Annotated in this window: 49 protein-coding genes (2 of these 49 only partly in view); 4 read left to right on the forward strand and 45 right to left on the reverse strand. The window is 37.2% G+C overall.

Features of this window, described 5'->3' with window-relative positions:
- From MKY46_RS16760 to MKY46_RS16810, 11 genes are all read right to left on the reverse strand, one after another.
- Positions 1 to 916, reverse strand: the 5' portion of a protein-coding gene (locus MKY46_RS16760) for a methyltransferase (RefSeq protein ID WP_036121587.1). Its footprint begins 122 nt before the window's first position; the window shows 916 of its 1038 coding nt (coding positions 1-916); the start codon lies at positions 914 to 916; the stop codon falls past the left edge of the window.
- Positions 917 to 927: 11 nt separating this feature from the next.
- Complete coding sequence (locus tag MKY46_RS16765; protein ID WP_036121591.1) at positions 928 to 1692, reverse strand: ABC transporter permease; 765 nt, start codon at positions 1690 to 1692, stop codon at positions 928 to 930.
- Entirely contained in the window at positions 1676 to 2434 is a 759-nt protein-coding gene (locus tag MKY46_RS16770; RefSeq protein WP_036121594.1) for an ABC transporter ATP-binding protein, read from the reverse strand. The genes MKY46_RS16765 and MKY46_RS16770 overlap by 17 nt, the downstream gene beginning before the upstream one ends.
- Before the next feature lie 14 nt (positions 2435 to 2448).
- Positions 2449 to 3417 carry an ABC transporter substrate-binding protein gene (locus MKY46_RS16775; protein WP_036121596.1) on the reverse strand — a complete coding sequence of 323 codons (969 nt, stop codon included), beginning with the start codon at positions 3415 to 3417 and terminating at the stop codon, positions 2449 to 2451.
- Positions 3414 to 11216, reverse strand: coding sequence for an amino acid adenylation domain-containing protein (locus MKY46_RS16780; RefSeq protein ID WP_340834832.1), 7803 nt, complete (start codon positions 11214 to 11216; stop codon positions 3414 to 3416). Before MKY46_RS16780 ends, MKY46_RS16775 begins: the two co-directional genes overlap by 4 nt.
- Positions 11213 to 12856, reverse strand: coding sequence for a (2,3-dihydroxybenzoyl)adenylate synthase (locus MKY46_RS16785; RefSeq protein ID WP_058843374.1), 1644 nt, complete (start codon positions 12854 to 12856; stop codon positions 11213 to 11215). Before MKY46_RS16785 ends, MKY46_RS16780 begins: the two co-directional genes overlap by 4 nt.
- Before the next feature lie 37 nt (positions 12857 to 12893).
- Complete coding sequence (locus tag MKY46_RS16790; protein ID WP_036121611.1) at positions 12894 to 14606, reverse strand: ABC transporter ATP-binding protein; 1713 nt, start codon at positions 14604 to 14606, stop codon at positions 12894 to 12896.
- A 108-nt stretch (positions 14607 to 14714) separates the two neighbouring features.
- Positions 14715 to 16463, reverse strand: coding sequence for an ABC transporter ATP-binding protein (locus MKY46_RS16795; protein WP_036121614.1), 1749 nt, complete (start codon positions 16461 to 16463; stop codon positions 14715 to 14717).
- 65 nt (positions 16464 to 16528) lie between these two features.
- The gene (locus tag MKY46_RS16800) at positions 16529 to 17998 is read right to left on the reverse strand and encodes an ABC transporter ATP-binding protein (protein WP_036121617.1); all 1470 of its coding nucleotides are present in this window, start codon (positions 17996 to 17998) and stop codon (positions 16529 to 16531) included.
- A complete protein-coding gene (locus tag MKY46_RS16805; protein ID WP_051891635.1) occupies positions 17992 to 18714 on the reverse strand; it encodes an energy-coupling factor transporter transmembrane component T in 723 nt (240 codons plus the stop codon). The genes MKY46_RS16800 and MKY46_RS16805 overlap by 7 nt, the downstream gene beginning before the upstream one ends.
- Positions 18715 to 18754: 40 nt before the next feature.
- Positions 18755 to 19363, reverse strand: a complete 609-nt coding sequence (locus MKY46_RS16810; RefSeq protein ID WP_051891637.1) for an MptD family putative ECF transporter S component — start codon at positions 19361 to 19363, stop codon at positions 18755 to 18757.
- A 170-nt stretch (positions 19364 to 19533) separates the two neighbouring features.
- Here MKY46_RS16810 and MKY46_RS16815 point away from each other — a divergent pair, with 170 nt between their 5' ends.
- Together MKY46_RS16815 and MKY46_RS16820 are read left to right on the forward strand one after the other, a co-directional pair.
- Positions 19534 to 20493, forward strand: coding sequence for a helix-turn-helix transcriptional regulator (locus tag MKY46_RS16815; protein WP_036121620.1), 960 nt, complete (start codon positions 19534 to 19536; stop codon positions 20491 to 20493).
- 65 nt (positions 20494 to 20558) lie between these two features.
- Positions 20559 to 21218 (forward strand): 4'-phosphopantetheinyl transferase family protein, encoded by a 660-nt coding sequence (locus MKY46_RS16820; RefSeq protein WP_051891636.1) that lies wholly within the window; start codon positions 20559 to 20561, stop codon positions 21216 to 21218.
- A gap of 169 nt (positions 21219 to 21387) precedes the next feature.
- Here the strand turns inward: MKY46_RS16820 and MKY46_RS16825 are convergent, their stop codons facing one another.
- The 3 genes from MKY46_RS16825 to MKY46_RS16835 all read right to left on the reverse strand — a co-directional run bounded on the left by MKY46_RS16825 (position 21388) and on the right by MKY46_RS16835 (position 24818).
- Positions 21388 to 22908, reverse strand: coding sequence for a thiol-activated cytolysin family protein (locus tag MKY46_RS16825; protein ID WP_283778155.1), 1521 nt, complete (start codon positions 22906 to 22908; stop codon positions 21388 to 21390).
- A gap of 241 nt (positions 22909 to 23149) precedes the next feature.
- Positions 23150 to 24238, reverse strand: coding sequence for a M42 family metallopeptidase (locus MKY46_RS16830; RefSeq protein ID WP_036121625.1), 1089 nt, complete (start codon positions 24236 to 24238; stop codon positions 23150 to 23152).
- 94 nt (positions 24239 to 24332) lie between these two features.
- Entirely contained in the window at positions 24333 to 24818 is a 486-nt protein-coding gene (locus MKY46_RS16835) for a dUTP diphosphatase (protein ID WP_036121628.1), read from the reverse strand.
- Positions 24819 to 24925: 107 nt separating this feature from the next.
- Here MKY46_RS16835 and MKY46_RS16840 point away from each other — a divergent pair, with 107 nt between their 5' ends.
- A complete protein-coding gene (locus MKY46_RS16840; protein ID WP_036121631.1) occupies positions 24926 to 25321 on the forward strand; it encodes a hypothetical protein in 396 nt (131 codons plus the stop codon).
- Between the two features lie 24 nt (positions 25322 to 25345).
- On the opposite strand, the gene MKY46_RS16845 is transcribed toward MKY46_RS16840, so the two are convergent.
- The 24 genes from MKY46_RS16845 to citZ form a co-directional block, all read right to left on the reverse strand.
- Positions 25346 to 25609 (reverse strand): DUF1294 domain-containing protein, encoded by a 264-nt coding sequence (locus tag MKY46_RS16845; RefSeq protein ID WP_058843380.1) that lies wholly within the window; start codon positions 25607 to 25609, stop codon positions 25346 to 25348.
- 176 nt (positions 25610 to 25785) lie between these two features.
- A complete protein-coding gene (rplT, locus tag MKY46_RS16850) occupies positions 25786 to 26145 on the reverse strand; it encodes a 50S ribosomal protein L20 (RefSeq protein WP_004226314.1) in 360 nt (119 codons plus the stop codon).
- Positions 26146 to 26200: 55 nt separating this feature from the next.
- Positions 26201 to 26401 (reverse strand): 50S ribosomal protein L35, encoded by a 201-nt coding sequence (gene rpmI / locus MKY46_RS16855; protein WP_004226312.1) that lies wholly within the window; start codon positions 26399 to 26401, stop codon positions 26201 to 26203.
- A 31-nt stretch (positions 26402 to 26432) separates the two neighbouring features.
- Positions 26433 to 26936 carry a translation initiation factor IF-3 gene (gene infC, locus MKY46_RS16860; protein WP_025114499.1) on the reverse strand — a complete coding sequence of 168 codons (504 nt, stop codon included), beginning with the start codon at positions 26934 to 26936 and terminating at the stop codon, positions 26433 to 26435.
- Between the two features lie 414 nt (positions 26937 to 27350).
- The gene (thrS, locus tag MKY46_RS16865) at positions 27351 to 29282 is read right to left on the reverse strand and encodes a threonine--tRNA ligase (RefSeq protein ID WP_036118963.1); all 1932 of its coding nucleotides are present in this window, start codon (positions 29280 to 29282) and stop codon (positions 27351 to 27353) included.
- A gap of 502 nt (positions 29283 to 29784) precedes the next feature.
- On the reverse strand, positions 29785 to 30714 hold the full coding sequence (gene dnaI, locus MKY46_RS16870) for a primosomal protein DnaI (protein ID WP_255358782.1): 930 nt from the start codon (positions 30712 to 30714) through the stop codon (positions 29785 to 29787).
- Between the two features lie 27 nt (positions 30715 to 30741).
- Positions 30742 to 32106: a replication initiation and membrane attachment family protein gene (locus MKY46_RS16875; protein WP_036118960.1), complete on the reverse strand. Its 1365-nt coding sequence runs from the start codon at positions 32104 to 32106 to the stop codon at positions 30742 to 30744.
- 16 nt (positions 32107 to 32122) lie between these two features.
- Complete coding sequence (gene nrdR / locus MKY46_RS16880; RefSeq protein ID WP_036118958.1) at positions 32123 to 32593, reverse strand: transcriptional regulator NrdR; 471 nt, start codon at positions 32591 to 32593, stop codon at positions 32123 to 32125.
- Positions 32594 to 32781: 188 nt separating this feature from the next.
- Entirely contained in the window at positions 32782 to 33804 is a 1023-nt protein-coding gene (locus MKY46_RS16885) for a glyceraldehyde-3-phosphate dehydrogenase (protein ID WP_036118955.1), read from the reverse strand.
- A gap of 204 nt (positions 33805 to 34008) precedes the next feature.
- Entirely contained in the window at positions 34009 to 34602 is a 594-nt protein-coding gene (gene coaE, locus MKY46_RS16890) for a dephospho-CoA kinase (RefSeq protein WP_036118953.1), read from the reverse strand.
- Positions 34603 to 34615: 13 nt separating this feature from the next.
- A complete protein-coding gene (gene mutM / locus MKY46_RS16895) occupies positions 34616 to 35488 on the reverse strand; it encodes a bifunctional DNA-formamidopyrimidine glycosylase/DNA-(apurinic or apyrimidinic site) lyase (RefSeq protein ID WP_036118952.1) in 873 nt (290 codons plus the stop codon).
- 12 nt (positions 35489 to 35500) lie between these two features.
- Positions 35501 to 38128: a DNA polymerase I gene (polA, locus tag MKY46_RS16900; protein WP_036118950.1), complete on the reverse strand. Its 2628-nt coding sequence runs from the start codon at positions 38126 to 38128 to the stop codon at positions 35501 to 35503.
- Positions 38125 to 38310, reverse strand: coding sequence for a hypothetical protein (locus MKY46_RS16905; RefSeq protein ID WP_036118948.1), 186 nt, complete (start codon positions 38308 to 38310; stop codon positions 38125 to 38127). The genes polA and MKY46_RS16905 overlap by 4 nt, the downstream gene beginning before the upstream one ends.
- A gap of 104 nt (positions 38311 to 38414) precedes the next feature.
- A complete protein-coding gene (locus tag MKY46_RS16910; RefSeq protein ID WP_036118946.1) occupies positions 38415 to 38831 on the reverse strand; it encodes a hypothetical protein in 417 nt (138 codons plus the stop codon).
- Between the two features lie 183 nt (positions 38832 to 39014).
- A complete protein-coding gene (gene hflC / locus MKY46_RS16915; RefSeq protein ID WP_036118944.1) occupies positions 39015 to 40025 on the reverse strand; it encodes a protease modulator HflC in 1011 nt (336 codons plus the stop codon).
- The gene (gene hflK / locus MKY46_RS16920; protein ID WP_036118942.1) at positions 40025 to 40987 is read right to left on the reverse strand and encodes an FtsH protease activity modulator HflK; all 963 of its coding nucleotides are present in this window, start codon (positions 40985 to 40987) and stop codon (positions 40025 to 40027) included. The genes hflC and hflK overlap by 1 nt, the downstream gene beginning before the upstream one ends.
- Before the next feature lie 139 nt (positions 40988 to 41126).
- Entirely contained in the window at positions 41127 to 41840 is a 714-nt protein-coding gene (locus MKY46_RS16925) for an LrgB family protein (RefSeq protein WP_036118940.1), read from the reverse strand.
- Complete coding sequence (locus MKY46_RS16930; RefSeq protein ID WP_036118937.1) at positions 41837 to 42205, reverse strand: CidA/LrgA family holin-like protein; 369 nt, start codon at positions 42203 to 42205, stop codon at positions 41837 to 41839. Before MKY46_RS16930 ends, MKY46_RS16925 begins: the two co-directional genes overlap by 4 nt.
- A gap of 365 nt (positions 42206 to 42570) precedes the next feature.
- Positions 42571 to 44106: a two-component system histidine kinase PnpS gene (gene pnpS, locus MKY46_RS16935; protein WP_036118935.1), complete on the reverse strand. Its 1536-nt coding sequence runs from the start codon at positions 44104 to 44106 to the stop codon at positions 42571 to 42573.
- Positions 44103 to 44819: a response regulator transcription factor gene (locus tag MKY46_RS16940; protein ID WP_036118933.1), complete on the reverse strand. Its 717-nt coding sequence runs from the start codon at positions 44817 to 44819 to the stop codon at positions 44103 to 44105. The genes pnpS and MKY46_RS16940 overlap by 4 nt, the downstream gene beginning before the upstream one ends.
- Before the next feature lie 52 nt (positions 44820 to 44871).
- On the reverse strand, positions 44872 to 45312 hold the full coding sequence (locus MKY46_RS16945) for a MaoC/PaaZ C-terminal domain-containing protein (protein WP_036118931.1): 441 nt from the start codon (positions 45310 to 45312) through the stop codon (positions 44872 to 44874).
- Between the two features lie 186 nt (positions 45313 to 45498).
- Positions 45499 to 46437, reverse strand: coding sequence for a malate dehydrogenase (gene mdh, locus MKY46_RS16950; RefSeq protein WP_036118928.1), 939 nt, complete (start codon positions 46435 to 46437; stop codon positions 45499 to 45501).
- Between the two features lie 179 nt (positions 46438 to 46616).
- Positions 46617 to 47879, reverse strand: coding sequence for an NADP-dependent isocitrate dehydrogenase (gene icd, locus MKY46_RS16955; RefSeq protein ID WP_036118927.1), 1263 nt, complete (start codon positions 47877 to 47879; stop codon positions 46617 to 46619).
- A 79-nt stretch (positions 47880 to 47958) separates the two neighbouring features.
- On the reverse strand, positions 47959 to 49074 hold the full coding sequence (gene citZ / locus MKY46_RS16960; RefSeq protein WP_036118926.1) for a citrate synthase: 1116 nt from the start codon (positions 49072 to 49074) through the stop codon (positions 47959 to 47961).
- A 250-nt stretch (positions 49075 to 49324) separates the two neighbouring features.
- Between citZ and MKY46_RS16965 the strand changes: the two genes are divergently transcribed.
- Positions 49325 to 50290: an AI-2E family transporter gene (locus MKY46_RS16965; protein ID WP_082673687.1), complete on the forward strand. Its 966-nt coding sequence runs from the start codon at positions 49325 to 49327 to the stop codon at positions 50288 to 50290.
- On the opposite strand, the gene MKY46_RS16970 is transcribed toward MKY46_RS16965, so the two are convergent.
- The 7 genes from MKY46_RS16970 to dnaE all read right to left on the reverse strand — a co-directional run.
- Entirely contained in the window at positions 50274 to 50663 is a 390-nt protein-coding gene (locus tag MKY46_RS16970; protein ID WP_051891590.1) for an FxsA family protein, read from the reverse strand. The two genes, MKY46_RS16965 and MKY46_RS16970, sit on opposite strands and share 17 nt — an antisense overlap.
- Before the next feature lie 201 nt (positions 50664 to 50864).
- Positions 50865 to 52625: a pyruvate kinase gene (gene pyk / locus MKY46_RS16975; RefSeq protein ID WP_036118921.1), complete on the reverse strand. Its 1761-nt coding sequence runs from the start codon at positions 52623 to 52625 to the stop codon at positions 50865 to 50867.
- A 26-nt stretch (positions 52626 to 52651) separates the two neighbouring features.
- Entirely contained in the window at positions 52652 to 53611 is a 960-nt protein-coding gene (gene pfkA, locus MKY46_RS16980; protein WP_036118919.1) for a 6-phosphofructokinase, read from the reverse strand.
- A 323-nt stretch (positions 53612 to 53934) separates the two neighbouring features.
- On the reverse strand, positions 53935 to 54891 hold the full coding sequence (locus tag MKY46_RS16985) for an acetyl-CoA carboxylase carboxyltransferase subunit alpha (RefSeq protein ID WP_036118918.1): 957 nt from the start codon (positions 54889 to 54891) through the stop codon (positions 53935 to 53937).
- Positions 54884 to 55741, reverse strand: a complete 858-nt coding sequence (accD, locus tag MKY46_RS16990) for an acetyl-CoA carboxylase, carboxyltransferase subunit beta (RefSeq protein WP_036118916.1) — start codon at positions 55739 to 55741, stop codon at positions 54884 to 54886. The genes MKY46_RS16985 and accD overlap by 8 nt, the downstream gene beginning before the upstream one ends.
- Positions 55742 to 55765: 24 nt before the next feature.
- Entirely contained in the window at positions 55766 to 56407 is a 642-nt protein-coding gene (locus MKY46_RS16995; RefSeq protein WP_036118914.1) for a FadR/GntR family transcriptional regulator, read from the reverse strand.
- 131 nt (positions 56408 to 56538) lie between these two features.
- Positions 56539 to 57671, reverse strand: partial view of a DNA polymerase III subunit alpha gene (gene dnaE, locus MKY46_RS17000; protein WP_036118912.1) — the 3' portion only. The gene runs 1951 nt beyond the window's last position; only the last 1133 of its 3084 coding nucleotides appear in the window; the start codon falls outside the window, past its right edge — the gene reads right to left on this strand; the stop codon is at positions 56539 to 56541.

Below are 57671 nucleotides of genomic sequence, written 5' to 3' on the forward strand. Positions count from 1 at the left end.
GCGATTGTGTTCTTTCCTTGCCTCCGCACATCGTCCAAATATTTAAATCTGTCATATATAAATGCGAGGCATTTCCTTCAATGACCTCTGGTAATATTTTTTCAATAATAGTTAGTGCAGAATTTTCGCTCATACTTTCGGCAATATTACGTAAAATTGTAATTGCTGCTTCATCCTCCCAATCATGGAGAATTCTCGATAGAATATAGAGATCACCTGACCGTGGCACTGCATGAAAAAAATCTCCTGCCTGAAACGTACATCGACTATCGAAACCGTAAAGTGCCAGCTTCTCCTCCGCCTTTTGTTGAACATGTTGTAAATCGATTACAACCCCTTGAGCATTGCGATAATATTCCAAAAATTTCACAATTATCTCTCCAGATCCACCACCAATATCAATAATTGTCTTGATACAGTGCCAATCCTTTTTTGCTGCGAAATAGGTGTCTAATTGAAGCTGTTCACTTGTTTTACTCATCATATTATGAAACACTTCAAATTTTTCGTTTTGCTGTATTTGTGCTTGAAAATAAGGCTGTTTCTCTACTAATTGATATGGGATTTTGTTCATTTTTATTGCCTCACATAGTTTTGACCAATAAGGCATTGCTTGTCTCCCTGTAAATAGCAGAAAATCCTTTAAAGAATCCTTTGCTTGTCCTGCCAACCGTTCCCCTAAAGGAAGTAAATTAAAATAATTTTTTTCTTCTTTCACATACTTTAAAGCCACTAATGGTCTCATAAAACGAAAGAGTATGTCTTCATCAATTGCTAATTCCTCTGCCAATAACGATACATGTCTTCGTTCTTGATATAAGGCATCAAATATTCCTAATTCACAAGCTGTATAGAGCAAATAAGATGTAGAAAAGCCTTGAATCGTTGAACGTATCATATTTCCTTGTATATCCATAGTTTTTCTCCTTAATGGTTACTGCTATTATCTGCCATCAATTTATACCATTTACAAACAGTGTTTTCTGCGATATTAATAAGGGCATATAACCCTCCACCCAATAAAGCTAGTCCTATCACACCTGCATACATAGCTAGATAATCTCTACTATCCATTCGATTTAAAATGTAATATCCTAATCCGCTAAAAGATGCAAAAGTTTCTGCTATAAATAGAATGGCTAATGCTGTTCCTAATGAAGCCCTTAAAGAAGTCATTACACTCGGTAAGCAATAGGGTAATGTCAAATGAGACAATGTTTGTAGTTTTGTAGCATTTAATGACCGGATAACTTGCTTCTGATCATAAGGAATTCCCTTCGCTGCATCACGGATGACTACGACTAATTGAAAATAAAGAACAAAGGCAATTAAAATGATTTTTGGGGCATCGCCTAATCCAAATAACACAAGAATAATTGGTAAAAAAACAACCTTCGGGATAGGGTAGAGCACATATAATAAAGGACTTAATATGAGGTCTATTTTGTTATTCCATCCCATAAGTAATCCTGTAGGAATCGCTAATAAAAGAGCGCAGCCAATACCAATAGCTACTCGATAACTACTAATGACAAAATGTGGTGTTAAATCACCGTTTGTTACTACTGTTAAAAATGATAGTCCTGCTTTAAAGGGAGAAGGTAAAAAAGGTTTATTTAATGCAATGCTAGACAGATGCCATAATAAAATAATCAGGATGGCAGCAATCACTATACTATATGTCTTCTTCACAGGGCTCTCCCTTTAATAATTGTTTAATCCGCTGTTGCTGACGATACATGCAAGCAGGATGATGACGCCCCTCTATTTGATAATCATTCTCAATAATTCCTGCAATTGTTTTTCCATTCGTGTGAAATACAACAATTCGATCGCTCATCATCAGCGCTTCATCAATATTATGTGTCACGAATAGTAAGGTTAAATTTCTTTCATGACGTATTGTTTGTAATGTCTGCATGAATTGCTCCTTCGTTAAAATATCTAACGCAGAAAACGGCTCGTCCATTAACAAGACTTTTGGTTTTTGAATTAAAGCCCTACCGATGGCAACCCGCTGCTGCTGCCCCCCAGATAGTTGGAAAGGGTAGCGGTTCTGCAAATCGTGAATATTCAATTGCGATAAAATTAATTGTGTGTCCCTGTCCCTTTCCTGCTTAGAGCGTTTAGCAAGCTTTAAAGGGAGAGCTATGTTAGCTTTCACGCTTTTCCATGGAAACAGGCCATAATTTTGAAAAATAATCGCTATCTCCTGCTGTGGTCCTTTCAGTTCTTTACCATCAAAATAAATGGTTCCTTTAGTCGGTTTCTCCAAGCCAGCTACAATATTTAAAAATGAGGATTTTCCGCTACCTGAGACACCAACAATAGCTACACATTCACCTAAAGATATATGAAGGCTAATATTTTGCAGAGCGTTCACCATACCTGAGGCTGATTTGTATGCTAAGTCAACATGCTGAATTTGATACATGGCCTATCCTCCTTTTACTGTTCTTCTAAGGATGTCTCTACTAGCTCTTCATATGAAAAGGCTTGCTCTAATAATCCTTTAGAAACTAACCAATCCGAAAGACGCTCCATATTTTCTTGTGCTGGTACACGATTAGGCGTAAAGGCTGGAACTGTATATTGTTCTTTTAAAATTTCTGGTACATTCGCCACTTGTAAGGCAAGCTCAAAGTATTTTTCTGGCTGCCGATTTACCTGTTTAATGGCTTCATTGTAGGCTTCCAGAAATTTTTTAACCTCAGCTCTATTTTTTGTTATATTTTTTTGTGTCATCACGATGACTGATTGGGAAAAGTTCTCGCCAAGCTTTGTATCATCAATGACAATATTTGCACCTTGGGCAACTGCATAGCTTGCCAATGGCTCTGGTAGTATAGCTACCTGCGCTTCTTTTCCAGCTAATACGGCATCTACACGTAATGAAAGATTCGGCAAATGAATTTTTGTTATTTGGGAGGATTCTAGTTTTAAATGGCGCTCATATTGCTCCATTAGATAATCTATCATTGTATTTTCAGCGATCATTACAGATTGTCCTTCTAGCTGTTTCGGTTCAACAATAGCGCTTTGCGGAGAAGAAACGACTAAAAATCTTCCCTCCTTCTCCGTCGCACCTAATGCTAATGCAATGGTTTTAACATCCAAGCCTCCTTTTTTTATTAAATTTTGGACTATCATATCAGTCATCATGCCGTCGAGCTCACCAGCCTCCATCGCCTTGGATTGGTCAGAAGCACTGCCAAACTCTATAAGCTCAACATCGACACCATATTTTTGAAAAAGTTGATCCTTCTCAGCTACATATAAAGGCAGACTATCATCGATTCGTAACACACCTATTTTTAATGAAGAATGCTTAGCTATTTTTGTTTCTTCACTACAGCCACTTATGCAAGCCATCATGATAATCATGAAACATATTCGGGCAAGGAGATGCTGTCTCATAGAGCTCCTTCCTCCATAGTGACACTTTGCTCTTCAACATATGCTGCTAGTTGTTCAAGGCGTGTATGCGTGAATAGTGTTTGAATAGAAAGCTCTATAGTGAATTGCTCTTTTATTTTTCCGATCATTTGAATGGCCATTAAAGAATTACCTCCACATGTGAAAAAGTCATCATCAAGTCCAGGCTGTTCGTAGGATAATATTTCTTCCCATATTGCTGCTACGTCTTTTTGCATCTCTGTATAAGGTGCTCTATACTTCTTTGACAGCTCTTGCTCATTCAATGGTAACTGTTGTAAAAACTTACGGTTTACTTTCCCATTTTCTGATAGAGGCATTTTATCAATAGATTTATAGATTGTAGGCAACATATAATGAGGCAATTTTTGAGCAAGTAATTGTTTAAATTGTTCATTATTTAGTCCATCTTGTTCATCTTCTAATACTACATATGCCACTAGTATTGATGTTCCATTACGTTCATGAACAATGGTTGCTGCTTCCTTCACACAAGGCAATTTAGCTAAGTGATAATCTATTTCGCCTATTTCAACCCGATAGCCATTTAATTTGATTTGTGCATCTGCTCTTCCTAAAAATTCAATATTGCCATCAGGCAAATATCGCCCTAAGTCGCCTGTAGCATATAGACGCTCTTTTGTCATTGGATGAATTAAAAATTGCTCATTTGTACGCTCTTCATTTTTCCAATAGCCTTTTGCAAGCCCTACTCCTCCGATATATAAATTTCCTGGTACATTCACAGGGCAGGCCGCCATTTGGTCATTTAAAATATAATAATATTGGTTGGCTAAAGGTTTCCCATATGGAATACTCTTCCAATTCCCATCTACTGTTTGTATATCGAAAATATTCGACCATATAGACGCCTCTGTTGCACCACCTAATCCTAAAATTTGTGTCTTTGGCGCAATTTCCCAAATTTCACTTGGCAAGCTTATTGGAATCCAGTCTCCACTCAGTAGTACCGCTCTTAATGTTGGATATGTGAAAAACTCTATATTTTTAGTATATTGTGCCAGCATTTGCATAAAGGCAGGTACTGTATTCCAAATGGAAATGTGCTGCGTTTGCAATAATTCATTCCAATGAACGGGATCTTTTATGCGCTCAGCTCGTGGTACTACTATGGCTCCTCCAACAGCAAGTAAACCGAAAATATCATAGACCGATAAATCAAACGTCAAGTTAGATAACGCAAGAATGCGATCCTCTGCACAAACGCCAAGTCGATCATTAATATCTACTATCGTATTCACTGCACCTCGATGATCAATCATGACCCCCTTCGGCTTTCCAGTAGAACCAGAAGTATAAATGACATACGCTAAATCAGAAGACAATAATTCAGGACTAGTAATAAAACATTCTTGATGTGCCCATTCAGGATCAATGACTGTCACATGATAATCATTTAAAAAAGGTAGCTGTTTAAGCACATGTGCTTGCGTCACAATGGATTGAACTTCTCCTTCCTGTAAAAGAAATTTCATCCGTTCAATCGGTGTTGTACAATCTATCGGCAAATATGCCTTCCCTGCCTTCATAATGCCTAAAACAGCAACTATCTGTTCCCATCCTTTTTCCATAACAACAGCAACTAATCTTCCTTTAGTACGATCCATTGCGAGTATTGCTTGCGCAGTATGGTTCGTTAAATGACTTAGCTGTTCGTACGTCATATTTTTTTCTTCCGAAATCACTGCCAGATTAGTAGGATTTGCTGCTATTTGTTTTTCAACAAGACTGATTAATGTCTCGTCGGAGATAGCTGTGTCTGGTCCTTTCAATTTCCCTTCTTGCTCTTGACATGGGAAACATACAAGACTCCTAATTGGCTGTTGCCATAAGTCTTCTTTCCTAGCAAGCTCCTTTAAAATACGGGTGTATGCTTCAAACATGTCGCGAATTAGATACTGCGGGAAAAGCTCCTCTATGGCATCCCAGCTTAACCATAATTCACCCTTTTGCTCTGAAACTTGATGATCTAGCCAAACTTGAGGTGTCTGAGATAATCCATATACAATATCCCCTAAATAGCTAGTTTTTGTTGTAGATCCATTATTTTTTTCAAGCCCTAAGCCACTCGTGAAGACAAAGGGCATCATAATCCCCATTTGTCGATACCATTTTTTTGCTAGTGCTCGTTCGACATAAACACCACTTACATAAGGATGTTCTAAATCCTGCAATAATTGCTTTTGAACAGTTCTTGCACGCTCTAAAAAAGATTCTCCTTTTGACATATCAATAGATAACAGATTAAGAGATGTAAAATCACCTATGAGCTGGTCAACATCTGGTTCGAACAACACACGATGAAAACGAGTAAGATTAATCGTAAATTTCGGTTGGCTACTCCATCTCGCTAACGTTTCAGCATAAGCAGCTATTAACAACGAGGCTGGTGACAAGTTCATTTTGGCAGCCAATTGCTTTAATACTAGCCATTCTTCTGTCGATAGCTTTTCCTCGTATCTTGTAAATTTACAGTTAGATAAATCTTCTTTATAATCAAGCAGTGGTAAATCAGGTGCTGGATACATATTGTCAATTCGCTGATGCCAATATTGAATATCCCGCTTATACATTTCGGTCTCTCGAATTTTTTGATAAGCCAGTATATAATCTCTAAATGTCGTTTGAAGTGTTTGTAGTTTTGCTGAAGAATCATCATATAGCCGCTTCCACTCTTTAAATAAATAGAACATACTAAAGCCATCAAAAATGATATTGTCAAAACTAATATGGATTCTTGTTTTTTGTTCATTAATGGCCGACATACGAATATCAAATAATGGCCACTCACTCGGAATAAAAGTTTGATGTTCCATCTCACTGCGCACTAACGTGAGCTGTTCTTTACGTTGTTCTGCTGAAAGATTCGTAAGATTATAGGAAGCAATGGAATAATACGCTACAAATTCTTGGACTTGTTGCTGTTGTCCATCATTTAAAATAATGGCTCTCATCATATCATGATGTTGGATAAGACGATTCCATGTTTGCTCCACCCTTGCATGATCGAGGGAAGAACAATCCATTTCAAAATAGCAATGAGTAGATACATCCCCGTACGCATAAATGCCGCTACGGCCTAACCAATAGGCTTGCTGAACGTCTGTTAATGGGAACGGCTTAAAACGATCCTGCTCATTAGGCTCTATACTTGGTAACTTTTTCTCCGAGTCCTCATTTGACTTTTGGTGCACTAGTTCCTCTAATAACAAGGCCATTTGTTGAAACACTGGTTGATTAAAGATGGCTTCTAAACTCATTTTGACAGCAAATTGCTCTTTTATTTTTGCACTAAGCTGAGTAGCTAATAATGAATCTCCACCAAGCTCAAAATAATGATCGTCTATGCTAATGGCTTCTTGCCCTAATACTTCTTTCCATATTTGTGCTAATCTCAATTCGATTGAGGTTGTTGGTGCAATAAAATCCTTTTTAGCTAGATCAGCTTGCTCTTGTTGAGGGATTGGTAATGCTGCTCGATCTACTTTTCCATTAGCAGTAATAGGCAACTGCTCTAATTGAATAATGACTTGTGGAATCATATAGTTTGGTAATCGTTGTTCTAAGTAACGGTGAAGTGGTTCTAATTGGAAATCTAATGTTGATTGTCGTTCAACTTGCGCTACAAATAAATACTGTGTAAACGCGGTATCAATAGACTGCGTCGTCATATTGGTGAAGCCCTCGTCTGTCAATACTGAAAGCCAATCATTTTCTGATAATAAGGGAAGGCATGTCTTTGCCCTTTCATCCTCATAATGTGTAAAGCCATCCTCTAAAAATGCTGTACTGACTAATTGCAGAGGATTATTTTCCGTCATTTCTAATTGAATGAATAAACCGCCATGCTTTAATAGCTTTTTTAAATGTTTAAGTGAATTTCTAATATGGGCTGCTCTATGTAAAGAGTGAGAAGCCACAATCACATCATAGTCACCATCTACAAAGCCTTGAGAAATCGGGCACTTATTTATATCAAGCATTTTGTAATGGATATTCGGTTGTGACCCTACAATTTGTTGAGCACGATTTAAAAAATAGTTGGATTCATCTGTAGCCGTATAATGTAGCTCATCTGTCGAAAATGCTTCCATTACTATTTGAAGCGTGTTGATATGACGCGTCCCAATCTCTAATATTTTGAGTGGTGCTTGACGTTCTATTCGATGATTTAATACCGTTTGAATCAAGTTTATGAATACTTCTTGCTGTTTGTTTCCATCAGATAGGTTATCTGTCAATTGCTCTAAAGTGTGTACATTATGAGGAAGCAATAATTCTAAAGGCTCTATTTCACCAGTTAAAAGTGCATAGCTTTTTTCAAAAAAGGTAGAAATAAATTCATTTATATATGTTGTTTGTTTTTTATTTAAACGATGAAACGATTCTTCATTTTGGACGATTAAGCATTGTTTATTATGAATAATCGGCCCATCACATGAAACGATATTGTTTTTTTCTAAAAATCTAAACCATTGATCGATTAAGCTTTGATATCGACTGTTGATCTTTTCTCGCTCTATGATCGTTATCCTATTGTAGCTTGCATCTTTTTCTATTGGAAAACCACATCTGACAAGTATTTTACAAATCGTTTCCGTAGTGAGGTGGGTACAATAATTTTTAAACAATCGATAACGATATTCATTCTCATTTACATTTTTTAAAAAATACCCTGACGCTTTTAATTGATCTATGTTAGACCAATCAATCATGGGTTTATTGTTCTTTATAGATTGTACCTGCTCTTTTTCTGAACAACTTACAATATAAGCAGCTAAATATTGGCTTTCCTCTCCTCTGACAGTGACAACGGCATCCTCCACTTTCTCATAGCTTCGCATAACACTTTCGATTTCACCTAATTCAATACGATGACCCCGTACCTTTACCTGGGAATCATTTCTTCCTAAAAATTCAATAAGCCCATTATGCCAAAATCGCCCATTATCCCCTGTCTTATACCAGCGAATACCTTTTTCTTCTATAAAACGCTCAGCAGTTAATTGTGGTTCTCCTACATACCCTTTGGCTATACCAGCGCCGCCTATCCACAATTCTCCTGCTTTCCAATTCGGACAATCTTCTCCATTTACATCAATCACTCTATAAAACTGATTTCTCAATGGTCTTCCATAAGGGATAGATCGCCAACTTGCTGGTAACGGGTGATCAACATTATAGTAATTGGACCAGATTGCCGCTTCTGTCGCACCACCCATCGCTACTAATAAACCTCTCGGTGCTACTTTTAACAATCGGTCAGGAATATCTAAGTTAATCCAATCACCTGACAGCATGACGATACGTAAATCTAAACAAATTAATTTTGCACTTTCTGCCTCTATTAAAAACATTTTCAATAAAGCGGGTACAGAATTCCATAGTGTAACATGATAATGACGAACCAATTTTAACCAAATATCAGCGTTTCGAGCCGTATCGTCTGAAAGAAGAACAATGCTGCCACCAACACTCAAAAGACCAAATATATCGTATATAGACAAATCAAAATCTAATGAAGATACTGCTAAAATACGATCTTCCATGCTTATGTTATATTTTTGATTGATATCTGCAATTGTATTCCAAGCTGCTTTATGACTAATTTCCACACCTTTTGGTTCTCCCGTTGAGCCTGATGTAAAAATAATATAAGCTGAGCTGTTTACATCCACTTTAGGCAATGTCACATGACCAAATTGTTGTGTTTGTTCTATTTTAATAACTTGTACTTGATCAATATTTTTATATTTTGCCTCATAGGGAGCAGTTGTTAAGATAAAGCTTACATTAGCCTTTTCAATAATTTTTTTATAGCGCTCACTTGGCTGTGTCACATGTACTGGAACAAAGCATCCCCCAATAGCCAAAACCCCTAAAATTGCTTGAATTTGCTCTAATCCTCTCGGCAATGAAATCGCTACTCGATCACCTTTTTTAAAGCCGTTATGTAACAATGTGGCAGCCACCTGTTCCGCCTGTAAGGTCAGTTGTTTATAAGTTATTTCATGATGGTCTATCCCATCTATTAGCGCTATAGCATATGGTTGTTGCTTTGCTATTTCAAAGAAAGACGTATGCAAGCACTGTGCAGAATCTGTTACTATGGAATCTTCTATTACTTGACGTCTTGCTATTTGTGCTTTCGTTTCGATAGCTGGATGTTGGAGCCAATGCTGTTCGTCTTCAATTAACCAATGAATGGTTTTGATAAACAGATCAAACATGTCATCCAATAAGCCTGATGGAAATATGTCATCCAAACCATCCCAAATACATAATAAACCACCATCCATATCAAACATTTGAAAGTCTAACCAAACTTGAGGTGTTTGAGAAATCATGTAATGAATCTTGCCAAATGCATCTTTAAATTCTTCATTAATAAGTGGTACACCTAAATTACATGAAAAAACGATTGGAGCAAAGACTTTTTCATCTGGGTGATACTTAGCTAAATCTCGTTGAATTTTGACCCCTGAATAAGCCGTATAGTTCATATCTTGATGAAATTGCTGTTGTAAACTTTTTGTAAAGGCTAAAAAAGACTGTTGTGTTTCACTATCAACCTCCAATAATAACAAGGTAGTAAAATCAGCTACAACATGCTCTAGCTCTTCAGACAAAGTATCTCGATTGAACAATGGTATATTCATAAGAAAACGGGATTCACTGCTCCACTTATTTAATGTGTAAGCATAAGCTGCTAACAATACCATCGCAGAAGTAACGTTATAACGAGACGCAATCAATTGCAGCTTGCTCCAAGCAGTATCTTCTAAAAAGTACTCTCTTCTTGTAAATTTAGGTTCGTGTTGTATCAACGCAGCATTGTTTGACAACGGTAGTTTAGGACCTAATGGTAAAGTGGCTAACCTGTTTTTCCAATAGGCTTCGGCATGACGTTCTTCATCAGCATTTGCTAATTTTTTATCATAAAGATATTTCGCAAAGTTCCAATTTTTAGGTGCTTTCGGTTTTTGTTGTCTAGTATAAGCGGCCGCTAAATCATGTAAAATGATTTGGAAACTTTGCACATCAGCTACAAGTAAGTCGATATCGAAATGAAGTCGCGTTTTACCATCAGGCAATAGAGATAGCTGTAATCGAGCTACTTCCCCTTGATCAATTGCCAATAGCCGATGTGAAGTATTCGCACGAATAGCTTCTAATTGTTGATTAACCTCGTCTTGTGAACATGCTGTTAAATCGTGAACAGCAATAGCTGTAAAAGGGGATGCTGTTAAAACTTGCTGTTGGCCATCCTCCGTATACTTAACACGAAGCATAGGATGATGCTGGACAATGATGGCCCATGCCGATTCAAGCCGCTCTATATCAATATGTTGACCGTTAATTTCCATATAACCATGACAGCCATTTCCGCCTAAATATTGACCGCTTTGTCGCCCAACCCAATAGGCATACTGTACATCTGTTAATGGAAATGGCTCATACATATTAGGTATTGTTTTATCTTGATTTTCTAATAGGGAGTTATCACTATTTATTGAATGGACAGCCTCTCTCTTTAATAATTCGTACCAAGCGCTCAAATAAGGTTCCGATATTAATTCTTTGAAAGTAATGGTAATGCCAGCTTTTTTTAGTTTGCTGACTAATTTCATGACTTGTAAGGAGTTTAAGCCTAACTCCAATAAATTTTGATCCGCGCGTATTTCTTTCGTTATACCGAGGAGTTGATTGACTTCTAATGCTAGATTTCGGATGATGTCTAAATCACTTTCTAATTTCAATGCATAGACGCCTCACTTTCCATAGCCATCTGTTTTAATTTTTTTTTATCCACTTTCCCTACATTTATAAACGGTAATCGCTCAACATATATGATTCGATCTGGAAGTTTATATGGAGCAACACCTATATGAAATAAATAACTACATATCTCATCTCGTTCCATTCTTTGTCCATCGGTCACTATAAATGCACAAATGCTTTCTCCTAGATCCTTATCTGGTAAACCAACAACAGCAGCATCTTTTATCATTGGCTGTGTACGTAAAAAACTTTCAATTTCAGATGGTATAACATTTTCACCTGCACGATTAATTTGCTCCCTTACTCGACCGACAATTTGTATATTTCCATCTGATGTAATACGAGCCTTATCACCAGTACGTAAAAAGTAATCCTTGGTAAAAATTTCTGCATTTAAAGCAGATGCTTGATAGTATCCGCCAAATGTATACGGACCTTTTGCCACCAATTCTCCAAGCTGACCCTGAGGAACTTCTCTTCCTAGCTCATCTATAATCTTTATTTCATCACCTATCGAAATTGCTTGCCCTTGACAGCTTGTAACAATTTCCACAGGATCATTTAATGCTGTAAAACAAGTAATCCCTTCGCCGAGTCCGTATCCTTGTTGTATTTTACAGTGAAATGTATTCATAAATTGAACAGCCATTTCCTGCTCTATGTGAGCAGCGCCAATTAAGACCACCTCTAAGCTCGACATATTCAAATCTTCATACCATTCAAATGCTTCTAACCAAAGGCTAGCAATTGTTGGTACAATGGCGGTATGTGTCACCTGTTCTTTTTCGATTTCATGAAATGCTTCATCAAAGCTAGAGGTTTGACATAATACCACTTTTCCACCTGTAAAAAGAGTACCTAATATACCTGGTGAGCATAACGGATAATCATGTGAAATCGATAGTACAGCCATGTATGCCGTTTCAGGAGTCATTCCACATTTTTCAGCAGAGGCGAATGCATTATAGGCATAAGCTTCATGTATTTTCGGAATTATTTTGGGAATGCCTGTTGTGCCACCAGACAATAAGTATAATGCAGTATCTCTATAGTGAGGTGAAGCGCTAATTGCTAATGAATAGTTCCTTTCTTTCAGCTGATCTACTGTTACATGTGTATAGGATGCTGGCCACTGTATGGTGGATTCCCCAACCGTCACAATATATCGAATACTTTTATGCTGAGGAATTACCTGTGCGGCCATACATTCATACTGGAAACCTAGATAACTACTGCAACATATATAAGCTATTGGTTGAACCATTTTGGCAACTGTATCGATTTCTACTTCTCTATGGGATGGCAACATCAAAACAGGCTGCACACCTATTTTTAACAGACTAAATAAAACAGTAATAAATTCAATTGTATTTGGTAACTGCATTAAAACCCGATCACCCTGCTGCCAACCTAAAGATAAAAAGCCTGTCGATAATTGCTCAATTTCTTGAAGCAGCTCTTCATAAGTTAAGCGTCGATTCCCTTCCACTACTGCCAGATGATGCGGAAATCGTTGAGCAATGATGTCAAGCTCTTCCATTAATGTTTTCTTTCTTAAAAAGCCCAATTCTTCATATCGTTCTACTTCTTGTAAATACCAATCCATTTGCTGAGACATCCTTTTCGCCTCCATTCTCTCTGTTAACATCTATTTGTTAGACGATACTTAATTGATGTTCTTTTTTCCACATAGCTGCATATTTGCCCTCCTTAGCGATAAGACTTTGATGTGACCCTTCTTCAACGATTTGTCCTCCATCCACAACTAATATATTGTCTGCATTTTTAATAATGGAAAGTGTATGGGCAATCATCACCACTGTTTTTTTCTTTTTCAAAAGATTTTTAATCGCTTCTTTTACAGCTAACTCATTTTCGATATCTAACGAAGCGGTCGCTTCATCTAATAAAAGTATAGGACTGTCCTTTAAAATGGCACGTGCAATGGATATACGCTGCCTTTCACCACCAGATAACTTATTACCATTTTCCCCAATGATTGTGTCATAGCCATACTCCAACTTCTCAATAAAATCATGGCAGTTGGCCTCTTTTGCAGCATTAATAATTTCTTGTTTTGTTGCTTCTGGCTTTGTATAGCGAATATTATTTAATATCGTGTCATTAAACAAAAAAGTATCTTGATCAACCATTGAAATTTTTTGCATTACTTTTTCAGTAGCGATCGATTGAATCGTTTGCTGACCAATTAAAATATCACCACGATTAGGCTCATAATATTTTGTGATTAAATTTAAAATAGTTGATTTTCCCGAACCCGATGGCCCGACAATTGCTACAAACTGGGAAGACCCAATTTCAAAATTAATATCACGCAATACAGGTTCTTCTTGGCTATAGGCGAAATTCACATTGTGAAAAGCTATACTATATTGTTCAGGTTCAAAAAAGGCATCACTTGATGGCTCTTCCTCTGCATCTAATACAGCTTCAATTTGACGTTTGGCAATCATAAAATTTTTATAAGAGGTAAGGTCAATAAAAAGTGTGCCAAACAATTTACATGTAAATAAAGGGCTGATGCTAATTAGAAAGAAGGAAGAAGCCTCTAGATTTCCTGCCAACCATTGATGACCTGCTAAATAAAGAACAATCGGTAAACTGAACCAACAGAGAATACTAAATATCGTACCAATTGGAATTACTTTGATCTCATATACATAACTAATATCACTATAGGCTTTCATAGAATCAGTTGTTGCTTTATTTTTAACACCACCTAAACCAAATGATCGTAGCGTTTGAATACCATTAATATACTCCACTACATCACTTGTATTTTTTGTCATAATATTTTTCTTCTCGTTCCCGTATTTTTTTACCATTAAAAAGGACAAGTAAAGTGATGGTAATAATAATAAGCCTGAACATAAAAGAACTATTCCAGCAGATATCGAATGCGTTGCAACGAAGCCAATTAACAGTAAGCTAAACGAAGTATTTTTTATAATATCACCAATTTTATGAGTCAAAATATTTTCATAATTATTAACACTTGTTGTCGTTGCATTAATGTACTCGCCAATTTGTGCCTTCGTAAAGGAGGAAAGTGGTATTTTTTTCATTTTATCGCCCAGCGACAAGCGAAGAATTCTACTCACTTGCGCACCACCAATTTGCCCTCTCGTATAACCAAATGCATAGACAATTAAGCGAATAACAAAAACAGCACCTAATAATAATATAGTTTGAGTTAACATGCTCATCGTTAATTGCTCTGTAATTAAGGCTTTGATCGTGTAGTATAAAACGATAAAATTAAAACCAGCTAGCATCCCTTCGATGACATTGAAAACAACAGAAAGATAAAAAGAAATATTTTTTCTAAATGCATGTTTTTTGTCCATACTAGATTCTCCTTCATCCATTAATTACGCCTTGGCGTAATTGTACCCGTCGCTACGTAGGTAATTTTCTTCCAAATATGTGACATCTGCTGAACCAAGATAAATATCTTACAATTCATACGTAATTTCTCTAGCTTTGCTATAATCCTGCCAAACTTTTTTATATGAAGGGCATTCTTCTAGCATATCTTGATGTGTTCCACACGCTTGAATTGTTTCATTTTCGACAATGGCCACTCGATCACAATGCTTAATCATTCCAAGACGATGTGCAATGATAATAACCGTTTTACCTACACAAAGCTCAGCAATGGCCTGATCAATTTCGGCTTGATTTTCTGGGTCGGCTGCGGATGTGGCTTCATCCAATATTAGTATAGGTGCATTTTTTAAAATGGCACGTGCAATCGCAATACGCTGCTTTTCACCACCAGAAAATCTAATGCCAAAGCTCCCTACCTTCGTATCATAACCATCTGGTAATGAAATGATAAAATCATCAATTTGGGCCTTTTTTGCTGCTTCTCTTACTTCATTAAGTGTGGCGCTAGAGCCCATACCAATATTTTCGAAAACGGTCCCACTCGTTAAAAATGTCTTTTGGAATACTATCGTTATATTTTTTAATAATTCCTCATACTCAATAGCCTTCACGTTTTGATTGCCGATTAACACTTCCCCTTGTTGAACATCATTAAAGCGTGAAATCAACTGGACAATTGTACTTTTCCCTGAACCTGAAGCACCGACAATAGCTATTTTTTCATTTTCAGCAATCGTTAGATTCACATTTTTTAAATGTTCTTTCTGCCCATCATAAGAGTAGTTAACATTTTTCAATTCAATAGTATAATTCTTTGGAAATGCTTGCCCTTGTTCAAAAACAGGTGTTTCTAAAAAAGTTACACATTTCTTTACAGCATTTAATACTTGTGCAAAGTTCATGCCTAATTCTTGTAGAGGGCGTAGTTCTGTTAAATACAATGAACCTACAAATGCAAAAAGAATAAAGACACTTCCTGTTAAGCTACCATTTAAGAACCACATGCCACCTATGGGCACCATTAGCAATAAACCGCACTCTATAATAATGATATAGCTCGCATATGGTGGGCCCATTTTCAAAGATATTTCTTTCCATGTCTTAAATTCATCATCTACAGCTTTAGCAAATTTTTGAAAAGATGAACTGCTCATGTTAAATGCCTTAATTAAACGCATGCCTTGAATATATTCGATAATGATTGCATTTAAATTAGCTATAGAACGTGCTGCACGATCCATCATTTGATTCGTACCACGAAACATGATGGCCATAACTGCTACTGCAATGATTAATGGAATAAACGAAATAAGCGCTAACGGTACATTTACCGTACATAAATAGATAAAGACAGCTATTGGACCACTCATATAAAAGACGAGCTCTGGTAAATGATGGGCTAAAAATAATTCTAATTTTTCGATTTCTTCATTTAATAATGTTTTAATTTCCCCTGTATTTCGTTCATTTAAAGAGCCTAATGGTACTTGTGCCATATGCTCTGTTACTTGACAACGCACTTTAAATAACGTTCGATAGGCTCCTTTATGCGAAAGAGTACCAGAAATAGCAAAGAGCCCAAATCGAACAATAATCGATGTAATCAAAAGTAATAAATTTTGAATTAATAAGGCTTCCGTTAAGGTATTGTGATAGACTTGCTCAATAATTTGATAAATAACGAAATAAGGTACAATTGTAGAAAGACCACTAATTAAAGAACATAAAACCGATAAATATAAATATTTTTTATCTTTTCCTGCCCAAGAAAGAAGCATGAAGATCGGATTTTTATTTTGTAGTGCTTTTTCCATTGTTATTCAGCCCCTTCCTACACAATCATCTGTGTAATTTTACATTGTACTTTACTCAGCAGCCGCTAACCTTGCTGTAGAGTGAAAGCATCAATTGTATACTGCTGATTTTCTTTATTCAGTATATAATCGTCTTGCTTCTTTCCATCTTCAAAACGAAGAATACGATGACAGCAGGTCGCTATAAATTCCAGGTCATGTGTTATAACAAAAACAATTTTATTAGCCTCCGCTAAACTTTTTAAAATACTTGCCACCTTTTGCATACTGTCATAATCTAGTCCACTTGTCGGTTCATCAAATACTAAAATTTCCTTTTCACTTATTAAACTAGCCGCTACTGCAAGCCTTTGTTTTTGTCCACCTGATAATGTATTAGGGTGTCGTTCTGTCAACTCTAATAAATCCATCTCCTCCAATACCTGTTGTACTAAATTTGAATCAGGATTTTTCACCCCAAAGACACATTCCTTTTCGACTGTTTCAGCAAATAACTGATAATTAACATCTTGCATCACCAGATAGGAGAGTTGTGCTTGTTTTTTCGAAGTTAGTTTTTGTTTATTAAAATAAATATTTCCAGATGTTATTTTATGTAGACCACATAGCGATCTAGCAAAGGTCGTTTTCCCTGCCCCATTATGTCCTGTGATGGCAATAATTTCGCCGCTTTTGGCTGCAAAGTGTATATTTTCCAGTATATTTCTCTTTTTATGTGAAATCGTAACATCCTTCACAACAAGTTCATGGACTTTATGTTTAGCAGGCTGCTGTCGATGTTGAAACTGTACATTGCTTAAATAAAGCGTGCGTAGCCCCAATTGTTCCAGCTGTTGATTCGAAAGCTGTAAAAATTCCTTTTGTGTATAAGTTGATACAATTTGTCCCTTATTTAACACAATGGCAGTATCAATTAAATCTCTTAAATAATAAAGTCGATGTTCAGATATAATAATCGTCTTACCTTGCCTTTTTAGTAAGGCAATCATATCCTTTAATTCTTCAATAGCAGCCGCATCTAAATTAGACGAAGGCTCATCTAGCACAAAAACATCTGGTGCAACAGCATAGACACTCGCAAAGGCAATCTTCTGCTTCTCACCACCTGATAAATGAAAAATATTACGACGACGAAGCTTTTCTAAACGAAGTTCCAATGTAATCTCTTGCATTCTTTCTTCCATCATTTCTTTTGGATATGCCATGTTTTCCATTCCAAATACAATCTCACTATCTGTATCAACGTTAAAAAACTGTGATCGTGGATTTTGAAAAACTGTCCCTACCTGTTCACTTAATTCATACATCTTTCTATTTTCTACAGGTAGATTATTTAACATCACTTGCCCTTTAAGTTGGCCGAAATAAAAATAAGGAATTAAACCGTTAATTGCTCTGATAATCGTTGTTTTCCCACAGCCACTTTTACCACATAATAAAATGCACTGTCCTCTTTTCACATGAAAATTTATATTTTCGATACCTTCACTTTTCTCATCTGTATAATGGAATGAATATTGCTCGATTTTCAACATATGAACAGCCCTCCAAATACAAAAAACGTCAATACAAAAACGACAATACTATCGCTTAGTTGAAAATGTACATGTTGAAAGCAAGAGCGCTCTTTCGGGTTTTCAATTCCCCTCGCTATACTTGCAGCAGATAATTCATCAGCAATTTTGGATGCTGCCATCATTAAAGGAACATATATGCATTCAACCGTTTGCATAGGTTTTGTTAGAAAGCCTATGATGGAGGGAGAAATGCCCCTTAATTTCATCGCATCCTTTATATAGCGCCAATCTTCCCCAATCATAGGAAAATAGCGTAACATGACGGCTAATGGAATAATTACTTTTTTTGAAAGTCGTAGTTTTCCTAAGGCCGTCATAAATTCATTGATTTTGGTAGTCCCAACTAGTAACCCTCCCATGACAACACATGGAAAAATTTTTCTAATAAACATAGCAAACGAGACAAACATTAGCTCCCATGTACCAGATAAAAATCTTTCACTTATAAAGTGAATACCTAGAATAAATCCATATCCTAGCATCATTTTTATTGAAAATGACAACATACCCATCAATAGACAAAGACTAAATATGATGACCATTAATAGCAGTTCGTATTGAAAAGAAGGTGACAAAAACACCGCAACATTCACTAACAGTAGCAGGTATATTTTTGTTCTTGGATCAAGCTTGACGGTGGAAACTTGCATATGCACATTGCTCTGCTCATACATATAAATCTTCTCCCTTAATCTTAAAGTTTCACCACTCTAGCTATGCCAGTACCCCAGATTTCTCAAACTGTTTTTTCAATAATTTTTTCCCTAAAAAACCACTAATGAGTGCGCAGAGCATTGTACCAATAATCATTGCTGGTAGCATCCAGTTTTGGGCCGTTGTTAGCATCGTATCCATATAAGCTTGTTCTGTTCCTTGACCTACTAAATACTCCTTATATGCTTGTTGATTGAACCATAGCATTATGTAAGACCCCATAGGATGAAGTGAAAAAACAATATAACTCATCATATTAATCGTATTATTTTTATACTTGCCAATTGATGCAATGAATTCGCCTAGCAAAGCTAGTACTATACATGCTAATGACCATAACCAGTACATCCCTGTTACGAACGTAATAATCGCTATCAATATCCCCAAAATTAGTATTGGACCAAATTTCGGTACTTTCGCTAGCATTAATAAATAAATAGGGCCCGTTAATAGGGCTGCACCCGCTGGCATTAAAAAAGTCAATACAGGGTTGGGTGCGAAAAAGGCTGACCCAATCATCATAAATATAAAGAAAAGCGCTGAGAAAATACCGACTGTTATTAAATCTTTCATCGTAAGCGTTTTTTGTTGCATCGTTTGTGTATACATATTTACATCACAATCCCTTTCTATTGTAATTTTTACTATAATTAGCATCTTTAATTGATAACGATTATCATTATCTATTATAATGAATAACAGTACATAAAAATATGCCCTCACTGTGTTTACGTCTAATCAAGGAAAAGGAATGTCTAATTGAGGGAAGGGGAAAGCAAATGACTTTACAACATTTTGAACCTCTATTATTAAAAAATGGATTTTCACAAGATGATCAGAAGAGTAAATATAACGCCATAGGAACTACTTTCACAATTGATCCAGCTTTAGGTAACGGGTATTATTGGATATATCATGCCAAAGATATGTTTTCTATTCTTATTCATGATTTTTATTTTTTTGAGGATCATCGATTAGAATTAACGATGCCTGAGCTACTAACAATCACATACTACGAATCTATTTCAGGCGAGGAGCTTCATCCTTATCAACCATTAAAGTCTGGCTATATAAGAAGCTATTGGAGCAAAGGTGAAAAATATAGTGCTATTATTCATAAAAATATTCCAGTACAATCAATTGGCATTGAGTTTACTGCTACATTTTGTGATCAATTTTTAGCATATAAATATGGTGAAAAATATGTGAATCCACGACAAGCGTTAACAACATTAAAAGCGACATCTACTTTTTCAGAGATGGTTATTCTCCTTCGACAAATAGCTGCTTATCGAGGTTCCGACCTAACTTCTGCCCTTTTTTATGAAGGAAAAGTATATGAAGCATTGGCTCTCATTATGGAACGAGCCCTTTCTGATAAAACATGTCATTGCTCACAAATTTCTAAAGAAGATATTCACCATATTGAGCATGTAGCCGCTCATATCGAAAATTACTATACGCTTCAACTAACATTAGATCATTTAACGAAAATTTCATGTATGGGTGCTACAAAATTAAAAAAGCTATTTAAAGAAGTGTATCATTGTACAATTACTGAATATATCCAAAAGCAACGAGTCCATCAGGCTGAGAAACTACTAGCTCATACAGAGCTTCCTATTAATGAGATTGCTCGGAAAGTAGGCTATCAAAGTGCCGGAAGGTTTTCAGAACTATTTAAACGTTATCTAGACCTCACACCTAAAGAATATAGACAGCAATTATCGAAAGGCTAAACGAATAGGAGGGTATAATTATTATAAAACTGGCTTTACTTTCAATTACAGATGTACACTTTGACATGTACCATTCGAAACTTACAGCTTTTATTTCCAATGAGAAAAAAAATAGACTTCAAAAATTTCACTATAAAGAAGACTACAAGCGAGGGCTATTAGGGGATATATTAGCTAGATATTTAATTTCAACAAATTTTAATATAGCCCCCTGTACTATTGAATTTGCTAATAATTCGTATGGCAAACCTTTTATTAAAAATTTACCAAATGCCTTTTTCAATGTTTCTCATTCAGGAAATTATGTTTTTTGTGGTGTCAGTAATACAGAAATTGGCGTTGACATTGAAAAGCATCATTTATTGGATCTCAATCTTGCCCAGCATATATTCTCCTCTGAGGAATATAAGGATCTCATCACGTTATCGGACAAGGATCAATTAGATTATTTTTTTAAGCTTTGGACATTAAAGGAAGCCTACATCAAATACTTAGGCATTGGCTTATCAACGCCACTTCAATCTTTTTCTTTTAAAATAATGGATGGCACTATTCATTTCCATGGTAACCATTGTGACATTCTTTCTTTTTTATCCACCCATCTCGAAGGACAATATTCGCTTGCTTGCTGCTCTACTGAAGCTATTGAAGCAAATGCTATTGAATTATTATCTTTACAGACTATCATCACCTCTTTCAACAATAAGATGGTTTATGAATCTTGAATGCAATCCGTGGGGGCTTTCATCTCCCACGGATTAATTGCTTTCACCAATCGGACTTGTACAGGTTCTAACCAACGCAAAAAACCTCCTAACAATAATTTGTTAGGAGGTAAAACGCTATTATCGAAATTGAATATCATTTTTCACATCATTATGATGAATTTTGATGTTAATTAATACTACCTGTTGGGTATAATGTCGTTCCTCCAATGGAGACTTTGATTTCATTAGACATTGGAACATTATATTCATCAATAACCGTTCTCCACCATTCCCAGGCAAGACCTGTACACTCTCTTGCATAAATTCTTATATTTTTTGAATTAGCAGGAAGTGGTATTACTGTAGAGAAATGAGCTGTTTTGTCCTTCCAATTTCCATCCCAAGTTTTATGGGTTAATACTTCATTTCCATTTTCATCATAGGAAAATTCGTCCCAGGCTACTTCAAATTGAGCAACATATGCACCATAATGATCAAGGATGATCTTTCCTTTAGAATATTCTGTAGATGTCGTCTCAATATAATCTGTATTATTATGAACAGCAGCAATTGAATGATCCTTTAAGAAAACACTTGTATACGAAATTGGATATGCTGGATTTTTAAGACTAAATTCTGCATTATCTTTAATTATTCCTCGAATATCATTAAAGTCCTTTGAGACAATTTGATTATGCTTTTGTGAATCTCCTCCTAATACTACAGCCGTAAAGGAGCTTTCTTCAAAAATATCCTTGTACTGTGCACTAGTTTCTACATTCGTATTGACATTCTTCAGTAAGGCTTTAAAAGCAGCTTGTACATCCTTGCTCTTAGAGCTTGTTTCTAATTTCACATAAATTGTTCTACCATAAGCTACATTTGATACCATAACGGGAGGAGCATCATTACTTACCCCTTTACGCGTTAATTCTTCAAAATGGACACTATCATCAAAAAGGTCTGATGGATTGTTAGGTAGTTCAGCACTTACGGTATAAAATATTTGTTTGTATGCTGCAACCATCACTTTTTTCTCGCCGTTCGCAATCGCATTAAAGTCAATCCCTAGTGAATTGTCAAGAACTTGAGCGTTAACATTCAGAGCACTCGCTATTTGAGATTTGCTATAAACCATAGATTCAGCATATTGTAGTCTTGCAGGTAAAGTATGTGTTGTGGAATATTTCTCACTCCAAGTAGATACTAACTCATCTACTGCCCCAGACACATTACCATATGTTGGATTATCCACCGTTATAGTATTTTCCCTTTTCATGCCAGGTAAATCAATGCTAATATTTAGAGGTTTTCTTTTAGCTACCAATAAACTAGGTTGATTGTCTACAAAAGCTCGGTTTGCAAGTTGTAATGCTCCTGGATATGTACGATTCGCCATAGAATCAATAATTGAAATATCCACTGGTGAAGTTGTAAGTGATTTTTTGTTACGTTCAACCACTATAAATTTATTATTTGAGTTAATACCTTCTTTTGGAACAAAGCTATCAACCTTGTCACCATTCACTGCTAATACTTCCTTGTTATTGTAGTTCAAGTTTGCTATACCTGTATCAATGTCAGATATGCTTTTTTCACTAGATGTATTCGTATCAAGTGTTTCAGCAAAAGAAATACTAGGATAATTTATGATACATAAACTAAGAGATAAACATAATAAAAACTTGATTACTTTTTGAATTCCCAAATAAATCCACTCCTTTTATAGGAAATTATACCATACAAAATTAATTTTCAAAAATAGTATTTTGGTTTCATTTTCAACTTGCTATCTAGTATGTACTAATGACTATTGTGTAACATTTGCTATGATATCCTAACTATTCCCTCTTAAGTAAGCTATATTGGTTTGAGCAACGAAAAAAGCCTCCTAACATTGTCGTTAGAAGGCAAAACTATGGGAATTCTATTTAGTTCTTATCATTCAATCAATCAAATGTAATTTTATTGACTGCATCACGGTCTAATTTTTTAATAACTTCTACCATTAATTTAACAGCGTTATCATAATCATCACGATGTAGGATACCTGCATGTGAATGGATGTAGCGTGTCGCAATACCGATGGATAGTGCTGGTACGCCATTTGCTGTTACGTGGATGGAGCCAGCGTCTGTCCCACCGCCAGCCATCGCTTCAAATTGATATGGAATATTGTGCTCATCTGCTACATCTAATACGAATTCACGTAAGCCACGGTGTGATACCATAGATGCATCATACACAACGATTTGTGGGCCAGCGCCCATCTTACTAGTTGATTCTTTAGCTGTAACACCTGGCGTGTCTCCTGCTACACCTACATCTACTGCAAATCCAATATCTGGTTGGATTTTATGTGTTGCTGTTTTAGCACCGCGAAGCCCCACTTCTTCTTGTACATTCCCTACTGAATAAAGAATGTTAGGATGCTTTTCATTTTGTAACGCTTTCATAACATCAATCGCAATAGCACAACCGATACGGTTATCCCAAGCTTTTGCTAATAGATACTTATCATTTTTCATAACATTAAATTCAAAGTATGGTGTTACCATATCGCCAGGACGCACGCCCCACTCAAGTACTTCATCTTTAGAAGCAGCACCAATATCAATAAACATATCTTTAATGTCTACTACTTTATTACGTACATCTGCAGGTAAAATATGAGGTGGTTTTGAACCAATAACCCCAATCACTTCATCACCCTTACGAGTAGTAATCGTTACACGCTGTGCAAGCATTACTTGACTCCACCAGCCGCCTACCGTTTGGAATTTAATAAAGCCTTTGTCATCGATTTGCGTTACCATGAAACCTACTTCATCTAAATGTCCTGCTACGACAATTTTAGGACCGTTTTCATCGCCTACTTTTTTAGCAATTACACTACCTAAGTTATCTGTTTCTACAGTGTCTGCATATGGTGCAATGTATTTTTTCATGACCTCACGAGGTGCACGCTCATTACCTGCAATACCATTCGCATCTGTTAAATCTTTAAACATTTGTAATGTTGAATCTAGTTGTGTCATCCTTTTGCCTCCTACTTCTCGTATCTACTTTATTATACTTCGTTTACCGAAATATTCCTAGCTTAATCGTCTGAAAATTAGTGTATTTCTTACTTTAATATCCTGAACGCTGACGCTGGTAATTTTCTTGGTTTTTCTCAATATAAGCGCCAACCACGTCCTCAAATGTAAAACTGAGGTTATACGCGAGTACCCCGTAGCATTGCCAAATGGCTAAGTAGCGCTCCTTGGTAGGTTGCTGAATAAATGTTAAAATAGCACTTTGTGTCTCTAAAAAAATGGCTGTTAAATCTCGATTTTCTTCTACCACAGGCCACTTTTCAATCGATGTATAGCCCTTTAATAAGCCAAGCGATAAGATAAAGTGAATAGAATCCACATATTCTTCTAAAATAACCTCACGTGCTGAAGGCCCCTTTGTGCTCCAAAACTTAAAGCAGCGCGTTTCATTCGCAAGCTCTGCTAACTCTACCATTAAGGCTAAGCCCTTTTCCTGAAACACATCTTGCTGAATATTTTGTGTTTGCTCGATAAAATCATCCAGCTCTTGTTGCATTGTAAACAATTGTTGTAAATTCATTTTTATCTCCTAAATTTCTAAAAAAATATTTTAAATAAAATGAAACTATTTGACCTCTCTAATCGTATAGGAAAGAATAACCTTTCTTCAAGGGGGAAAATTTAAAAATGTTGCCGTTACTAATTCGACTTGCTGTGATAGCGCTTATTATCTATGTATTTTATAAAGCGATTCGTTATATAACCGATCCTAAACGCAAACTTGATGAAGCCTATGAAAAAGGCCAATATTATTTTTACGATGACGTTAAAAATGTGCGAAAGAATTTCTTCATTTCCTATAAGGGTGCTCTTTTTGAAGGTGAAAAATACCTAGGCACGACAGAGGATGCTTTCGAGGTTGTGACTATTTTTGTCGGTGCGCGTGACGCTGCGACGCTGCAAGGCCTCTCCAAAAGCGACTTTGAATATTTACAGCAGGAAATTTTATTGAACTATCCAAACGCAAAAATTAATTGGAAGCAGCCCATTGAACAGCTTATGCGGAACACATCCCCATCATGAGGATGTGTTTTTAATTCATGTCAATTATGACCACAATTGTACAATGATAAAAATTTGAATGGCTGCTAATAGTGGAAAACCAAATGCAAAACGATTGTGGCGTGTTTTATGGCGGAATAAATACATACCTAGCACGCCACCTCCTGCCCCTCCTGCTATGGCAAGCGTAAACAACGTGCGCTCCGCAATACGCCATTCATGTTTTTTAGCACGCGATTTATCCATACCCATTAAAATGAGCAGCACAATCGATACAATGCTCATATACGCTAATAATGCTTGTCCCATTTCTTACTCCTTTATCTAGAAAACGTTATACTACTAATCTAACACAAAAAAGACTGATGGAAAAATCCATCAGTCTTTTTTAACACCTGTCGCTTATGCTTTCGGTGCAGAAAATTCCTATTTTGCACCTGCCGCTGCGCTTTCGGTGCAGAAATAATAGTTGACTACGTCAACTATTATTTCGCTACTGCTTTTTTAGCAGCGTCTGCTAGTTGAGTGAATGCTGCAGCATCTGTTACAGCAAGGTCAGCTAACATTTTACGGTTAACTTCGATACCAGCAACTTTTAAACCGTGCATTAAACGGCTGTAAGAAAGACCGTTCATACGAGCAGCTGCATTGATACGAGTGATCCATAATTTACGGAAATCACGTTTTTTCTGACGACGGTCACGGTATGCATATTGACCTGACTTCATTACCGCTTGGTTAGCAACTTTATATAATGTATGTTTTGAACCATAGTAACCTTTAGCTAATTTTAATACTTTTTTACGACGTTTGCGCGTCACTGTTCCGCCTTTTACGCGTGGCATATGAATTACCTCCTGCTTTTCATTTAAAAATGAATGTTAGTATTTTTGTAGTCAATTATTTCATGTAAACAAGTAAAGATTTGATGCGTTTGAAGTCACCAGATGAAACGATGTTTGCTTTACGTAAGTGACGTTTTTGTTTCGTAGATTTGTTTGCGAATAAGTGGCTTCCATAAGCACGGTCATATTTTAATTTACCTGAACCCGTTTTTTTGAAACGTTTCGCAGCTCCACGGTGAGTTTTCATTTTTGGCATGTCGAATTCCTCCTAAACTGTTCGTCTAATATTATTTCTCGTTCTTTGGTTGAAGAACTAAGAACATGCTTCGGCCTTCCATCTTCGGTTTTTGTTCTACCGTTGATACTTCAGCACAAGCTTCAGCAAAACGATCTAACACACGTTGACCAATGTCTTTATGTGTAATCGCACGACCTTTGAAACGTAAGCTACATTTTACTTTATCGCCTTTTTCAAGGAATTTAATCGCATTACGTAACTTCGTTTGGAAATCATGCTCATCGATTGATGGGCTCAAACGAACCTCTTTCATGACGATGACCTTTTGATTTTTACGAATTTCACGGTCTTTCTTTTGCTGTTCAAACTTAAATTTACCATAGTCCATGATACGAGCGACTGGCGGCTTGGCTTGAGGGGCCACAAGGACAAGATCCAAGTTTACACGAGTGGCGATTTCTAGCGCTTCATTACGTGTCTTTACACCAAGCTGGTCACCATTGTGATCGATTAATCGAAGTTCACGTGCGCGAATGCCTTCGTTTACATACATGTCTTTGCTAATAGTAATCCACCTCCAAGTAGTTGTCGCGAATACATGGTTTGGGCAAAGTCTTGCCCGGTTGAACGGTACATCCTCTTGTCATGTCCATAAAAAAAGGACGGACATTTTTGAAGATGTCCGCCCGCTATATGTGCATGCGCAAGTCTACGCAAAACAATTCAACGTGTCATACCTGTTCACAGCCTTTAAAGCGTTGTATCAGGTGAGAAGCGGGCAGCCTCTACTTCAACCACAAACTTTGTATTCATTAACCTTAACTATATTAGCATGTATATGATAAGCTGTCAAATGTTTATTTTCTTATCACTACTAGCTTAGCCTAAATGCAAATGTTCTATACAAAAACAAGATTCATTTTACACAGAAACCCTCACTTTGGCAAGCGTACTTTATTATGAAAGCTTATTTTGTAATTTCGGCTTTTATAGTTGCTAGGAAATCCTCAAAGCTAATTGTTTCGGAATCTTTTGAGCCATAGCGTCGAACATTTACGCCATTTGCCTCTACTTCCTTGTCACCAATTACTAGCATATACGGAATCTTTTTCATTTGTGCTTCACGGATTTTATAGCCTAATTTCTCTTCACGATCATCCATTTCCACACGCAAGCCAGCTGCTGTTAATTGCTCTTCAATTTGTTTTGCATAGTCGAAGTGTGCTTCATTCGATACTGGAATAACTTCTACTTGTACTGGTGCTAACCAAGTTGGGAATGCCCCTTTGTATTCTTCAATTAAGAAGGCAACGAAACGTTCCATTGTTGATACAACTCCACGGTGAATAACAACTGGACGGTGTGGTTTTCCATCTTCCCCAACATACGTTAAGTCAAATCGCTCTGGTAATAAGAAGTCTAATTGAACTGTAGATAAAGTTTCTTCTTTACCAATCGCTGTTTTTACTTGAACGTCAAGTTTAGGACCATAGAATGCCGCTTCACCTTCTGCTTCGAAGTAATCTAAGCCAAGCTCATCCATTGCTTCTTTTAACATGCTTTGTGCTCTTTCCCACATTGCATCATCATCGAAGTATTTTTCAGTATCTGCTGGGTCGCGATAAGATAAACGGAATGAGTAATCATTTAAATCGAAATCTTTATAAACCTCTAAAATTAACTGTACTACTTTTTGGAACTCCGCTTTAATTTGATCTGGACGAACAAAAATATGTGCATCGTTTAAAGTCATTCCTCGTACACGTTGTAAACCTGAAACCGCTCCTGACATTTCATAACGGTGCATTGTACCAAGCTCTGCAATACGTAATGGTAGGTTACGATAAGAATGCATGCTGTTTTTGTATACCATCATATGGTGAGGACAGTTCATCGGACGCATAATTAATGTCTCGTTATCCATCTCCATTGGTGGGAAAATAGAATCTTGATAATGATCCCAGTGACCCGAAGTTTGATAAAGCTCTTTCGAACCTAGTACAGGTGTATAAACATGTTTATAACCTAGTGATAATTCTTTATCGACAATATAACGTTCAATAACACGACGGATTGTTGCACCATTTGGTAACCAAAGTGGTAAACCTTGACCTACTTTTTGAGAAGTTGTAAACAGTTCTAACTCTTTTCCGATTTTACGGTGATCACGTTCTTTTGCTTCTTCTAGCATTTGTAGGTGATGTTTTAATTCTTCTTTTTTGAAGAACGCTGTACCATAAATACGTTGTAGCATTTTGTTATCAGAGTTCCCTCTCCAATATGCACCTGCTAATGATAACAGCTTGAATTCACGTAGTTTCCCAGTTGATGGTACGTGAATACCACGGCAAAGATCGAAAAACTCGCCTTGATAATAAATAGATACTTGCTCATCTGCTGGAATGGCCTCAAGTAATTCTAATTTGTATTCATCGCCAATCTCCTCATAGATTGCTTGTGCTTCGGCACGGCTTACATTTTTACGTTCTACCTCTAGGTTTTCAGCAATAATTTTTTTCATTTCTTTTTCAATTGTTGGCAAATCTTCAGCAGTAATTGGTGTTGGTGAGTCAATATCATAGTAGAAACCACCTTCAATGACTGGGCCAATACCAAGCTTCACATCTGGGAATAGACGTTTAATAGCTTGTGCTGTTAAATGGGCAGTAGAGTGACGTAAAATTTCAAGTGCTTCCACATCATCTTGTGTAATAATCGCAATTGTTGCATCCTCTTCAATTGGTGCTTTTAAATCTACTAACACACCATTGATTTTACCGGCATAAGCTTTTTTACGTAAGCCAGGGCTAATAGATAATGCTACATCATCAGTTGATGTACCTTTTGCAAATTCCTTTACAGCGCCATCTGGGAAAGTTAATTTAATCATTTCTGACATATTCTTTGCACTCCTTCATTTTGTTGAATACATAATGCTTGATGATTAGCTTGAGTCATTGTTTGTGTGACTTCGGCTTGAATTGAGCGGGGTCCTACTCGGTTAGAGTGGAGACATTACTTTCATGAGCTACTTCTTTCCTTTTATGAGCGGAGCCACCATTTCACACAACGATTTCAATGAAATCTGAGACAAATAAAAAAGCCCCGTCCCTACGAAAGGGACGAAGCGTATGCTCGTGGTTCCACCCTTCTTCCTTCCGACTTATCCAAAGTCAGACGAAGCTCAAGGCTAGCTAACGGGCTAGGGACCGGCGAAAGATTATCCCTTTCGCTGCTCAGTAGGTAGTAAATGATGTGCTCACACTAGGAAGTTTTCAGCCAATGACTTCCCTCTCTATAAGCCGATACACAAAATTCATGTCCTCATCAATGCATATTGATATTAAGTATATGAGTCAGTATACGCTCGATTGTCGAAAAATGCAACTATCAATGCTATGTTACATTCTACGATTATTACCTCGCATTTCAATGGGCTCAGTCAAGGCTTTTATTCGTTCCATAATACGTCCTGCCTTTACAACCTCGATATCACCTTTTTGTGACTGTGCTAAATGATGCTCTAATTCATCGTAATTAAAATTAGATGTAATAAACGTTGGCAATTGCTCTGCCATACGATAATGGAAAATAGTTCCTAATATTTCATCTCGTGTCCAAGCCGTCATCGTTTCTGCGCCTAAATCATCTAGCATTAAAACAGGAGCTTTTTTTATATAATCAATTTTCTCGTTCAAGGTATTGTCGCCAATGGCGTTTTTCATTTCTCGTAAAAACTCTGGAACAAAAACCACAACAGAGCGAATTTTAGTGGACGCTAATTCATTAGCTAGTGCTCCAAGTACAAAAGATTTCCCTACACCAAATTTACCGTATAAGTAAAAACCTTTTGAAGGTAATTGACCTGTTTCTTTTGTCATTTTTACAAATTGAGCTGCCTTTTGTGCAATTGTCACACGTGATTCATCATCAATACTTAAATCTTGAATAGTTGCTTGAAGCACGTCTTTTGGCATGTGCATACTGGCAATCATATTCGCAACATCTCGACGTTCTTCTTCTCTGATTTTTTGCTCACAGCGTACATAGTCCATTTCAATAGAATTCCGTACTACCCTTAATGTAGGAAGGAAGCCTTTTAAATAGTTTGTACAATGTTCCGTATTGTCACAGCCACAGCACTCAGTAGATTGACTAATAAACTCATGAAGCTTAGGTAAATTTCGCTCTATATTGTCATAGTTTAATTCATCTGCATGCTGAGCTAGAAATTCCTGCACACGTGGATGTTCTAAAATTTCACGTCGCATTGCTTCATAGCGTTCTTGAAACGAGGGTACATTAATTGCTCGTTTTAATGGTCCATTTATAGGTTCGATAGTTGTTCACCTTCTTTACTATTCACTTTTTCCTAGCATCTCTAATATTTTCTGTCGCTCTTTTTCAAAATCTATTGTGCTAGAAGTAGATTCCTCTTGTTTTTCATTCCGTTTATAGAACCATTCAGGCACTTTTTCTTCACGTTGCTGTCCTGAACGTCTTTTGTTTTGCTGATTCGTTTTACTTGTAGTCTGTGGCTTATTTTTCCAAGCCGTATATTTATCATGCTCTTGACGTGCAAGCTCCATAGCTTCCTTGGCTGTTTGAACATTTTTACGTACCCAGTGATCCGCAATCGTTTCCACATATTTTTTTGGCAGCTTCATATCTGTCGTTAGCATAACGTATTCTAACAAAGCATTGACCACTCCAATAGGCATACCATGCTGAACGATTAAATTTTCCGCTAGCTGGACAGAAGTTTGCAAAGGCTCTTTTCCATTATTAATATCACGTAACACTTGTACAGGTGCTGTCGTTTCTAAATAGTGTTGGAGCTCTTGATCCTTCGTTTTTTGCCCTGCTTCTGCTGCTGGTAATGGTTCAGTTACCCGTGCTAATTTTGGCGGCTCCTTTGACACGGTTAATTTATAAAAATCAGCAGCAGCCTTACGTAAACGTTCCTGGGAAATTCCTAAATCATCATCCAAAGCAAGAATCACAACTTTTTGCATATCAAGGGCCGTTAAATGATATAAAAACGCCAGTTTTGCTATCGCTTCACGTACTTCTAATGTCAGCAAATTGGAAGGTACCAATTGCTCTGACAAACCTGCTTGTAATAGCTCAAAATCAAATTGCTCCAAATAAAAAGGATATACTTTCGGTTGTTTATCCTTATGACTCGTATCTACTTGTATATCTGCTGGAATATTAGCGTGAACAGGCTTAAAGACATCAATAAAGGCACGGGACACATCCTTAAGCTCCGTATCCTTTATTGGTGACATAAAGCGCTGACGTAAATTTCGATAGGCCTGTTCGCCAATTTTGCTAAACAAAAACATCGACAGCAACGGGTCTTTCATAAAGCTATCTGCATCTAGTGGGCGCTGTAGCTCATATAAAAAACTACGCTCACCAGCATTTTCCTTTTTCCATGTACGCAGCAAACCAATTGCCTCTAGTGCAATACGAGCTTCAAACACTTTACCAATGGGCAATCCAAGCACATTCATTAAATAATAATGTGTCATTTGTTGTTTTGGCATTTGCTCTGCTTCCGCCCATAATGTTAAATAAAGGCTGATTGGCTCTGAACCCGTTAATGGTTGATAAAATAATGTAACTAATTGACGCTCCTGTGTAGAAAATGCATGAGGTAGACGAATGTCGAAAGGATCGCCAGGCTGCAATTCCTTATATAAATGAATCAACGTCATTCATCCTCTCTGTTTGCTATAATTTCTTCTCCGTCTGACGTTGAATAATGTCCTTTATTTCCTCAATAAAGACATTGATATCTTTAAACTGACGGTAAACCGATGCAAAACGCACATAAGCGACCTCATCGATTTTGGCTAGGCGGTCCATTACCATTTCACCAACATCTTCTGAACGTACTTCTGAATTTCCAATACGGCGAAGATCCTTTTCAATTGACAGGACAAGCTCCTCCAGTACATCAAGCGCCACTGGACGTTTTTCACAAGCACGAATAAGCCCACGAAGTACCTTCTCACGGCTAAACTCCTCTCGTGAACCTTCCTTTTTCACTACAACTAATGGTGTTTCTTCAATCTTTTCAAACGTTGTAAAACGGAAGCCACATGACTCACATTCACGACGTCTACGAATTTCTTTGTTATCATCTACTGGCCTCGAATCCACAACACGCGTTCCGTTAAATTGGCAAGATGGACATCTCATATAATTACTCTCCTGATTTACAACATTTTAATATTTCTATTATAACAAATTTCCTACATGTAAGAAAAGTGCATTCATGTTTGTGTGCTCATGATAAACCTAAAGAACCTAAAGCACAAGGAAAGTTTCTCCAAAAAAAGAGCACATTGAAACCATGTCGATTTCAATGTGCTCTCTATAAAAAATTATTACGCGTTTACTGTCTCTAAAGCATTCGCCACTTTTTTCACAAGGTCTACAACACGTGCAGAGTAGCCCCACTCGTTGTCATACCAAGCAAGTACTTTCACTTTGCGATTGCCTAAAACCATTGTAGAAAGTCCATCAACTGTTGAAGAGTAAGTAGTTGTATTGTAATCAGCAGATACTAATGGTTCTACTGAGAAGTTGAGAATGCCCTTCATTGGCCCCTCTGTTGCAGCTTTTACGAATGCTGCATTGACAGAGTCAACTGTGACATCCGTATTTAAATCTACTACAAGGTCTACTAAAGATACGTTTGGTGTAGGAACGCGAAGTGCCATACCATGAATTTTACCTTCTAATTCAGGTAAAACTAATTTCAATGCTTTTGCAGCACCTGTAGATGTTGGAATAATAGATTGTGCGCAGCCGCGTGCACGACGTAAATCTTTATGTGGATTGTCTAAGTTCTTTTGGTCGTTTGTATATGCATGAACCGTTGTCATTAAGCCATTTTCAATGCCAAATGTGTCATTCAATACTTTTGCAACTGGCGCTAAGCAGTTTGTTGTACAAGAAGCATTTGAAATAACATCATGTTTCGCAATATCGAGTTTGTCATCATTTACACCTAAAACAATTGTGACATCTTCGTTTTTACCAGGTGCTGTTAGGATTACTTTTTTTGCCCCAGCCTCTAAGTGCATAGCTGCTTTATCACGCTCATTAAATTTACCAGTAGCTTCAATAACAATATCTACACCCATTTCAGCCCAAGGTAATTTTAATGGATCACGTTCACTAATAATTTGAACACGTTTACCATTTACAACTAAAGCATCGCCTGCTGGTTCTACCGTACCCTCAAATGTTCCGTGATTTGTGTCATACTTAATCAAATGTGCTAACGTTTCTGCTGGATAGCTTGCATTAATTGCAACGATGTTTAAACCTTGTTGTACGATAGCCTGGCGGAAAACCATACGTCCGATACGCCCGAAACCATTAATAGCAATTGATACTGTCATTTATAATATCCTCCCGTGAGTACAAACTCAAATTAATTAATTATATACTTTATGGTGATTAGTATAACACAATTTTAAAAAAGATGAACATTATATATTGAGAATATAAAAGTTCTTATTTTCTGAAAAATTATTCTTTATTATGGCATTTTCCCATAAAAAAATGCGCAGCAAGATTGGCTTGCTACGCACCTGATTGACCAATTAAATAACACTCCAATAGCGCAGGATTTTTATTAATTGTTCCTCTGTGTTTTCTATATTCTCATTATTGTAAATGACCGCATGTGCACCTTTTTCTTTGACAGACATCGGTAGCTGCGAGTGCATACGCGCCAATGCATCCTCTTTCGATAAATGATTGCGTTCCATTAAGCGACGGAGCTGAACTTCTTCACTGACTGATACCACAATGATACGCTCTACAAAATGCTGCAGCTTACTTTCAAATAACAATGGAATGTCCATTACCACATGCTCATGTCCTGCCTCTAAATAGGCATCGCGCTGACGTAGCATTTCTTTGCGAATAGCTGGATGCATAATATCATTTAATATTTTGCGCTTAGCAGGCTCATGGAAAATGATATCCCCAAGCATTGTTCGATTTAAATGGCCATCCTCAAGCAAAATGGCTTGTCCGAAGCTTTCAGCAATGAATGCTAAAGTCTCTGTTCCTGGTTCTACAACATCTCGTGCTACAACATCTGCATCGACAATCGGTAACCCCAGTTCGATCATCATTTTTGCTACTGTACTTTTTCCGCTTGCAATACTCCCTGTAAGTCCGATAATCATCGTTAAATCCCCTTTAATGTTGACAATTTGGGCAATAAACTGAGGTACGCCCACCAATCGTCATTTGACTTGTTGCCATTTCACATACTGGACATAGCTTTTTCCCATACATTTGCAGTCGATTTTGCATACTCCCAGCTTCCCCATTAATATTTCGATAGTCGGATATCGTTGAACCGCCTGCTTCAATGCTTTGACGTAGGACAGTAACAATTTCCTTGAATAATGCCCGCTTCCGCTTTTCACTGATGCGGTTCATTTTGCGTGCTGGGTGAATTTTCTGAGCAAACAATGCCTCTGTAGCATAAATATTGCCACAGCCCGATATGACTTGCCCATCCATAATCACTTCTTTTACCGCCTTATTTTCATATTTCGGTAATTTAGATTTTGCTATAAAAAAGTCACATGCATGCTCATCAAATGGCTCTGGGGCCATTTTTGTTAATGGCGCATGATCTTCAATTTTTGTTAGAAAGCGAAGTTCGCCAAAGCGGCGAATATCCGAATAAATCAAGTATCCTCCATCAGCCATTTTAAATGTGGCATGAATATGCTTTTGGAATTTTGCCTCATGGATTTCTTCTGGTGAATTGACAACAAACCAGGCACCTGTCATGCCTAAATGACTGACAAGGACATATGGAACATCATCCCTCAGCAAATGAAAGAAAATGTATTTCGCTCGTCGTTCAATTTTGGTAATGGTCATCTGGGACATCGTTATTTCAAAAGCATCAGGCTCTGCTTGTTTTACAATACATTGTTTCCCTTCACTAAAAGAGAAATGTACTCTTTCAGATAGTTGAACCTGTTGAATGGTGCGTCCTTCAATCTTTGGTTTCAATGCCTGGACGACACCTTCCACCTCTGGTAATTCAGGCATTTGAATCCCTCCTTATTTTGCCTCGTACCATGTCGAGCCATGGTTAAAATCTACTTTGAGCGGTACTGAAAGCTCAATAGCATTTTCCATTACCTCTGGTACAATTTTTTCTAGCAATGCAATTTCTTCCTGAGGTGCTTCAAAGATCAATTCATCATGCACTTGAAGAAGTAGCTTTGCCTGCATTTTTTCTTTTTTCAATCGAGCATCCATATCGATCATCGCTTTTTTTATAATATCCGCAGCACTTCCCTGAATCGGCGTATTCATCGCAGTACGCTCTGCAAAGCTTCTTAAATTAAAGTTGGAGCTTGTAATGTCTGGTAAATAGCGACGTCTATTTAAAATCGTTGTGACATAACCATTAAATTTCGCATTTTGCACAATATCATCCATATACTGTTTCACACCGGGGAAACTTGCGAAATACTTTTCAATAAACGTGGCTGCTTCCTTACGTGTAATATCTAAGTTTTGTGAAAGGCCATAATCACTAATACCATAGACAATACCAAAGTTAACAGCCTTCGCTGCACGACGCATATTGCTATCAACCTCTTCTTCGGCTACATGGAATACATCCATAGCAGTACGTGTATGAACATCCATCCCTTCACGGAAGGCCTCTACAAGGTTTTTATCTTCCGACATATGTGCAAGCACTCGCAATTCAATTTGTGAGTAGTCAGCAGAAAACAGAATCCACCCCTCTTTTGATGGGACAAATGCTTGACGGATTTTGCGACCCTCTTCTAAACGAATCGGGATATTCTGCAAATTTGGATCAGTGGAGCTTAAACGCCCTGTCGCCGTTAATGCTTGTTGGAAGCGTGTATGGACCTTGCTATCTGATTCATGGATTTCCTTTAATAAGCCTTCAATATATGTGGATTGTAATTTTCCAAGCTGGCGATACAACAGAATATGTTTGATGATAGCATGCTCTGACTGTAATTTTTCCAGTACATCAGCCGCTGTTGAATAGCCCGTTTTGGTCTTTTTAATGACAGGTAACCCTAGCTTATCGAATAAAATAACACCTAATTGTTTAGGGGAATTAATATTAAAGGTTTCTCCAGCTTCCGCATAAATTTCTTGCTCAATCACTATCAGCTTATCATTAAGCTCTTGACCCATTTTCTCTAACGTAGCACGGTTAACAGTAATCCCTTCACTTTCCATCTCGCCCAAAATCCCTGCCAATGGTAGCTCTAGGTTTTTATAAAGTTCAAATTGTTCATTCTCTTTTAATAAGGTTGCTAACTTTGGCTGTAATGACCACACAGCAAAGGCTTTACGGCTAACATGCTGTGCAAGTTGATCCATGTCAGGAATTGCACGCTTAGCTCCCTTTCCATAAACCGTCTCATCTGCTTGAACATCATAGTAACCTAATTCCTTCGCAAGTGTTGCTACATCATCCCCGCTTAATCCAGGATTATTAATATAAGAGGCTAGTAGCAGATCAAAGTCAACGCCTGCCAATTGAATACCTACTCGCTTTAATGCCGCTTGAGCTGCCTTTGAATCGGACATATACTTTATTTTTGTGGCATCTTCTAGCCAGCGACGGAGCGCATCCGATTTTGCTGCAATATCAAATGGAATATATTGCGTCTTTGTTCCATCTGACAACGCAATTCCTAGTAGCTGACAAGTGTGATAATGCTCATTTTCCAGTTCAACATGGACAGCCATTACATCTAGTAAATCCTCTGGTTGCACTTCTTCGGCTAGTACATAATCGAAAGGTGCTTGCTCTTCTTCCTGCATTGTAAAATCACTTTTATCAAGGAGTGATTTAAAGCCAAGCTCACGCCAGACATTGATTAATTCTTCTTCATTTGGTCCGTTATAGGCGAGGTCAGCAAGTGAAATCGTAATAGGGGCTTCTGTATAGATCGTTGCCAGCTTCTTACTCATGATAGCCTGCTCTTCATTAGCCACCAGCTTTTCCTTCATTTTAGAAGCTTTCAATGTATCCATCGCCTCATAAAGTGCCTCAACGGAGCCATGCTCTTTCAATAATTTAACAGCGGTCTTTTCACCAACACCTGGCACACCAGGAATATTATCGGAGGCATCCCCCATTAAACCTTTCATATCGATAATTTGTAGCGGTGATAAACCGTATTTTTCTGCAATAAAGGCAGGTGTATTTTTCTCAATTTCTGTTATGCCTTTTTTCGTAATATAAACGGTTACTTGCTCTGTCGCCAGCTGCGTTAAATCGCGGTCTCCCGTTACGATGATGACATCCATATCTTGTGACGAAGCCTCTTTAGCAAGCGTCCCAATAATATCATCCGCTTCATATAATTCTTGCTCATATTGCTTAATACCATAGGCATCTATAAGCTTTCGTAAATAAGGGAACTGCTCTGATAGTTCTGGTGGTGTCTTTTGTCGCCCACCTTTATATTCCGTGAAAGTTTCATGGCGAAACGTAGTTTTTCCTGCATCAAAGGCCACCAATATTTTCGTTGGCTGTTCTTCCTCTAATATTCTTTGTAGCATTGTTGTAAAGCCGTATACAGCATTAGTATGAATACCACTATCATTCGTTAACAATGGCAACGCAAAAAACGCGCGATACGCTAAACTATTACCGTCCAATAATAGTAATTTTTCTTTGGTCATGATTTTATCCTCCTGCGTTGTCTTCTACTTCCCTCTACTTTATCATAACAATGCATTTCAAGTAAAAAAAGCAGACGGTCATCCGCAAGATTATCCGCTACCTTCGAGGTGCTAACCGTCACTTTCGGCACGCTATCCATCACATTTGTGGTTTTATCCATCACTTCTGCATCTCGATCCATAGCAAAAAGCCAACCGCTCAATGCGATTGGCTTTATTAATACATCATCAAACCGTTAAAAGGTTATAATCTGGGTCCATCTGAAATTTCAATATTCGATAGCTGTTATTGATTGGATGTACGATAAAAAATTTCTTCATATATGACGGTTAATATAAATGCATTCATAAAGGCAATCACTAGAAATAATGGCATACCACCTAATTGTGGCTGTGTCAACTCTTGACTAAATACCATTACCATACTGATTTGTGCCAAAAAGAAAATAAAGCCGATCCCTACTTGCCAAATAGGACGCTGAATCTTACGTTTTTCATACCAAAACAATTTTTTAAACAAATTTCTTACATCCGCTGCAATAATAATACTCATTAAAAAGATACAAACAAAAAAGACTGGTATATGATAAACACTTTTCGTCACCCAGGAAAATTCAGATAGGCGAAAGAAGAGTGTCAATAACGATGCTATACTACAAGCGATCCCTAAATTTTGGAGCCATGTGCTAATTTTTAATTTCAAAGCTCTTACCCCCAACTATTCATTTTAAACATTTTCATTCTATCAAATTATAGTAGATTGGGGAATATAAAATTATAAATTTCTATTATTTTCATAAAATAACAATCCAAATAAATAGATAATTATAATTCTGTAGCAATAAAAAAGACGCCTCTTTCATAAGAGACGACTTTAATTGACTGTTTATTTTATATAACCAGACAAAATATTGGCATATGGTGAAGTAGAAGGTAAAATGATGACCGTATCTTCTCCAACCGTTTTCTTATATGATTCTAGCGTGCGGTATAAAGAATAAAATTCAGGATCTTGAGAGAATGATTTATTATAAATTTTTGCAGCTTCTGCTTCACCTTCAGCTTGAATAATGGCAGCTTCTTTATTGGCTGTAGCTAGCATTTCTTGTACTTCTTGATCTGTTTTGGCTTCAATACGACGTTTCTGAGCATCTCCCTCAGAAAGATATTTTTGGGCAATGGATTCACGATCTGAAATCATGTTCGTAAAAACAGATTGCTCATTTTCAGTTGGCAAATCAATGCGACGAATACGTACATCTACTACTTCAATGCCGTATTTATCGTTTGAAAGCAGTTCATTAACACGTTCAGTCACCGTATCATTAATGCTGCCTCTCGAAGAATCCTCATCATTAATTATTTGATTATAATCAATTCGTCCAAGCTCAGATCGAATAACAGAATAAATAAATTCTTCCATTCGTGATTCCACTTTTTCAATCGTCCCAGCATTAGAAATTAATAATTTTGGATCTGTAATACGCCATACAGCATAATTATCGATAATTATTCGCTTCTTATCCTTTGTATTAATCTCTTCTTCTGAAATTTCATATGTCATTTGGTTTTTTGGTAACTTAGTGACACTTTGAATAAATGGAATTTTCATATTTAAACCGGGTTCGCGCTCGAACTTAACAACCTCTCCGAACTGTCGAACAACTGCATATTCCGATTCCTTCACTATATAAATATTCGTTAATAAAATAATCACTAGAGCAAATACAGCTGTTAATGTTACAGCTAGAGAGATATACTTCTTTGGATTATTAGGACCTTTTTTTGACATTTTCACTACATTGTCCCCTGAGTCGCCTTCTGATGGAGCAGCTTTTTTACTTTTGCCCGATAAAAAATTGAGGAATTTGTCAAGATCCTTATTTTTTTGGTCCATTAGTTACCGCTCCCTTCTTTTTTCTCTGTTTGTGTCTGCTGAGGTTGTAGTGACTGTAGCGGCAAGTACTTCATCGTACTACCATCATCATTCATAATGTAAATTTGTGCTTTTGGTAAGACATTTTCTAGCGTCTCTAAAATTAAACGCTCACGTGTAATTTGTTGATTGCCTTTATACTGCTCATACATTTTATTAAAGACAGCTACATCACCTTGTGCTTGCTCAATACGAGCTGTTTTAGCACCTTTTGCCTTTGACATAATCGCATCTCGTTCACCCTGGGCTTCATTAATGCGTTGGTTTTCATATTTTTCAGCTTCATTTATTTTCGTATTTTTCATTTCACGTGCATCTGTAACAGCTGTGAATGCTGCACGCACATCTTTATTTGGCAATTCTACATCTTGTAATTTTACACCTAAAACACTAATTCCAATATCGTACTTTTCTATAAGAGATACTAATAATTGACGCGTTTTTGCTTCGATATCAGCTTTACCTTCTGTTAACGCTGCATCGATAGAAGAACTTCCGATAATAGAACGAATGGCACTCGATGTCGCGCTATGTAATATTCTTTCAGGATCTTGTGAATTAAATAGAAACTTATTAGGCTCAGTAATTTTCCATTGAACAACAAGGTCTGTTAAAACAATATTTTCATCCCCTGTAATCATCTTTGTTTCAGCATCGTAGGCCTCTAGATCTCCCTCTTTATTTTGCTTATAGCCAAATTGTAAACTAAATGTTTCTTTTGATAAAATTTCGACCGACTGCACTGGCCAAGGTAATTTAAAGTGAAGACCTGGATTTGTAACCATATCATCGGCACGACCAAATGTAATGACAACAGCTTGTTCTGATTCATCCACCGTGTACCATGATGTAAAAACTGTAATAAGTGCAATAATACCAAATATTCCAAGTCCAACTATCATTAGTGTCCTTTTCACACTCATGTCTATTCCTCCCTTTTGCTTAGTACTATTGTTTACGGGAGACCTTAAGAAAAAGTTTCAAAATATTTTCATATAATTATTTTTACGTGACGCTTTGTAAAAACATTTCTGAAGCAAGATAAAAAAATCCTGTTACCTTTTATGGCAACAGGATATTGATAACCAGATGTTCAAATACTGGGAAAATGGTTGTAGATAATACAATGCTGATTAAGGCGGCAACGATCATTGCCAGGCTAGCAAATGTTCCTTCTAGCTCGCCAATTTCAAATGCTTTAGAAGTACCAGTTCCATGAGCACCCATCCCAAGCATTAAGCCCCTAGATGAAGGTCTGTGGAAACGGCAAATTTTAATAACGATGGGTGCCAACAAGCTCCCTAAAATACCAGTCGTCATAACAAATACGGCTGTAAGAGTAGGGGAACCTCCAATCATATTTGAAATGTCCATCGCTATAGGTGTTGTTACTGAACGTGGCACTAAGCTATGCACCAACTCATCATTCAGCCCTACCACTAGAGCCATGATAAAGGATGATACGATAGCAACTGCAGAGCCAACCGCAATACTGACGAAAATTTCGAATGCGTGTTTTTTTAATAGATTCACATTTTTATAAATCGGAATCGCAAACGCAACGGTTGCTGGCCCTAGTAAATTTGTTAAAACATTCGCTCCAGTATTATAGGTTTTATAAGGTATGCCTGTCAGCAATAAAATACCTATAATCACTAAAGGCGTCATCAACATGGGTGATAACCATTCTTTTTTATATTTCTTATAGAACATTTTACAAATATAGAAAATAGCAATAGTTCCTAATAAGCTGATGGTAGCAATAAATAGACTCATACTGTATCACTCTTCTTTCGTTGCTCTAGCCATTGTGCTGTATAGCCCGTTACAAACATCACGACAATTGCACTTACAGCAATGACCAGCACAACCTTCATTCCTTGCACACCGAATAAAGCATGATAATCAATTACACCGATGGCAGATGGGATAAAGAATAGTAGGAGTTCACTTAGTAATACAGCTGCTCCTAATTCAATCCATTCAAGCTTGATTATATGAAACTGTAAAAGTAAAAATAATAGGACAAGCCCTATTATGCTCCCTGGAATCGGCAAGTGAAGTAGGCGTGCAATAGTATTTCCGATAAATAATAGGATGTAAAGATAGCCGATCTGCACGATACTTTTGACGATTTTCATGGTCATCCTTCTCTCATTTTTTTCTCTGCCTCAACAGTCAGAAAAACACAATTCAAATGAAAAGAAGGTTGATTCACTGACTGTCAAAGCGATGGTTTAACAAACAATTGCCAAAAAAATTGTTGTTAAACTTTATGCTACTATACTTTACACCTATTTTTCCTCCCTGTAAAACAGAAAAAGAATGTAGTGCCTAAAAAAGACACTACATTCTTTCTATGGTGAAAATAAAATCCTTATTAAAAAATCTCCAACTAGATAGTAGATTTTTTATGGTTATCGTCTTAACAATCATATAGGGGGTTTCTAGTAATTAGTATAGTACCCAAATATGAATATAACATGTTGTTCATGTAAAGGAATTGTTAATCTTTTGGAATCATGACAATCATTTTAGTCCCCATTCCGACTTCGCTTTCTACTTGAATACGACCATGATGGGCCTCTACAAGATGCTTCACAATCGCTAACCCTAATCCTGTTCCGCCAGAATTACGACTTCTTGCTCGGTCCACACGATAAAAACGCTCAAAAACACGAGCAATTTCATGCTTTTCAATACCGATTCCTTGGTCTTCTATTTCGATAATGCCATGTGTTTCATTTTCCTTTAAACGAATGGAAACAGTCGTATTTTCAGGAGAATATGTAATAGCATTGGTAATTAAATTCGTCACGATTTGAATAATACGGTTGGCATCTCCCATTACTTGGACATCTCGTTCGAAATCTACTTGGAAGCTCATATTTTTCTCATCTAACCGCGGTGCAGTCAGCTCTGCTCCACGGATTAAAACATCTTGTAAGCCCATCGGCATAATATTAACAGTAAAGCCATGCTGCTCAATTTTTGACAGCTCTAATAAATCTTGAATGAGCATTTGAAGTCGATTACTTTCTTTATAAATGATCTCTAAAAAGGAGATCAGCATTTTTTCATCCTTATAGGCCCCATCCAATAATGTTTCCGAAAAGCCTTTAATAGAAGTAATAGGTGTACGTAATTCATGTGATACATTAGCAACAAAGTCTTTTCGAATTTGCTCCAATCGAACAAGTTCCGTTATATCGTGCATAACGATAACAACGCCTAGCCATCGTCCATGATCCCCGATGACAGGTGCCCCGTAGACTTCTTTATTATAGAGCTCCTGCTGTATTTCCATTTTGATTTGTTGTCGATAAGGCATCTCTGTTAGAAAGACATGATCGATAAATTGCTCTAATGATTTTGGTAAACCTATTGTACGAAATACCTTTCCTTGTACATCATCAAGCTGCATATCAAAGCGCTCTAGAAATACCCGATTCACGATGGAAATATTTCCTTCACGGCCAATCATCATGAGAGAGCTTCCCATATTTTCAATTAGGGTCTTCAGTCGTTCTTCCTCTACTTCACGTATCGTCGTAATATCCTGTAAATTACGTGCTAAAATATTTATGGAATGACTGAGTGGTATCATGCGTTCATGTTCATTTTCATGGGCACGTGCACGGTAGTTTCCCTTGGCAAGCTCAAGAGCCGTTTCTGTCACGTTATCAATAGGTGCCGTAAAATTGCGAATCATATAACGGCTTACAATGGCGATTAAAATTAATGTGATGGTGAAAAGAACAGCTAGTACTAAGTAGAGTCGGGCATGCACATAGGACAACAAGGATTCCTCTTGTTTCATGCTCTGTACTGCATACAATGCTTCCTGATCTTCCTTTGATAATTCCATCTTGCGTTCATCGATTACTTGATCCATCGACGCCTGTAATTGCGTGGTTGCTTGTTCATTGTATTGCTTGATATAAACAGGAAAAAGCTGACCTATAACAATCATTAGGACAGCTAGTATCGTTCCAAGTAAAAGCATGAATGTCAAGAATAAGCGGTTGCTCATTGATTTCATGTCGTTTTCGGCTCCTCAAATTTATAACCTAGGCCTCTGATTGTTTTAATGAACATTGGCTTACGGCTATTTTCCTCGATTTTATCGCGAAGGTGGCTAATGTGTACATCCACAATTCGAGTATCGCCAGCAAAATCATATTTCCATACAGCACTTAATAGCTGATCACGTGTTAAAACTCGATTTTTATTTTCAAGTAAGTAAATAAGTAGCTCAAACTCTTTTGGTGTAAATTCCAATGCTTCGTCTTGTAAAAAAACTTCAAAACGCTCTGGAAACACTCTCAATTGTCCAAACTCATACATTTTTTCTTTAGGCTCATCCTTATCATCTACCACAACATTTTGTGTGAAACGTCTTAACACAGCCTTGACACGTGCCAATACTTCACGTGGACTAAAAGGCTTTGTCATATAATCATCTGCGCCTAGCTCAAGACCAAGAACTTTATCAAATTCGTCATCTTTTGCAGTTAACATAATGATAGGCGTATTCATACGTTGCTGTCGGATTTGTTTACATACCTCCATACCATCTAGTTTTGGAAGCATCAAATCCAAAAGAATTAAATTGGGCTGTAGGTCGATTGCTTTTTCAAGTCCTTCCTGACCATCAGCAGCCGTTTCAACGACATAGCCAGCCTGTTCTAAATTATATTTCAATAATGTTGCAATCGAAAATTCATCTTCAATAACTAAAATTGTTTTTGTCATGTATAATGCCTCCGTAAGTGATTTGAAACCCCCATTTCAAATCTCAAGACGTCTATAATATAAGCGGTGGTGTCACCAACAGCATCCCTTCAATCACAAGCTCCTTTTGCTCATTATATGAGTGTACAGATACCGTAATCGTATTGTCGTATTTATTGACTGCCGTTACCTCTAAAAGCGTATCAAATAATTCATAATGATAGAGAGGACCTAAATATTTTAAATGTTGCTCAATAATTCGCGCACCTGGCCCCGGAATATACTTGGACACAGCTGATGTAATAATTCCATTTAACATAATTGTCGGCACAATTGGTTTTTGAAAAGGTGTCATCGCCGCATAATCATGTTGAATATAAAGCGGATTACTATCGTTTGTCAGCCCTAAATACAGCAATAAATCCCTATCCTCGATTTTTTCTGTTATATGGATCTTCTCGCCAACTGTAATTTCATCGATTGTGAGACCAAGTTTACTATTTTTTTGAAGCAAAGATACGCCAACCCCTTTTCTATCATACTACATTCATAGTATCAATTTTATGCTAAAAGTACAATGAAAAGCAGAAGGACCTTAAGCTTCCTAACACTTGAACATAAAAAAACGAGCAGGAATTATCCTGCTCGTTTTCGAGTAAGCTCGAAAAAATCTGCTTAATAACGCTGATGCATTATTCATTTACACTAAAATTTTCATCACATTACGGACTGCATCTGCCGATTGGTCTAAAGCTGCCTTTTCTTTGTCCGTTAACTCAAGCTCAAAGATTTTTTCAATACCATTGGCTCCAAGTAAAGTAGGAACGCCTAAGTATAAATCATGGTAGCCATATTCACCTTCTAAATAAGCGATAGATGGCAAAATACGTTTCTGATCTTTAATAATGGCTTCAGCCATTTCAATCAGTGCCGCAGCTGGCGCATAATAGGCAGAACCATTGCCAAGTAAGTTGACAATTTCTGCTCCACCATTGCGTGTACGATCAACAATCTCTTCCAAACGTTCGGCAGAAATTAATGTTTCTAACGGAATACCACCTGCAAATGAATAGCGTGTTAATGGCACCATTGTGTCACCATGACCACCCAATACAAATCCAGTAATGTCTTTCACTGAAATATTGAGCTCTTGTGCTACAAATGCACAGAAACGAGCTGTATCAAGAACACCCGATTGACCGATAACACGATTTTTCGGGAAGCCAGTTTCTTTGTATACTGTATAAGTCATGGCATCAACTGGATTTGTCAGTACAAGGATTGTAGCATTTGGTGAATGCGTAGCAATTTCTTTTGAAACAGTTTTCATGACACCTTGATTGATTTGAACGAGATCATCACGACTCATACCTGGTTTACGCGCAACACCAGCAGTAATGATGACTACATCCGAATCAGCCGTATCTGCATAATTGGAAGTGCCTTGTACATAAGAATCAAACCCTTGTATTGGTGCTGCTTCCCACATATCTAGTGCCTTTCCCTTTGTTGGGTTTTCTGCTTGTGGAATATCCACTAATACGACATCACCAAGTTCTTTCTGAGCTGCTAAAAATGCTGCCGTAGCGCCTGTAAAGCCGCCACCGATTACTGAGATTTTTTTACGTTTCAGAGACATTTTGAATACGCTCCTTTAAAATTAGGTTATATATTTTAAAAGAGGGAGGAGACATACATCTCACTCCCTCGTTTAAACAAGTTTATCGTAAATATTCAATTTAAATTTACTTTCACCCTAATTATATCGGCAGAATAAACTATCCGCTTTAGTGATAATTCCTATTTTAGAATAGAAAATTATAGGTTTTTGATTAACTCGTTCGCGAATTCTGAACATTTCACTTCTGTAGCGCCGTCCATTAAACGTGCGAAGTCATAAGTTACAACTTTAGAAGAAATTGTTTTCTCAACAGATTTAGTGATCATGTCAGCAGCTTCTTGCCATCCTAAGTGTTCAAGCATTAATACACCTGAAAGTAAAACTGATGATGGGTTTACTTTATCTTGGCCAGCATATTTTGGAGCTGTACCGTGAGTAGCTTCGAAGATTGCATGTCCAGTTACATAGTTGATGTTCGCGCCTGGAGCGATACCGATACCACCAACTTGTGCAGCTAGAGCATCAGAAATATAGTCACCGTTTAAGTTCATTGTAGCTACTACATCGAACTCAGTTGGACGAGTTAAAATTTGTTGTAAGAAGATATCAGCGATAGAATCTTTCACTAAGATTTTACCAGCTGCTAAAGCGTCAGCTTGCGCTTTGTTTGCTGCTTCTTCACCTTGTTCAGCTTTGATTGCATCATATTGATTCCAAGTGAATGTTTGATCAGCAAATTCTTTTTCAGCTAATTCATAACCCCATTTTTTGAATCCACCTTCAGTGAATTTCATGATGTTACCTTTATGAACTAAAGTAACAGATGGGCGTTTATGTTTAATTGCATATTCGATAGCAGAACGTACTAAACGCTCAGTACCTTCTTTAGATACAGGTTTTACACCAATACCAGAAGTTTCTGGGAAACGGATTTGGTTTACACCAAATTCAGTTTGTAGGAAGTTGATGATTTTTTGAGCTTGTTCAGAGCCAGATTCGAATTCAATACCAGCATAGATGTCTTCTGTGTTTTCGCGGAAGATAACCATGTCAACGTCTTCTGGGCGTTTAACTGGAGAAGGCACTCCATCAAAGTGACGTACTGGACGTAAGCATACATATAAGTCAAGTTGTTGACGTAATGCTACGTTTAGAGAGCGGATACCACCACCGATTGGCGTAGTAAGAGGACCTTTGATTGCAATTAAGTATTCGTTAATTTTGTCTAAAGTTTCTTGTGGTAACCATTCACCAGTTTGGTTAAATGCTTTTTCACCAGCTAAAACTTCTAACCATTCAATTTTCTTTTCACCGTTATAAGCTTTTTCTACAGCTGCGTCGATTACGCGAGATGCTGCTGCCCAGATATCTGGACCAATTCCATCACCTTCGATGAAAGGAATTACTGGATTATTTGGTACATTAAGTACGCCATTTTCAACTACAATTTTGTTTGACATTCTGTTGCCTCCTAAATTCATAATCATAGGACTGTGTTAGTGATAACACAGTCCCAAACATTCTAGCATATTTTCCAAATTAGCGCTCGCTGATTGGAATATATTTTTGCATGCCTGGTCCAACATATTCAGCACGTGGACGGATTAGGCGGTTGTTTGCATATTGCTCAAGAATGTGTGCCACCCAACCTGAAGTACGAGATACTGCGAAAATTGGTGTGAACAGGTCATGATCAATACCTAAAGAATCATACACTGACGCAGAGAAGAAATCTACGTTTGCAGGTAATTTCTTTTGTTCCACGATCATGTCATGGATTTTAACTGACATCTCATATAGCTCTGGTTTACCAGTTAGCTCAGTTAATTTTTTAGACATTACACGTAAATGTGGTGCACGAGGGTCGCCTTTACGATATACGCGGTGACCGAAGCCCATGATTTTTTCTTTGTTGTCTAATTTATTTTGAATGTAAGATTCAACATTTTCAAGTGAGCCGATTTCAGATAACATTTTCATCACTTGCTCATTTGCTCCACCATGAAGTGGTCCTTTTAATGCACCGATTGCTGCTGTTACACCCGAATAAACGTCTGATAAAGTAGCTACACATACACGTGCTGTAAATGTAGATGCGTTTAATTCATGGTCAGCATGTAATACTAATGCTTTGTCAAATGCTTCAATTTCAATAGCTGCTGGCTCTTCGCCTTTTAGCATGTATAAGAAGTTTGCAGCATATCCTAATTCAGGTTTTGGCTCAACTGGCTCTAAACCTTTACGAACACGTGCAAATGCAGTTACTGCTGTAGCAATTTTAGCTTGTAGACGAATTGCTTTACGGTAGTTTGCTTCTGGATCCATAACATCCGCTTCTTCATCGAATACACCAAGTAAAGATACTGCAGTACGCAATGCAGCCATTGGATGTACAGTTGAAAGTGGGTATGTTTTGAATTGGTCGACAATCGCTTGCGGAATTGACATATTGTCTGCCAATTGTTGTTTTAATTCAGCTAGCTCGTCCTCTTTTGGTAAACGAGTATGCCATAACAAGTAAATTACCTCTTCGAATGACGCATTTTCTGCTAAATCATCAATGTTGTAACCAACATATGTAAGTGTGTCATCGATAATTGAACTGATTTTAGATTCCGCTGCTACGATACCTTCTAAACCTTTAGTTGCTGACATAAATTATCGCTCCCTCATATTTAAACTTTGTTATAAATGCGTTTTTTTTGTTGCATTTATGGTTTTTGCTCATATGAACCATTAAGTAAATCGCTTACATTGCTATTATAATCATTTTTGACAGCTTTGTGAATGAAAATCCTCCAAATAAAGAAAAAGACGTCCGAACGACTATATATTTGTTCCAAAGAGATTTTTTTGTATATTTTGACAATCGTATTATCAATTGATTTGAGGTGAATTTGTAAAAATGAGGAATTTAAAGTATTTTTCATATGAAAGAACTACAAGTGTTTTACTTTTTATTTTTTATTTAGTAATACTTTGGTTTGTATTACCTGTTTCACTTGCAATTTTTTTATCCTTTTCGACGTATCCTGTTATAAATTTCTTACATAAATATTGTAGGATTGCCTATTGGATCGCAGCAATTATTGTGGAAGTACTCATATTAACTTGTATTTTTCTTCTTGTCGTCATATCCATTAACAGTATCATTGTTATCTTTCCAGAAATTCGAGAGACATTACAAAATTTCCCGCTTTTTAGTGAATATGAATCCATGTTTGTACAAGTATTAAAAGAAAAGTCACTGTCCATATTTGATTCTATCATCATTTACACAGCAGATCTTTTCCAAGTATTAATGAAGCATGTTATCGAGGTGTTTATCTTTTTAGTCGCTTATTATTTCGCTTTATTAGAGACACGGAAATCACGCTATTGGTTTTTTCAATATGTCCCTAAGAAATATCGCCATGAGTGGCAATCTCATTTTGCAAAAATCATGCAACTCTTTCATTACTTCTTATTCGTGGAGTTTCAATTATTCACCATTACCCTACTAATCCTTTGTGCAGGGTTTATGATCCTCCAGTTTGAACAAGCCATCATTAAAGCTTTTATTGTAGCATTTGCAGATGTATTACCATTTTTCGGAATCGGTGTTTTTCTTGTACCAATGAGCATTTATTTTTATTTCAACGGCAACACCTTTTTATGTGTAGCCATTTTACTACTGTATTTATTTGTTCAATTAACAAGGCAGCTAGCTGATTCAATGCTTTGGTCCAATACGCTACAATTACGTACATTCCATACATTTTTTATCAGTGCTGCCTCTATTCTATTGTTTGGCTTTTATGGGATCTTGCTTAGCCCTATCTTTTTATTTTTAGCAGTAAAGCTAAAGGAAAACTCTATCTTTGAACGATAATGAATTGGCCTTTTTTCATTTTTTTACGCATCCAGTAATAGACAACTGGTTGGAACATTTTTCGAGAAAATGGCATGAGCAATAGTAGACCAATCAGATCTGTTAAAAATCCTGGTAATGCTAAAAGCAAACCACCACTAAACGTTAATAATGCATCCACTAAAGCAGCACCTGGTGCCTCTCCGCGTGCCAACGTATTTTTTACATTTTGGACAGAATTCATACCCTTATTCTTCATGACATAAATACCAATAACGCTCGTTGCAATAATGAGCAATAAAGTACTTAAAACACCAATATTTTGTCCAATGACTATTAATAACGCCAATTCGGCTAAAGCGTAGACAACGAAACCAAGAAAAATTTTACGCATATTTTTCTCCTTTCTACATGAAAAGCTATACCTTTTATACGTTATTATAGCCCATTTAGTTTCATAAAAAAATGAATACCCTCATTCAAAGAGAATGTCTATTCCTTAGTATTGATAGAGAAAAGAAGTTACCACAAAATGTGTACAACCTTATTTAAAAGCTCTAGTACAAAAAATCGCACTAGAGCTTTTCGTTACTTGTTAAAGAACACTCGCATGTCCTTTGTAAATAACTCCTGTTTCAGCGTCCATTGTAATCTCTTGATCATGACGTATTAATGTTGTGGCTTCTTTTACGCCCACAATTACTGGAATACCAAGGCTTAGACCAACAACTGCTGCATGACTCGTTAGACCACCTTCTTCAGTAATCAGACCAATACAATTTTCTATAGCTGGCATCATCTCTCGATCAGATCCAACTGTTACAAGGATGCATCCTTCTGTATCGTAAGCAAGTGCCTCAGCAGCATTTTTGGCAACGACTGTCTTCCCTACAACAGAGGCTTTGCCAATCCCTTGACCACGAGCTAGTAAATCTCCGATAATGTGTACTTTCATTAAGTTTGTTGTACCTGCTTCACCTACTGGCACACCTGCTGTAATGACAACAGCATCTCCGTGCGTAACGAAACCATGTTTCAAGCTTTCATCTACAGCTAGCTCTAAAATTTCATCTGTTGTTGTCACTCGTTGACAAACAATTGGATAGACACCCCATACTAATGTTAAAGTATTGGCTGTATTTGGAGAGCCTGTCACTGCAACAATTTGCACACCTGGTCGATACTTGGCGATCATTCTTGCTGTATTACCACTTTCAGTTGGTGCTAATACGGCTTTTACCCCTAAATTGATAGATGTATATGCTACTGCTTGAGAGATAGCCTCCGTCATATTCGCTTCTTTTTCACGACTACGGGCAGAAACAATTTTTCGATAGTCTAAAGAATTTTCAGTATGCTGTGCAATTTTATTCATTGTTTGAACTGATTCTACTGGATAAAGACCCGCAGCAGTTTCACCTGATAGCATGATGGCATCTGTTCCATCGATGATTGCGTTCGCTACATCACTTGCTTCTGCACGTGTTGGACGTGGGTTACGCTGCATAGAATCTAACATTTGTGTTGCCGTAATAACCGGTTTACCTACTTGATTACATTTTAAAATCAATTTCTTTTGAACAAGTGGTACTTCTTCTGCTGGAATTTCAACACCAAGATCTCCACGAGCAACCATTAATCCATCAGATACTAGGATGATTTCGTCGATATTATCGACACCCTCTTGGTTCTCGATTTTCGGGATAATTTGAATATGACTACCACCATTTTGTTCAAGCAATTCACGGATTTCAAGCACATCCTTTGCACGACGAACAAATGAAGCAGCAATAAAGTCTACACCTTGCTCAATACCGAATAGAATATCTTGCGCGTCTTTTTCTGTGATCCCTGGTAGCTGTACAGAAACACCTGGTACATTTACACCTTTTTTATTTTTTAGGACGCCAGCATTTTCAACAATCGTATGAATTAAACCTTTTTCCAGATCAGTTGCTAATACGCGTAACTGAATAAGACCATCATCAAGTAAAATAATTGAGTTTTGCTCAACATCTTCAATTAAACGCTCATATGTGACAGAGAAGCTTGTCTCAGTACCTTCTACTTCAGTCATTGAAATATCAATCACTTGGCCTGCTGCTAAATGTAGCTCACCATTTTTCATATTATGTGTACGAATTTCAGGTCCTTTTGTATCAAGTAAAATTCCTACTGGTTTGTTTAACTTTTGTGCCACTTCACGAATTAATTGAATACGCCCTGCATGTTCTTCATGAGATCCGTGTGAAAAATTCAAGCGGGCTACATTCATACCTGCTTCCATTAATTTTTCTAAAGTTTCTGCCGACTCACTTGCAGGTCCGATTGTACATACGATTTTTGTTTTTCTCATTTTTGCCCACTCCGTTTTATAACAAATTATATTGATAGTTCTTTCATTAGTGTATAAAGGCTTACATCTGCCTCATGATTTTTTTCAAAAGCTTCTGGCATATCATAATCAATGACTTGGTGATTACGAATACCTACTGCTCGACCAGCCTTGCCTTCCATTAGCAATTCAACTGCATGTGCACCAAATTGACTTGCCAATACTCGATCTCGTGCGGTCGGTGAACCGCCTCGTTGAATATGACCTAGCACTGAAACGCGTGTTTCTTTTCCTGTTTTTTCATTTAACAACTTTGCCAGCTCACTGCCAGACATGACCCCTTCTGCTACAATAATAATGCTATGTTTTTTACCACGTGCAGCTCCACGGTCTAAGCGTGCTACAATATCATCTAAATTATAATCTTCCTCTGGAATTAACACTGTTTCAGCACCAGCAGCAAGGCCTGCCCACAAGGCGATATCACCTGCATCACGCCCCATGACCTCAACAATGAAAGAATTTTCATGAGATGTAGCTGTATCTCGGATTTTATCGATGGATTCTACGACTGTATTAAGAGCCGTATCAAAACCGATTGTATATTCCGTTCCTGGAATATCATTGTCGATTGTTCCTGGCACCCCTACAACAGGGAAACCTTTTTTTACTAAATCCATTGCACCTCGATAAGACCCGTCACCACCAATGACAACAAGTCCTTCAATTCCAGCAGCTCTTAAATTGTCAATACCTTGTTGTTGGATAGCATCCTCTTTAAACTCTGGACATCTGGCCGAATTTAAATGCGTACCACCACGCTGAATAATACCACCAACTGCACCTAAATCAAGTTCTTCCATATATCCTTTTATTAAGCCTTCATAACCATGCTTAATTCCGACAACATCAATCCCATGAAACGCTGCCTTACGAACGACCGCTCGAATAGCCGCGTTCATTCCAGGCGCATCTCCACCACTAGTTAATACAGCAATTTTTTTCATTGTCGAACCTCCTGCAGTTACTATTATTATTCACATTAACATGAAAAAACAAACTATGTAAGGGCTCTGAGGATACAAAAACATAACTTTTACATAAAAAATGAAAAGAATGCGCTTTCACACACTCTTTCCATTCCAAAACATCCTAAATCTAACATTTCTTCAAGAAGTCTGGCGTTTATCATGCGCTATTATCTTCTTTAATTTTTATAGCCTTTTAATATGTTAAGATACAAATTTTGTCTCTTTACGAGCAAATTTATACGCTTAGATTTTTTATACACGATCAGATAAGAGCATTCATTTGTTATGAACAACTATGTTTACGCTTCTGTATATTGTCCTATTTTTTTGAATTTTTCATAACGATCTTCAATTAATTGTTCTCCATTTAGAGAATTTAATGTATGAAGTGTGTCGCTAATGCATTCTTTAATAGAAAGAGCCTGTTTTGCCACATTGCGATGGGCACCACCGATTATTTCAGGGATAATGCCATCTATTACACCAAGTTCTTTTAAATCTGGTGCTGTAATGCGCATAGCTTCTGCCGCTTGCTTAGCAAGGCTACCATCACGCCATAGAATTGAAGCTGCGCCTTCAGGAGAAATAACGGAATATGTTGAGTTCTCTAGCATAAAGACACGGTTTGCTACACCTAGTGCTAGTGCACCACCACTTCCTCCTTCACCAATGACGATACTAATAACAGGTACAGTTAAGCCTGCCATTTCAACAAGATTTCTAGCAATTGCTTCACTTTGTCCTCGTTCTTCAGCAGCTTTACCTGGGTAAGCACCTTTTGTATCAATAAAACAAATAATCGGTCGCTTAAATTTTTCAGCTTGCTTCATCAAACGTAGCGCTTTACGATAGCCCTCTGGATGCGGCATACCAAAATTACGGCGTATATTTTCTTTTGTCGATTTACCACGCTGATGACCAATAATCGTTACTGGCTGCCCTTCAAAAATGGCAATCCCACCTAGAATAGCTGCATCGTCACCAAACGTACGGTCACCATGCAGTTCAATAAAGTCTTCACACATCGCTTCAATATATTGTAAAGTTGTTGGTCTTTCTGGGTGTCTTGCTACCTGCACACGATCCCAAGGCTTCATATTGGCATAAATCGATTGCTCTAATTGCGATAAACGTGTTTCAAGCTTTTCGATTTCTCCTGACATATCTACATCTGCTTCAGCAGCAATTGTTTTTAATTCATCAATTTTCTCTCGTAATTGTACGACTGGTTCTTCAAATGCTAAATTTTTAGGCATGTTGGACGCCACCTTTCGTATGCATTTTTACAAGTAATGAAACTTGCTTACGTAAATCCTTGCGAGGGAAGATAGCATCAAGCTGACCATGCTCTAATAAAAATTCTGCTGTTTGGAAATCGCTTGGCAATTTTTCTCTTACTGTTTCTTCAATAACACGACGACCTGCAAAGCCAATTAATGCTTGTGGCTCGGCAATATTTATATCACCAACAGAAGCAAAGCTTGCGGAAACTCCACCCGTTGTTGGATGCGTTAAAATAGAAATGAACAATAAACCATGATCACTGTGACGCTTTAAAGCCACACTTGTTTTAGCCATCTGCATTAATGACAATACGCCCTCTTGCATACGAGCACCACCACTAGCAGTAAAGATGATAAATGGCACACCTAATGCTGTTGCCTTTTCTATTGCTCGCGTGATTTTTTCACCCACAACGGAGCCCATTGAACCCATGCGGAAATGAGAATCCATAATTGCTACGACGATTTCTTCGCCATCTAACGTTCCGACACCCGTTAGGACAGCCTCATTTAAACCTGTTTTCTCTTGGTCGGCTGAAATTTTTTCTACATAGGCTGGGAAATTAAGGGGATTACTTGTTTGTAAATGATCATCCATTGATTCGAATGAGCCTTCATCTAAAAAATAGTCCACACGCTCTTGTGCTGTCATTTTGAAATGGTGACTACATTTTGTACATACTTTATCGTTTTTTTCTAATTCCTTTGTCAGTTGAATGTGACGACATTCAGGACATTTCGTCATTAACCCTTCTGGAAATGTCTTTTCTTGTCCGTCCTCTTTCTTTTTTCGATTACCACTAAATAAGCTGCGTATTGCCATGTTCGACTCCCCCTTTGTTGTTAGCTAAATGCTTTGTACAGTACTCATCCACTGTTCATAAGCTTTCAATGCTTCTTTTTCGTACCCAAGCTGCATCGATTTTAACATCGTTTGAATGATTAATTTTTCATCTTCTGTTGAGTTTCGATTTAAACGGTCGCCATCATAAGCTGCTAATTGAAACCAGATTTTTAAAGAAAGACGATTCCCTGTCGTAATCAATAACTCTCGTAAAATATCTCGACAATTAACCGCTCCCTCTATTTCTAGTTTCACAAAAAAACTATCCCACACAGGTAGTGTGCGAAGAATCTCTGTACAACTTATTACGCGGATTGCTTCCATTTCATGAATTTGTCGCGTTAATGCGACATCTTTCTTCGATTTTTCATCTTCTAATATAAACATCGACAGTATTTCTACGAGCTGATGCTTATGTGTGGACGCAAGAAAAGTACCACCACCGTGTCTTGTTTCAATAAGCCCTAGCAATTCTAAGCTTCGCAAAGCCTCTCTCACAGAGGATCGCCCGACACCTAGACGCTCTGATAGAACTCGTTCGGAGGGTAGTTTTTCACCTGCTTGGATTTTTTCCATTTTAATGAGTTGACGTAGTTGTTGGACGATTTCTAAAAACACTTTTTTTTGTTCGGTTTTTTTATCCATACGACTAACTCCCCTTATCAAAAAAGTGGTCTGACCACTTTTTAACGTTGATTCTAGCTTACAAAAGAACCGTTCAAAAGTAAAGGAAAAACTGCATAAAATTTATGCAGTTTCTATATTCTTGTTTCATTTCATATCTTTTTTGTCGCTTGTGCATGTTTTACTTTGATTTGTAGCTTACCAAAACGCCTCTCCAACACACCATCAATTACTAGCATTTCATCCTCTAACAATAAATCTTGGACAAGTTGAAAAACTTGAGGGAATAATGTAATCGAAACAGCTCCATACTCATCCTGTAGCTGAACGAAGGCCATTTGCTCCCCTTTTTTTGTACGAATTTTTTTCACTTCTTCAATCATACCAATCATTTTTACATAACTACCGTCACGAAGTTGCTTTAACTCGCGACAAGTACTATTGACATCATGCCAGTGTAGTCTTTCTTGTGCTACTGGATGGGTAGAAATATAAAAACCTAAGCTTTCCTTCTCATGTACTAATTTTTCCTTTTGAGACATCTCTTCTGCCTGCATATATTTTGGCTTACCAAAACTAAGTGTCATAGCTGATGCCAGATCTATATCTTCAGTAGGTCTTAATAACTCCGCATGTTTTAAGGCTGCGTCTACTGTCATGAGAAGAACAGCCCTGTCCTTCTCAAGATAATCAAGCGCTCCAGCATAGATTAATGCTTCCATCACTTTGGCTTTAAAATGCTGTGCACTTAAGGCAACAGCCAAATCAAACATATTATTCAGTACTTCTGGACTTGTTTGACGTAGCGTATTCACTTTTTCTATCAGAGTATGGGGCACACCTTTGATGCCAGATAAGCTGTAGCGAATACCTTCATTTTCTACTGTAAAATACTTTGTACTGTTTTTTAAAGAAGGTGGATAAAATGGGATGCCTTTATCCTTTGCCTCATGGACAAGTTGTTGAATCTTATCGACATTACCTGTTGCATTAGATAATAACGCTGCATAAAAGCTTCGAGGGAAATGCGCCTTTAAATAGGCCATTTGATAAGAAATGACACTATAGGCAACCGCATGACTTTTAGGGAAACCATAATCCGCAAAACGCACAATCAGTTCATAGACTTCTTCCGCTACTTGCTGATCAAAGCCTTGCTGTAATGCCCCTTGAATAAATGCAGCACGTTGCTCCTCTAAAACTTGACGATCTTTTTTACTCACTGCACGGCGCAGTAAATCGGCTTGTCCCATTGTAAATCCTGCGAGAACTGAGGCAATTTTAA

The sequence above is a fragment of the Lysinibacillus sp. FSL M8-0355 genome (genome assembly GCF_038008985.1).
GTDB lineage: Bacteria > Bacillota > Bacilli > Bacillales_A > Planococcaceae > Lysinibacillus > Lysinibacillus fusiformis_D.

Excerpts from the sequence above, each read along its gene's own strand:
- polA (WP_036118950.1), bottom strand. The coding sequence starts at position 38,128 with ATGACCAAAGAAAAATTACTATTATTGGACGGTAATAGTTTAGCGTAT.
- MKY46_RS16875 (WP_036118960.1), bottom strand. The coding sequence starts at position 32,106 with ATGACGTTGATTCATTTATATAAGGAATTGCAGCCTGGCGATCCTTTC.
- MKY46_RS16785 (WP_058843374.1), bottom strand. The coding sequence starts at position 12,856 with ATGTCTCAGCAAATGGATTGGTATTTACAAGAAGTAGAACGATATGAA.
- coaE (WP_036118953.1), bottom strand. The coding sequence starts at position 34,602 with ATGATTATCGGACTTACAGGGAGTATTGCAAGCGGAAAAAGTACAGTA.
- infC (WP_025114499.1), bottom strand. The coding sequence starts at position 26,936 with ATGTATGTAAACGAAGGCATTCGCGCACGTGAACTTCGATTAATCGAT.
- MKY46_RS16840 (WP_036121631.1), top strand. The coding sequence starts at position 24,926 with ATGTTGCCGTTACTAATTCGACTTGCTGTGATAGCGCTTATTATCTAT.
- MKY46_RS16815 (WP_036121620.1), top strand. The coding sequence starts at position 19,534 with ATGACTTTACAACATTTTGAACCTCTATTATTAAAAAATGGATTTTCA.
- MKY46_RS16965 (WP_082673687.1), top strand. The coding sequence starts at position 49,325 with ATGAGGAATTTAAAGTATTTTTCATATGAAAGAACTACAAGTGTTTTA.
- MKY46_RS16790 (WP_036121611.1), bottom strand. The coding sequence starts at position 14,606 with ATGGACAAAAAACATGCATTTAGAAAAAATATTTCTTTTTATCTTTCT.
- MKY46_RS16970 (WP_051891590.1), bottom strand. The coding sequence starts at position 50,663 with ATGCGTAAAATTTTTCTTGGTTTCGTTGTCTACGCTTTAGCCGAATTG.
- MKY46_RS16845 (WP_058843380.1), bottom strand. The coding sequence starts at position 25,609 with ATGGGACAAGCATTATTAGCGTATATGAGCATTGTATCGATTGTGCTG.
- pfkA (WP_036118919.1), bottom strand. The coding sequence starts at position 53,611 with ATGAAAAAAATTGCTGTATTAACTAGTGGTGGAGATGCGCCTGGAATG.
- mdh (WP_036118928.1), bottom strand. The coding sequence starts at position 46,437 with ATGTCTCTGAAACGTAAAAAAATCTCAGTAATCGGTGGCGGCTTTACA.
- MKY46_RS16905 (WP_036118948.1), bottom strand. The coding sequence starts at position 38,310 with ATGGATCGAGATGCAGAAGTGATGGATAAAACCACAAATGTGATGGAT.
- nrdR (WP_036118958.1), bottom strand. The coding sequence starts at position 32,593 with ATGAGATGTCCATCTTGCCAATTTAACGGAACGCGTGTTGTGGATTCG.
- thrS (WP_036118963.1), bottom strand. The coding sequence starts at position 29,282 with ATGTCAGAAATGATTAAATTAACTTTCCCAGATGGCGCTGTAAAGGAA.
- MKY46_RS16940 (WP_036118933.1), bottom strand. The coding sequence starts at position 44,819 with ATGACAAAAACAATTTTAGTTATTGAAGATGAATTTTCGATTGCAACA.
- MKY46_RS16835 (WP_036121628.1), bottom strand. The coding sequence starts at position 24,818 with ATGAATTTACAACAATTGTTTACAATGCAACAAGAGCTGGATGATTTT.
- rpmI (WP_004226312.1), bottom strand. The coding sequence starts at position 26,401 with ATGCCAAAAATGAAAACTCACCGTGGAGCTGCGAAACGTTTCAAAAAA.
- MKY46_RS16885 (WP_036118955.1), bottom strand. The coding sequence starts at position 33,804 with ATGACAGTATCAATTGCTATTAATGGTTTCGGGCGTATCGGACGTATG.
- MKY46_RS16820 (WP_051891636.1), top strand. The coding sequence starts at position 20,559 with ATGTACCATTCGAAACTTACAGCTTTTATTTCCAATGAGAAAAAAAAT.
- MKY46_RS16985 (WP_036118918.1), bottom strand. The coding sequence starts at position 54,891 with ATGCCTAAAAATTTAGCATTTGAAGAACCAGTCGTACAATTACGAGAG.
- MKY46_RS16805 (WP_051891635.1), bottom strand. The coding sequence starts at position 18,714 with ATGTATGAGCAGAGCAATGTGCATATGCAAGTTTCCACCGTCAAGCTT.
- citZ (WP_036118926.1), bottom strand. The coding sequence starts at position 49,074 with ATGTCAGCAACTAAAGGTTTAGAAGGTATCGTAGCAGCGGAATCTAAA.
- MKY46_RS16770 (WP_036121594.1), bottom strand. The coding sequence starts at position 2,434 with ATGTATCAAATTCAGCATGTTGACTTAGCATACAAATCAGCCTCAGGT.
- MKY46_RS16995 (WP_036118914.1), bottom strand. The coding sequence starts at position 56,407 with ATGGATAAAAAAACCGAACAAAAAAAAGTGTTTTTAGAAATCGTCCAA.
- pyk (WP_036118921.1), bottom strand. The coding sequence starts at position 52,625 with ATGAGAAAAACAAAAATCGTATGTACAATCGGACCTGCAAGTGAGTCG.
- mutM (WP_036118952.1), bottom strand. The coding sequence starts at position 35,488 with ATGCCTGAATTACCAGAGGTGGAAGGTGTCGTCCAGGCATTGAAACCA.
- accD (WP_036118916.1), bottom strand. The coding sequence starts at position 55,741 with ATGGCAATACGCAGCTTATTTAGTGGTAATCGAAAAAAGAAAGAGGAC.
- MKY46_RS16925 (WP_036118940.1), bottom strand. The coding sequence starts at position 41,840 with ATGAGTCTATTTATTGCTACCATCAGCTTATTAGGAACTATTGCTATT.
- icd (WP_036118927.1), bottom strand. The coding sequence starts at position 47,879 with ATGTCAAACAAAATTGTAGTTGAAAATGGCGTACTTAATGTACCAAAT.
- pnpS (WP_036118935.1), bottom strand. The coding sequence starts at position 44,106 with ATGAAATCAATGAGCAACCGCTTATTCTTGACATTCATGCTTTTACTT.
- rplT (WP_004226314.1), bottom strand. The coding sequence starts at position 26,145 with ATGCCACGCGTAAAAGGCGGAACAGTGACGCGCAAACGTCGTAAAAAA.
- hflK (WP_036118942.1), bottom strand. The coding sequence starts at position 40,987 with ATGAGTGTGAAAAGGACACTAATGATAGTTGGACTTGGAATATTTGGT.
- MKY46_RS16810 (WP_051891637.1), bottom strand. The coding sequence starts at position 19,363 with ATGTATACACAAACGATGCAACAAAAAACGCTTACGATGAAAGATTTA.
- hflC (WP_036118944.1), bottom strand. The coding sequence starts at position 40,025 with ATGGACCAAAAAAATAAGGATCTTGACAAATTCCTCAATTTTTTATCG.
- MKY46_RS16800 (WP_036121617.1), bottom strand. The coding sequence starts at position 17,998 with ATGTTGAAAATCGAGCAATATTCATTCCATTATACAGATGAGAAAAGT.
- MKY46_RS16930 (WP_036118937.1), bottom strand. The coding sequence starts at position 42,205 with ATGAAAATCGTCAAAAGTATCGTGCAGATCGGCTATCTTTACATCCTA.
- MKY46_RS16830 (WP_036121625.1), bottom strand. The coding sequence starts at position 24,238 with ATGACACAACTAGATTCAACATTACAAATGTTTAAAGATTTAACAGAT.
- MKY46_RS16795 (WP_036121614.1), bottom strand. The coding sequence starts at position 16,463 with ATGGAAAAAGCACTACAAAATAAAAATCCGATCTTCATGCTTCTTTCT.
- MKY46_RS16775 (WP_036121596.1), bottom strand. The coding sequence starts at position 3,417 with ATGAGACAGCATCTCCTTGCCCGAATATGTTTCATGATTATCATGATG.